71 protein-coding genes and 2 other annotated features (1 of these 73 only partly in view) are annotated in these 55,662 nt (G+C 42.2%); of the genes, 63 read left to right on the top strand and 8 right to left on the bottom strand.

The window, feature by feature from the left end:
- From gltX to ACFPA1_RS29085, 58 genes are all read left to right on the top strand, one after another.
- A protein-coding gene (gene gltX / locus ACFPA1_RS29370; RefSeq protein ID WP_378588698.1) for a glutamate--tRNA ligase crosses the window boundary here: on the top strand, nt 1–1,247 show its 3' portion. The gene continues 214 nt to the left of window position 1, outside the view; only the last 1,247 of its 1,461 coding nucleotides appear in the window; the start codon falls outside the window, past its left edge; its stop codon occupies nt 1,245–1,247.
- 43 nt (nt 1,248–1,290) lie between these two features.
- Nucleotides 1,291–1,552: a binding site (T-box leader), on the top strand.
- A 61-nt stretch (nt 1,553–1,613) separates the two neighbouring features.
- On the top strand, nt 1,614–2,282 hold the full coding sequence (gene cysE, locus ACFPA1_RS29365; protein WP_213148288.1) for a serine O-acetyltransferase: 669 nt from the start codon (nt 1,614–1,616) through the stop codon (nt 2,280–2,282).
- On the top strand, nt 2,263–3,660 hold the full coding sequence (gene cysS / locus ACFPA1_RS29360; protein ID WP_378588685.1) for a cysteine--tRNA ligase: 1,398 nt from the start codon (nt 2,263–2,265) through the stop codon (nt 3,658–3,660). Before cysE ends, cysS begins: the two co-directional genes overlap by 20 nt.
- 5 nt (nt 3,661–3,665) lie before the next feature.
- On the top strand, nt 3,666–4,091 hold the full coding sequence (locus ACFPA1_RS29355; RefSeq protein ID WP_378588682.1) for a Mini-ribonuclease 3: 426 nt from the start codon (nt 3,666–3,668) through the stop codon (nt 4,089–4,091).
- Nucleotides 4,088–4,837: a 23S rRNA (guanosine(2251)-2'-O)-methyltransferase RlmB gene (gene rlmB, locus ACFPA1_RS29350; RefSeq protein ID WP_213148285.1), complete on the top strand. Its 750-nt coding sequence runs from the start codon at nt 4,088–4,090 to the stop codon at nt 4,835–4,837. Before ACFPA1_RS29355 ends, rlmB begins: the two co-directional genes overlap by 4 nt.
- Nucleotides 4,838–4,840: 3 nt before the next feature.
- The gene (locus ACFPA1_RS29345) at nt 4,841–5,350 is read left to right on the top strand and encodes an NYN domain-containing protein (protein WP_213148284.1); all 510 of its coding nucleotides are present in this window, start codon (nt 4,841–4,843) and stop codon (nt 5,348–5,350) included.
- A 71-nt stretch (nt 5,351–5,421) separates the two neighbouring features.
- Nucleotides 5,422–6,072 carry an RNA polymerase sporulation sigma factor SigH gene (gene sigH, locus ACFPA1_RS29340; RefSeq protein WP_213121098.1) on the top strand — a complete coding sequence of 217 codons (651 nt, stop codon included), beginning with the start codon at nt 5,422–5,424 and terminating at the stop codon, nt 6,070–6,072.
- 113 nt (nt 6,073–6,185) lie between these two features.
- Nucleotides 6,186–6,332, top strand: coding sequence for a 50S ribosomal protein L33 (gene rpmG / locus ACFPA1_RS29335; RefSeq protein WP_213148283.1), 147 nt, complete (start codon nt 6,186–6,188; stop codon nt 6,330–6,332).
- Nucleotides 6,333–6,380: 48 nt separating this feature from the next.
- Nucleotides 6,381–6,563 carry a preprotein translocase subunit SecE gene (secE, locus tag ACFPA1_RS29330; protein ID WP_213121096.1) on the top strand — a complete coding sequence of 61 codons (183 nt, stop codon included), beginning with the start codon at nt 6,381–6,383 and terminating at the stop codon, nt 6,561–6,563.
- Nucleotides 6,564–6,738: 175 nt separating this feature from the next.
- On the top strand, nt 6,739–7,272 hold the full coding sequence (gene nusG, locus ACFPA1_RS29325; protein WP_213148282.1) for a transcription termination/antitermination protein NusG: 534 nt from the start codon (nt 6,739–6,741) through the stop codon (nt 7,270–7,272).
- Nucleotides 7,273–7,677: 405 nt separating this feature from the next.
- On the top strand, nt 7,678–8,103 hold the full coding sequence (gene rplK / locus ACFPA1_RS29320) for a 50S ribosomal protein L11 (RefSeq protein ID WP_042453928.1): 426 nt from the start codon (nt 7,678–7,680) through the stop codon (nt 8,101–8,103).
- A gap of 114 nt (nt 8,104–8,217) precedes the next feature.
- Entirely contained in the window at nt 8,218–8,916 is a 699-nt protein-coding gene (rplA, locus tag ACFPA1_RS29315) for a 50S ribosomal protein L1 (protein WP_213148281.1), read from the top strand.
- A 62-nt stretch (nt 8,917–8,978) separates the two neighbouring features.
- Nucleotides 8,979–9,123 (top strand) — a sequence feature (ribosomal protein L10 leader region).
- Nucleotides 9,124–9,156: 33 nt separating this feature from the next.
- A complete protein-coding gene (gene rplJ, locus ACFPA1_RS29310; RefSeq protein ID WP_213148280.1) occupies nt 9,157–9,657 on the top strand; it encodes a 50S ribosomal protein L10 in 501 nt (166 codons plus the stop codon).
- A 55-nt stretch (nt 9,658–9,712) separates the two neighbouring features.
- A complete protein-coding gene (gene rplL / locus ACFPA1_RS29305) occupies nt 9,713–10,075 on the top strand; it encodes a 50S ribosomal protein L7/L12 (RefSeq protein ID WP_213148279.1) in 363 nt (120 codons plus the stop codon).
- 109 nt (nt 10,076–10,184) lie between these two features.
- Nucleotides 10,185–10,793 carry a class I SAM-dependent methyltransferase gene (locus ACFPA1_RS29300; protein ID WP_378588673.1) on the top strand — a complete coding sequence of 203 codons (609 nt, stop codon included), beginning with the start codon at nt 10,185–10,187 and terminating at the stop codon, nt 10,791–10,793.
- 245 nt (nt 10,794–11,038) lie between these two features.
- The gene (rpoB, locus tag ACFPA1_RS29295; protein ID WP_213148277.1) at nt 11,039–14,599 is read left to right on the top strand and encodes a DNA-directed RNA polymerase subunit beta; all 3,561 of its coding nucleotides are present in this window, start codon (nt 11,039–11,041) and stop codon (nt 14,597–14,599) included.
- Between the two features lie 127 nt (nt 14,600–14,726).
- Nucleotides 14,727–18,326: a DNA-directed RNA polymerase subunit beta' gene (gene rpoC / locus ACFPA1_RS29290; RefSeq protein ID WP_213148276.1), complete on the top strand. Its 3,600-nt coding sequence runs from the start codon at nt 14,727–14,729 to the stop codon at nt 18,324–18,326.
- A gap of 134 nt (nt 18,327–18,460) precedes the next feature.
- The gene (locus ACFPA1_RS29285) at nt 18,461–18,709 is read left to right on the top strand and encodes a 50S ribosomal protein L7ae-like protein (RefSeq protein WP_213148275.1); all 249 of its coding nucleotides are present in this window, start codon (nt 18,461–18,463) and stop codon (nt 18,707–18,709) included.
- 103 nt (nt 18,710–18,812) lie between these two features.
- Nucleotides 18,813–19,235, top strand: coding sequence for a 30S ribosomal protein S12 (gene rpsL, locus ACFPA1_RS29280; protein ID WP_213121087.1), 423 nt, complete (start codon nt 18,813–18,815; stop codon nt 19,233–19,235).
- A 39-nt stretch (nt 19,236–19,274) separates the two neighbouring features.
- Nucleotides 19,275–19,745 carry a 30S ribosomal protein S7 gene (gene rpsG, locus ACFPA1_RS29275; protein WP_213148274.1) on the top strand — a complete coding sequence of 157 codons (471 nt, stop codon included), beginning with the start codon at nt 19,275–19,277 and terminating at the stop codon, nt 19,743–19,745.
- Between the two features lie 48 nt (nt 19,746–19,793).
- Nucleotides 19,794–21,875: an elongation factor G gene (gene fusA / locus ACFPA1_RS29270; RefSeq protein ID WP_213148273.1), complete on the top strand. Its 2,082-nt coding sequence runs from the start codon at nt 19,794–19,796 to the stop codon at nt 21,873–21,875.
- A 127-nt stretch (nt 21,876–22,002) separates the two neighbouring features.
- The gene (gene tuf / locus ACFPA1_RS29265; protein ID WP_213148272.1) at nt 22,003–23,190 is read left to right on the top strand and encodes an elongation factor Tu; all 1,188 of its coding nucleotides are present in this window, start codon (nt 22,003–22,005) and stop codon (nt 23,188–23,190) included.
- A gap of 383 nt (nt 23,191–23,573) precedes the next feature.
- Nucleotides 23,574–23,882, top strand: coding sequence for a 30S ribosomal protein S10 (gene rpsJ / locus ACFPA1_RS29260; RefSeq protein ID WP_034676072.1), 309 nt, complete (start codon nt 23,574–23,576; stop codon nt 23,880–23,882).
- 38 nt (nt 23,883–23,920) lie between these two features.
- Entirely contained in the window at nt 23,921–24,547 is a 627-nt protein-coding gene (gene rplC, locus ACFPA1_RS29255) for a 50S ribosomal protein L3 (protein ID WP_213148271.1), read from the top strand.
- A gap of 29 nt (nt 24,548–24,576) precedes the next feature.
- Nucleotides 24,577–25,200, top strand: coding sequence for a 50S ribosomal protein L4 (gene rplD, locus ACFPA1_RS29250; protein WP_213148270.1), 624 nt, complete (start codon nt 24,577–24,579; stop codon nt 25,198–25,200).
- Nucleotides 25,200–25,484 (top strand): 50S ribosomal protein L23, encoded by a 285-nt coding sequence (gene rplW, locus ACFPA1_RS29245; protein ID WP_277398412.1) that lies wholly within the window; start codon nt 25,200–25,202, stop codon nt 25,482–25,484. The genes rplD and rplW overlap by 1 nt, the downstream gene beginning before the upstream one ends.
- A gap of 27 nt (nt 25,485–25,511) precedes the next feature.
- Complete coding sequence (gene rplB, locus ACFPA1_RS29240) at nt 25,512–26,342, top strand: 50S ribosomal protein L2 (protein WP_378588662.1); 831 nt, start codon at nt 25,512–25,514, stop codon at nt 26,340–26,342.
- Nucleotides 26,343–26,402: 60 nt separating this feature from the next.
- Complete coding sequence (gene rpsS, locus ACFPA1_RS29235; protein ID WP_213121080.1) at nt 26,403–26,681, top strand: 30S ribosomal protein S19; 279 nt, start codon at nt 26,403–26,405, stop codon at nt 26,679–26,681.
- Between the two features lie 17 nt (nt 26,682–26,698).
- Nucleotides 26,699–27,040, top strand: coding sequence for a 50S ribosomal protein L22 (rplV, locus tag ACFPA1_RS29230; protein WP_213121079.1), 342 nt, complete (start codon nt 26,699–26,701; stop codon nt 27,038–27,040).
- Between the two features lie 3 nt (nt 27,041–27,043).
- Nucleotides 27,044–27,700, top strand: a complete 657-nt coding sequence (gene rpsC / locus ACFPA1_RS29225; RefSeq protein ID WP_213148268.1) for a 30S ribosomal protein S3 — start codon at nt 27,044–27,046, stop codon at nt 27,698–27,700.
- A gap of 2 nt (nt 27,701–27,702) precedes the next feature.
- Nucleotides 27,703–28,137, top strand: coding sequence for a 50S ribosomal protein L16 (gene rplP / locus ACFPA1_RS29220; protein ID WP_213148267.1), 435 nt, complete (start codon nt 27,703–27,705; stop codon nt 28,135–28,137).
- Nucleotides 28,127–28,327, top strand: a complete 201-nt coding sequence (rpmC, locus tag ACFPA1_RS29215; RefSeq protein ID WP_213121076.1) for a 50S ribosomal protein L29 — start codon at nt 28,127–28,129, stop codon at nt 28,325–28,327. The genes rplP and rpmC overlap by 11 nt, the downstream gene beginning before the upstream one ends.
- A gap of 24 nt (nt 28,328–28,351) precedes the next feature.
- Nucleotides 28,352–28,615, top strand: coding sequence for a 30S ribosomal protein S17 (gene rpsQ / locus ACFPA1_RS29210; protein ID WP_066321295.1), 264 nt, complete (start codon nt 28,352–28,354; stop codon nt 28,613–28,615).
- A 38-nt stretch (nt 28,616–28,653) separates the two neighbouring features.
- A complete protein-coding gene (gene rplN, locus ACFPA1_RS29205; protein ID WP_038538479.1) occupies nt 28,654–29,022 on the top strand; it encodes a 50S ribosomal protein L14 in 369 nt (122 codons plus the stop codon).
- 37 nt (nt 29,023–29,059) lie between these two features.
- Nucleotides 29,060–29,368, top strand: coding sequence for a 50S ribosomal protein L24 (rplX, locus tag ACFPA1_RS29200; protein WP_213121075.1), 309 nt, complete (start codon nt 29,060–29,062; stop codon nt 29,366–29,368).
- Nucleotides 29,369–29,394: 26 nt separating this feature from the next.
- On the top strand, nt 29,395–29,934 hold the full coding sequence (gene rplE / locus ACFPA1_RS29195; RefSeq protein ID WP_213148266.1) for a 50S ribosomal protein L5: 540 nt from the start codon (nt 29,395–29,397) through the stop codon (nt 29,932–29,934).
- A gap of 23 nt (nt 29,935–29,957) precedes the next feature.
- Nucleotides 29,958–30,143, top strand: coding sequence for a 30S ribosomal protein S14 (rpsN, locus tag ACFPA1_RS29190; protein WP_009499044.1), 186 nt, complete (start codon nt 29,958–29,960; stop codon nt 30,141–30,143).
- Nucleotides 30,144–30,174: 31 nt separating this feature from the next.
- The gene (rpsH, locus tag ACFPA1_RS29185; RefSeq protein WP_213121073.1) at nt 30,175–30,573 is read left to right on the top strand and encodes a 30S ribosomal protein S8; all 399 of its coding nucleotides are present in this window, start codon (nt 30,175–30,177) and stop codon (nt 30,571–30,573) included.
- A 31-nt stretch (nt 30,574–30,604) separates the two neighbouring features.
- Nucleotides 30,605–31,141, top strand: coding sequence for a 50S ribosomal protein L6 (gene rplF / locus ACFPA1_RS29180; protein WP_378588654.1), 537 nt, complete (start codon nt 30,605–30,607; stop codon nt 31,139–31,141).
- Nucleotides 31,142–31,173: 32 nt separating this feature from the next.
- Entirely contained in the window at nt 31,174–31,536 is a 363-nt protein-coding gene (rplR, locus tag ACFPA1_RS29175) for a 50S ribosomal protein L18 (RefSeq protein WP_213148264.1), read from the top strand.
- Between the two features lie 23 nt (nt 31,537–31,559).
- On the top strand, nt 31,560–32,060 hold the full coding sequence (gene rpsE / locus ACFPA1_RS29170; RefSeq protein WP_213121070.1) for a 30S ribosomal protein S5: 501 nt from the start codon (nt 31,560–31,562) through the stop codon (nt 32,058–32,060).
- 13 nt (nt 32,061–32,073) lie between these two features.
- A complete protein-coding gene (gene rpmD, locus ACFPA1_RS29165) occupies nt 32,074–32,256 on the top strand; it encodes a 50S ribosomal protein L30 (RefSeq protein ID WP_213148263.1) in 183 nt (60 codons plus the stop codon).
- A 32-nt stretch (nt 32,257–32,288) separates the two neighbouring features.
- On the top strand, nt 32,289–32,729 hold the full coding sequence (gene rplO, locus ACFPA1_RS29160; protein WP_213148262.1) for a 50S ribosomal protein L15: 441 nt from the start codon (nt 32,289–32,291) through the stop codon (nt 32,727–32,729).
- A complete protein-coding gene (gene secY, locus ACFPA1_RS29155) occupies nt 32,729–34,024 on the top strand; it encodes a preprotein translocase subunit SecY (protein WP_213148261.1) in 1,296 nt (431 codons plus the stop codon). The genes rplO and secY overlap by 1 nt, the downstream gene beginning before the upstream one ends.
- A gap of 66 nt (nt 34,025–34,090) precedes the next feature.
- Entirely contained in the window at nt 34,091–34,741 is a 651-nt protein-coding gene (locus ACFPA1_RS29150) for an adenylate kinase (protein WP_213121066.1), read from the top strand.
- Nucleotides 34,742–35,023: 282 nt separating this feature from the next.
- Nucleotides 35,024–35,242, top strand: coding sequence for a translation initiation factor IF-1 (infA, locus tag ACFPA1_RS29145; RefSeq protein ID WP_007085268.1), 219 nt, complete (start codon nt 35,024–35,026; stop codon nt 35,240–35,242).
- Nucleotides 35,243–35,277: 35 nt separating this feature from the next.
- Nucleotides 35,278–35,391 (top strand): 50S ribosomal protein L36, encoded by a 114-nt coding sequence (gene rpmJ / locus ACFPA1_RS29140; protein WP_000868344.1) that lies wholly within the window; start codon nt 35,278–35,280, stop codon nt 35,389–35,391.
- Between the two features lie 21 nt (nt 35,392–35,412).
- Complete coding sequence (rpsM, locus tag ACFPA1_RS29135) at nt 35,413–35,778, top strand: 30S ribosomal protein S13 (protein ID WP_213121065.1); 366 nt, start codon at nt 35,413–35,415, stop codon at nt 35,776–35,778.
- A gap of 22 nt (nt 35,779–35,800) precedes the next feature.
- Complete coding sequence (gene rpsK, locus ACFPA1_RS29130; protein ID WP_046524788.1) at nt 35,801–36,190, top strand: 30S ribosomal protein S11; 390 nt, start codon at nt 35,801–35,803, stop codon at nt 36,188–36,190.
- Nucleotides 36,191–36,363: 173 nt separating this feature from the next.
- A complete protein-coding gene (locus tag ACFPA1_RS29125) occupies nt 36,364–37,308 on the top strand; it encodes a DNA-directed RNA polymerase subunit alpha (protein WP_213121064.1) in 945 nt (314 codons plus the stop codon).
- 41 nt (nt 37,309–37,349) lie between these two features.
- The gene (gene rplQ / locus ACFPA1_RS29120; protein ID WP_213148258.1) at nt 37,350–37,712 is read left to right on the top strand and encodes a 50S ribosomal protein L17; all 363 of its coding nucleotides are present in this window, start codon (nt 37,350–37,352) and stop codon (nt 37,710–37,712) included.
- A 355-nt stretch (nt 37,713–38,067) separates the two neighbouring features.
- Complete coding sequence (locus ACFPA1_RS29115; protein WP_213148257.1) at nt 38,068–38,907, top strand: energy-coupling factor ABC transporter ATP-binding protein; 840 nt, start codon at nt 38,068–38,070, stop codon at nt 38,905–38,907.
- Nucleotides 38,883–39,752, top strand: coding sequence for an energy-coupling factor ABC transporter ATP-binding protein (locus tag ACFPA1_RS29110; RefSeq protein WP_213148256.1), 870 nt, complete (start codon nt 38,883–38,885; stop codon nt 39,750–39,752). The genes ACFPA1_RS29115 and ACFPA1_RS29110 overlap by 25 nt, the downstream gene beginning before the upstream one ends.
- Nucleotides 39,749–40,546 carry an energy-coupling factor transporter transmembrane component T family protein gene (locus ACFPA1_RS29105; protein WP_213148255.1) on the top strand — a complete coding sequence of 266 codons (798 nt, stop codon included), beginning with the start codon at nt 39,749–39,751 and terminating at the stop codon, nt 40,544–40,546. The genes ACFPA1_RS29110 and ACFPA1_RS29105 overlap by 4 nt, the downstream gene beginning before the upstream one ends.
- Nucleotides 40,547–40,559: 13 nt before the next feature.
- Nucleotides 40,560–41,297, top strand: a complete 738-nt coding sequence (gene truA, locus ACFPA1_RS29100) for a tRNA pseudouridine(38-40) synthase TruA (protein WP_378588644.1) — start codon at nt 40,560–40,562, stop codon at nt 41,295–41,297.
- 253 nt (nt 41,298–41,550) lie between these two features.
- Complete coding sequence (rplM, locus tag ACFPA1_RS29095; RefSeq protein ID WP_213148253.1) at nt 41,551–41,988, top strand: 50S ribosomal protein L13; 438 nt, start codon at nt 41,551–41,553, stop codon at nt 41,986–41,988.
- A gap of 19 nt (nt 41,989–42,007) precedes the next feature.
- Nucleotides 42,008–42,400, top strand: a complete 393-nt coding sequence (gene rpsI / locus ACFPA1_RS29090) for a 30S ribosomal protein S9 (protein WP_127484434.1) — start codon at nt 42,008–42,010, stop codon at nt 42,398–42,400.
- Nucleotides 42,401–42,585: 185 nt separating this feature from the next.
- The gene (locus ACFPA1_RS29085; RefSeq protein WP_378588642.1) at nt 42,586–44,691 is read left to right on the top strand and encodes a glycoside hydrolase family 3 protein; all 2,106 of its coding nucleotides are present in this window, start codon (nt 42,586–42,588) and stop codon (nt 44,689–44,691) included.
- 118 nt (nt 44,692–44,809) lie between these two features.
- On the opposite strand, the gene ACFPA1_RS29080 is transcribed toward ACFPA1_RS29085, so the two are convergent.
- From ACFPA1_RS29080 to ACFPA1_RS29055, 6 genes are all read right to left on the bottom strand, one after another.
- Nucleotides 44,810–45,451, bottom strand: a complete 642-nt coding sequence (locus tag ACFPA1_RS29080; protein WP_378588639.1) for a response regulator — start codon at nt 45,449–45,451, stop codon at nt 44,810–44,812.
- Nucleotides 45,452–45,464: 13 nt separating this feature from the next.
- A complete protein-coding gene (locus tag ACFPA1_RS29075) occupies nt 45,465–46,583 on the bottom strand; it encodes a GAF domain-containing sensor histidine kinase (RefSeq protein WP_378588636.1) in 1,119 nt (372 codons plus the stop codon).
- Between the two features lie 54 nt (nt 46,584–46,637).
- Nucleotides 46,638–47,666, bottom strand: coding sequence for an S-adenosylmethionine:tRNA ribosyltransferase-isomerase (locus ACFPA1_RS29070; RefSeq protein WP_378588633.1), 1,029 nt, complete (start codon nt 47,664–47,666; stop codon nt 46,638–46,640).
- The gene (locus ACFPA1_RS29065; protein ID WP_378588631.1) at nt 47,667–48,383 is read right to left on the bottom strand and encodes an SDR family NAD(P)-dependent oxidoreductase; all 717 of its coding nucleotides are present in this window, start codon (nt 48,381–48,383) and stop codon (nt 47,667–47,669) included.
- Between the two features lie 157 nt (nt 48,384–48,540).
- A complete protein-coding gene (locus ACFPA1_RS29060; RefSeq protein ID WP_378588628.1) occupies nt 48,541–49,617 on the bottom strand; it encodes a CotH kinase family protein in 1,077 nt (358 codons plus the stop codon).
- A gap of 133 nt (nt 49,618–49,750) precedes the next feature.
- The gene (locus ACFPA1_RS29055; protein ID WP_378588625.1) at nt 49,751–50,035 is read right to left on the bottom strand and encodes a hypothetical protein; all 285 of its coding nucleotides are present in this window, start codon (nt 50,033–50,035) and stop codon (nt 49,751–49,753) included.
- Nucleotides 50,036–50,291: 256 nt separating this feature from the next.
- Between ACFPA1_RS29055 and ACFPA1_RS29050 the strand changes: the two genes are divergently transcribed.
- From ACFPA1_RS29050 to ACFPA1_RS29040, 3 genes are all read left to right on the top strand, one after another.
- On the top strand, nt 50,292–50,735 hold the full coding sequence (locus ACFPA1_RS29050) for a YbaK family protein (RefSeq protein ID WP_213148248.1): 444 nt from the start codon (nt 50,292–50,294) through the stop codon (nt 50,733–50,735).
- Nucleotides 50,736–50,811: 76 nt separating this feature from the next.
- Nucleotides 50,812–51,543 carry an N-acetylmuramoyl-L-alanine amidase CwlD gene (gene cwlD, locus ACFPA1_RS29045; RefSeq protein ID WP_378588623.1) on the top strand — a complete coding sequence of 244 codons (732 nt, stop codon included), beginning with the start codon at nt 50,812–50,814 and terminating at the stop codon, nt 51,541–51,543.
- A gap of 146 nt (nt 51,544–51,689) precedes the next feature.
- Nucleotides 51,690–52,742, top strand: coding sequence for an Mrp/NBP35 family ATP-binding protein (locus ACFPA1_RS29040; protein WP_378588620.1), 1,053 nt, complete (start codon nt 51,690–51,692; stop codon nt 52,740–52,742).
- Nucleotides 52,743–52,847: 105 nt separating this feature from the next.
- On the opposite strand, the gene gerD is transcribed toward ACFPA1_RS29040, so the two are convergent.
- A complete protein-coding gene (gene gerD, locus ACFPA1_RS29035; protein ID WP_213148245.1) occupies nt 52,848–53,447 on the bottom strand; it encodes a spore germination lipoprotein GerD in 600 nt (199 codons plus the stop codon).
- A 144-nt stretch (nt 53,448–53,591) separates the two neighbouring features.
- Here gerD and ACFPA1_RS29030 point away from each other — a divergent pair, with 144 nt between their 5' ends.
- Nucleotides 53,592–54,281, top strand: coding sequence for a KinB-signaling pathway activation protein (locus tag ACFPA1_RS29030; RefSeq protein WP_213148244.1), 690 nt, complete (start codon nt 53,592–53,594; stop codon nt 54,279–54,281).
- A gap of 21 nt (nt 54,282–54,302) precedes the next feature.
- Here ACFPA1_RS29030 and pdaB read toward each other — a convergent pair whose 3' ends face one another.
- Nucleotides 54,303–55,055, bottom strand: a complete 753-nt coding sequence (gene pdaB / locus ACFPA1_RS29025) for a polysaccharide deacetylase family sporulation protein PdaB (protein WP_213148298.1) — start codon at nt 55,053–55,055, stop codon at nt 54,303–54,305.
- Nucleotides 55,056–55,191: 136 nt separating this feature from the next.
- Between pdaB and ACFPA1_RS29020 the strand changes: the two genes are divergently transcribed.
- The gene (locus tag ACFPA1_RS29020) at nt 55,192–55,422 is read left to right on the top strand and encodes a hypothetical protein (protein WP_213148243.1); all 231 of its coding nucleotides are present in this window, start codon (nt 55,192–55,194) and stop codon (nt 55,420–55,422) included.
- Nucleotides 55,423–55,662: the final 240 nt, after the last annotated feature.

Raw genomic sequence — 55,662 nt, 5'->3', positions numbered from 1 at the left:
AAAGTGTCGATGTCGGTGGTGAATACGGTCCGTACCGCCAATCGGAAAGAAATGATATTTATGCAACCTACTATAAGCAGCTCTTAGAGAATGGAAAGGCTTATAAATGCTACTGTACCGAAGAAGAATTGGAGAAAGAACGGGAAGAGCAAATTGCCCGTGGTGAAACCGCCCATTACTCCGGAAAGTGCCGGCACTTAACTCCGGAAGACCGCGCCCGTTTGGAGGCAGAAGGCCGCAAGCCAAGCATCCGTATTCTTGTTCCTGAAGGAAAGACGTATACCTTTGATGACATGGTTAAAGGAACTGTATCCTTTGAATCAGATACGATTGGCGGAGACTGGGTAATGGTTAAGAAGGATGGCACGCCAACCTATAACTTTGCGGTTGCTATCGATGACCGTCTCATGGAAATCTCGCATGTTCTGCGCGGCGATGACCATATCTCCAATACGCCAAAGCAACTGGTGGTATACGAAGCATTAGGCTGGGAGCCGCCAATTTTCGGACATATGACGTTGATTGTCAATGAAAGCCGGAAGAAATTGAGCAAGCGGGACGAGTCCATCATTCAATTTATCGAGCAATACGAGGAATTAGGTTATCTGCCAGAAGCATTATTTAACTTTATTGCCTTGCTCGGCTGGTCTCCTGCAGGGGAAGAGGAGATTTTCGCGCAAGAAGAATTTATTCAAATCTTTGATGCGCAGCGACTGTCCAAATCACCGGCATTATTTGATAAACAAAAGCTTGCTTGGATGAACAATCAATATATGAAAAAAGTAGAGCTAGAGCGGGTAGTGGAACTTTCCCTGCCGCATTTAATCAAGGCCGGACGTGTTAGCGAGAACCTGTCAGAGGAAGAACAACAATGGGTCCGCACTTTGGTTTCTCTCCTTCAGGAAAAAATGAGCTTTGGCGCGGAAATCGTCGAGCTTTCGGATATGTTCTTTAAGGACGAGGCAGACTATGAAGAAGAAGCGAAGGAAGTACTGGGCGGAGAACAAGTTCCAGAGGTGTTAAAGGCTTTCTCACAGGAGCTTGATCAGCTTGAAAGCTTCCAGGCAGAAGGCATCCAGGCCGCGATGAAGGCTGTCCAAAAATCAACAGGGCAAAAGGGGAAAAACTTGTTTATGCCGATTCGGGCTGCTGTGACGGGGCAAACCCATGGACCAGACCTGCCAAAATCGATTGAACTTTTAGGCCGCGAGAAAGTTCAAAATAGAATTAAGCAAATTATTAGTTAACATTCAAGAAAAAATGTAATATAGTATAAGTATTATAAAACGAGCTAAAGCTTTGATGAGGAAAAGTAGAAAAATGATGCTTGAAAGAGAGAACCATCACCGGCTGAAAGTGGTTTAAGCCGCTCATTTTTTGAAAATGCACCTCGGAGCCCCACTTCGAAACAGATTGCCTCTGGAGTAGATTTGGGCGGAACCTTTCCGTTAACAGGTAGAGTGAGGCCATATTAATGCGCACACAGTTTTTGTGTCTGTATTCATTGTGACCTAATCAGAGTGGAACCACGTTAAAATCAAGCGTCTCTGTCTTTACGACAGAGGCGTTTTTTATTTTATAAAAAGGGGTATAAAACAAAGGGGGGAGTATCAATGTTCAAAACATTGAAGGAGGATATTGATGTAATATTTGACCAGGATCCGGCAGCAAGAAGCTATTTGGAAGTAATTCTAACTTATTCAGGTCTGCATGCCATTTGGGCGCACCGTTTGGCGCATGGGTTCTATAAGAGAAAATTGTTTTTCATTGCTCGAGTTATTTCACAAGTAAGCCGCTTCTTCACAGGAATTGAAATTCATCCAGGGGCAAAAATAGGCAGAAGATTTTTTATCGACCATGGAATGGGCGTTGTTGTGGGGGAAACCTGTGAAATTGGCGATAATGTTACGATTTATCAAGGGGTCACACTAGGCGGTACAGGGAAAGAAAAAGGAAAGCGTCATCCGACTATTAAGGATAATGTACTCATCTCCACTGGTGCCAAGGTTTTAGGCTCGATAACAATCGGCGAAAATTCCAAAATCGGCGGCGGATCGGTAGTTTTAAAGGAAGTTCCGCCGAACTCCACGGTCGTGGGAATTCCGGGAAGAGTCGTCATGAAGGACGGCATTCGAGTTGGGAAAGATTTAAACCATTCCGATTTGCCAGACCCGGTTGCGGATCGCTTTAAAGATTTGCAAATGGAACTGGATCAAATGAAAAAGGAACTGGCAGAATTAAAAGAGGAAAGGACAAAAGTTAATGGCCATTCAACTGTATAATACACTTACCCGCAAGAAAGAGACCTTTGTACCGCTTGAAGAAGGCAAGGTCAAAATGTATGTTTGCGGGCCAACTGTCTATAATTATATCCATATCGGAAATGCGCGCCCGGCAATTGTATTTGATACGGTCCGCCGTTATTTAGAATACCGCGGTTACGACGTCAAATATGTATCCAACTTTACGGATGTCGATGATAAATTGATCCGCGCTGCCAATCAGCTCGGAGAAGATGTTCCAACGATTGCGAATCGGTTTATCGAGGCCTATTTTGAAGATGTTATGGCACTAGGCTGCAAAAAGGCAGATGTCCATCCGCGTGTCATGGAAAACATGGACATCATTATCGACTTTATCAGCCAATTAATTGAGAAGGGCTACGCCTATGAGTCTGAGGGGGATGTTTATTACCGGACGCGCCACTTTGAGGAGTACGGCAAGCTTTCCCACCAGCCAATTGATGAACTGCAGGCTGGAGCTAGAATTGAAGTAGGCGAGAAAAAAGAAGATAACCTGGACTTTGCTTTATGGAAAGCAGCCAAGGAAGGGGAAATTTTCTGGGAGAGCCCGTGGGGTCCGGGAAGACCGGGCTGGCATATCGAATGCTCGGCGATGGCGAAAAAATATCTTGGTGAGACCATTGATATCCACGCTGGCGGACAGGATTTAACCTTCCCGCACCATGAAAATGAAATTGCCCAATCCGAGGCGTTAAGCGGAAAAACCTTTTCCCGCTATTGGATGCATAATGGCTATATTAATATTGATAATGAAAAAATGTCAAAGTCCCTTGGCAACTTTGTGCTGGTCCATGACATTATTAAGCAAATAAACCCGCAGGTGTTACGATTCTTTATGCTGTCCGTTCACTACCGCAATCCAATCAATTACAGTCAGGAGTTATTGGAGAGCACAACGGCAGCCCTTGACAGGTTAACCACCTCTTACCAAAATTTAAAGCATCGCCGGGAGGCAAGCGCAAATTTGCCGGATAATAATCAAGAATGGCTTGATAAAATCAGCAGACATCGTGATGAATTTATCGAAGCGATGGACGATGATTTTAATACAGCCAAGGCCATTTCTGTTTTATTTGAGCTTTCGAAACTGGCAAATTATTATCTCATGGAAAAAAATACAGCAGCAGAAGTCATTGATGCGTTTACAGCGCAATTCGAAGAGCTGTTTGCTGTTCTTGGCCTGACTTTTGAACAAGAAGAGTTACTGGATGAAGAAATTGATGCCCTAATTGAACAGCGGATTCAGGCCAGAAAGGACCGTAACTTCCAATTGGCTGACCAAATTCGTGACCAGTTAAAGGAAATGAATATCATTTTAGAGGATACCCCACAAGGTACAAGGTGGAAAAGAGGCTAATTTAAATGCTTGATTACGATAAAACAGTCGATGCCAGCCAATTGAATAGTCTCGCACTTGCTTACATGGGTGACGCTGTCTATGAAACATATGTAAGGCGTCACCTCTTGTTCAGCGGGCGGGTCCGGCCCCATCAGCTGCACAGAGAAGGGACGAGGTATGTTTCTGCAAAAGCGCAATGCCAGGTTCTTTTTCAAATGATGGATGAAGGGCTATTGCTAGAGGAGGAGATGGCGGTTGTTATGCGCGGCAGAAATGCGAAATCAGGAACTGTCCCGAAAAATACCGATGTTCAAACCTACCGATACAGCACTGCCTTTGAAGCGTTAATCGGCTATTTATATTTAATGGGAAGGAAGGACCGCCTAGAAGAACTCGTCCGCCAGTCGTTTTTCTATGTGGAAAATAAGAAAGGAGGAACGTCAACATGAATCAGGAACAGGAATACATCGTGGGTAAAAATCCGGTGATTGAGGCGCTAAAATCAAAACGGGATATCAATAAAATTTTAATTGCAGAAGGGTCACAGCGCGGGCAAATGCAGCAGATTACCCAATTGGCCAAAGAAGGAAATGTCCTCGTGCAATTAGTACCAAAGAAAAAAATCGACCAGATTACTGACCAGAACCATCAAGGTGTCCTTGCCTATGTCGCAGCCTATCAGTATGCCGAATTGGATGATTTGTTTGCGGCGGCAGAAAAGAACAACGAACCTCCTTTCTTTTTACTGCTGGATGAGATTGAGGATCCTCATAACCTCGGCTCGATCATGAGAACTGCAGATGCAGTCGGAGCGCACGGGATCATCATTCCAAAGCGAAGGGCAGTTGGCTTAACGGCAACGGTCGCCAAAGCTTCGACAGGAGCCATTGAATATATACCGGTTGTCCGGGTAACAAACATGGCGCGTACTATAGATGATCTGAAGGAACGGGGAGTCTGGATTGCCGGGACAGATGCGAAGGGAAAACAGGATTACCGGCAAATGGACGGAACGCTTCCGCTTGGCCTTGTGATTGGCAGCGAAGGAAAAGGAATGGGGAGGTTAATCCGTGATAAGTGTGATTTTCTCATTCATCTGCCAATGGCGGGTCATGTTACATCCTTAAATGCTTCTGTTGCGGCGGCACTGCTGATGTATGAGGTATACCGGAAACGGCACACCTTAGAGGGATAGTATATGGATATCCTGCTAGTCGATGGCTATAACATTATCGGGGCTTGGCCGGAGCTTAAAGCATTAAAAGACCGGGATCTTCCGGCAGCAAGGGACCGATTGGTGGAAAAGATGGCCGAGTATCAGGCCTTTTCCGGCTTTCGGGTAATCGTTGTCTTTGATGCTCATTATGTAAAAGGAACGGAAAAAAAGTATGAGAATCACAAGGTTGAAGTCATTTTTACGAAGGAAAATGAATCAGCGGATGAACGGATTGAAAAAATGGCGATCAGCCTGAGTAATCGAAGAACACAGGTTCACGTGGCCACTTCTGATTTTACAGAGCAATGGCAAATTTTTGGACAGGGTGCTTTAAGAAAATCAGCCCGTGAATTAGAAATAGAAATGTCCTCCATTGAAAAAGGAATTGAGAAAAAGGTAAAAAAAATTCAAGAGAAAAAACCTTTCTACAAAATACCGATTAGCGAAGAAATGGCAGAAATTTTTGAAAAATGGCGCCGTGGACAGAAGTGAGCTATCGACTTCAAAAAATTTCTAATGTATAATAATACTATCTATGCTTGTTCGGTGGAGGGGATCTTAAGTTGAGTGCGGACTTCGGGACAAATGTTAACGAGCAGTTTTTCGTAATGGAAGACGAGGAAATTGTCGATTTGGTTCACCAAGGCGACAGCGAAGCTTTGGATTTTTTAATCCATAAGTATCGAAATTTTGTACGTGCGAAAGCAAGATCCTATTTTTTAATTGGCGCGGATAAGGAAGATATTGTTCAAGAAGGAATGATTGGTCTGTATAAGGCGATCCGCGATTTTAGGGAGGACAAGCTAACCTCCTTCAAAGCATTCGCTGAGTTGTGCATCACAAGGCAAATCATCACAGCCATCAAAACGGCAACGAGGCAGAAGCATATTCCGTTAAATTCCTATGTTTCATTGGACAAGCCTATTTACGATGAAGAATCAGACCGGACGTTGATGGATGTATTATCGGGTGCAAAGGTTCTTGACCCGGAAGAGCTAATCATTAACCAGGAAGAGTTTGACCATATAGAAGTAAAAATGACGGAATTGTTAAGTGATTTAGAACGAAAGGTATTGGCCCTGTACTTGGATGGGCAATCGTACCAGGAAATTTCTGAAGAACTTAACCGTCATGTGAAATCGATTGATAATGCCTTGCAGCGTGTAAAAAGAAAGCTAGAGCGGTACCTGGAGTTTCGCGAGTTTTCCCTGTAAGTTTTGTATGCGCTCACAGATTTATGTCAGTTCACCGAATCTCCTGTCGAATGTTATTGACAATAAATAGGGGTCATGATACATTTTTAGGGATATAAAGAGGGTGCCTAAGGATGAGTAAAAAAAGAGTTCTTGCCTGCACAATCTGCGGTTCAAGAAATTATTCCACCGTCAGCAAGGATACACAAACAGAGAGATTGGAATTAAATAAATATTGTAAAACCTGTGGTGTGCATACTGTTCATCGTGAAACAAAATAACAGATTAACATTCTAGCATTGCTATTTACGATAGTTGGGGGTTACTAAATGTCTCGCATAAAGAATTTCTTCAGTGACGTAGTTCGTGAAATGAGAAAAGTCAGCTGGCCAAAACGCGGAGAACTGACTCGCTCTACTGTAACTGTTATAACAACTGTTGCTTTTTTTGCCGTTTTCTTTGCTGTTTTAGATTTGGGAATTTCAAAATTGATTCGGTTAATTCTTGAATAATAACTTGTACTTCATGGTATAATGGAAAACACAAGGAATTTTTAGCAAAAAACCCGTCATTAGCGGGTTTTTTAATTTGTTCAGAAAAGCGGAAGCGCCTAGGCGCTGAAGCTAGACAGTCAAAAAAAATAGTTGAATTTAAATTAGGGAGGGACGGACGCACAAGTCCTCTTAAATGGAAAAGAATTGGTATGTTGTTCATACTTACTCAGGCTATGAGAATAAGGTAAAGGCTAATTTAGAAAAACGTGTGGAATCCATGGGCATGTCAGATAAAATCTTTCGTGTCGTAGTTCCGGAAGAAGAAGAAACAGAAATTAAAAACGGTAAGAAAAAGGTTGTCAAACGTAAGGTGTTCCCTGGATATGTGTTGGTTGAGCTTGTGATGACCGACGATTCTTGGTATGTCGTACGGAATACACCAGGTGTAACAGGGTTCGTTGGTTCTGCTGGATCAGGTTCAAAGCCGACTCCGCTGCTTCCGGAAGAAGTGACCGGTTTGCTGAAACGTATGGGCGTAGAAGAAAAGCGTATTGACGTTAACTACGAAATCGGCGAAACCGTCAAAGTTAAAGAAGGCCCATTCGCCAACTTCACAGGAGTCGTCGAAGAAATGGACAAGGACAAAGCCAAGCTTAAAGTACTAGTCAACATGTTCGGCCGCGACACCCCAGTAGAACTTGAATTCACACAAATTGATAAGCTTTAATTAATATTGATTGTTAGCAAAGTTGATGACATAGTTTTGCTAACCTGTTGATTGGAGCGGAAGGGGCGAGACTCCTGCGGGAGTACGGGGCAGGGGAGACCCCACAGGCGCTAAAGGCGCCGAGGAGGCTCCCCGAACCGCCCGCGGAAAGCGAGCCCCTGGAGCGCAAATCAACAGCCCTTTTTAGAGGGTAAATTGGCCAATTTTAAAGAAATATTATCTGATATTGTAAAAAAACTTGAAATCAGTTTTAAAAAATGATAATATTTCATAGGTCAGTATGTCTAAGGAAAACTCCTTGGACAAGACTTTTGTCAAGCTCTTTGTATTCATATAAAGACTTCAGATGAGTGGGAGGGTTAATACCCTATTAACCACATCACGGACTTTAAGGAGGTGTGTCTCGTGGCTAAAAAAGTAATTAAAGTTGTTAAATTACAAATCCCTGCTGGTAAAGCAAATCCTGCGCCGCCAGTTGGTCCTGCACTAGGTCAAGCCGGTGTTAACATCATGGGATTCTGTAAGGAATTTAACGCTCGTACAGCAGATCAAGCTGGATTGATTATTCCTGTTGAAATCACGGTGTTTGAAGACCGTTCATTTACATTTATTACGAAAACTCCTCCTGCTGCCGTTCTTTTGAAAGTAGCAGCTGGAATCCAGTCTGGTTCAGGCCAGCCTAACCGTAATAAAGTAGCAACAGTAAAGCGTGATAAAGTACGCGAGATTGCGGAACAAAAAATGCCTGACCTAAACGCAGCTAGCGTTGAAGCAGCAATGCGCATGGTTGAAGGTACTGCACGCAGCATGGGTATCGTTATCGAAGACTAATCCATGTAAGTAACTGTTATGTTGTAATGAAGGGGTTGCGCAGTTTTAAAATACTCGCAACCTTTTTCGTGGGAGTTATACGACGTTAAAACCACAATTTAGGAGGAAGTAAAAATGGCTAAAAAAGGTAAGAAGTACCTAGAAGCTGCTAAGCTTGTAGATCGCTCAAAAGCTTACCCAATTGCAGAAGCAATTGAACTTGCTAAGCAAACAAATATTGCGAAATTCGACGCAACTCTTGAAGTTGCTTTCCGCTTAGGTGTTGACCCTAAGAAAGCTGACCAGCAAATTCGTGGAGCAGTTGTGCTTCCAAACGGAACTGGTAAAACTCAACGCGTATTAGTATTCGCGAAGGGTGAAAAAGTGAAAGAAGCAGAAGCAGCTGGCGCTGATTATGTTGGCGATGCAGAATACATCAACAAAATCCAACAAGGTTGGTTCGAGTTCGATGTAATCGTAGCAACACCTGACATGATGGGTGAAGTTGGTAAATTAGGTCGTACTTTAGGACCTAAAGGCTTAATGCCAAACCCTAAAACAGGCACAGTTACATTTGATGTAACAAAAGCAATCAATGAAATTAAAGCAGGTAAAGTTGAATACCGTGTTGACAAAGCTGGAAATATCCACGTGCCTATCGGTAAATCTTCTTTCGATAACGAAAAGCTTGTTGAGAACTTCACTACTGTGTTCGAAACAATGTTAAAAGTAAAGCCATCTGCTGCTAAAGGTACTTACATGAAGAACGTAACTGTTACTTCAACAATGGGACCTGGAATCAAGGTAGATCCTTCTACTGTTGCAGCAAGATAAGGTAACTAATTTTTCCAATTGACAATCGAAATTAGATTTTATATAATCAATTTTGTTGTTTAATATAACAAACATTTGTACCGTAGACAGCAGGGGCTTATGTGCTTAATAATCCTGCCGAGGTTATGCGATAAATTAAGCTATCTTTTTAGCTGATTATGCTGCCTCTATGTCTAAATTATGATATAGAGGCATTTTACTGACCGGTATAAATGTAGACATTCTACAGGAGGTGTTAAGATGAGCAGTGCAATCGAAGCTAAAAAACAGGTTGTCGAAGAAATTGCTGGAAAACTAAAAGCTAGCGTATCAACAATTGTTGTTGACTACCGTGGCCTTACAGTTGGTCAAGTGACTGAACTTCGTAAACAACTTCGCGAAGCTGGCGTTGAGTTCAAGGTTTATAAAAACTCTATGACTCGCCGTGCGGCTGAAGAAGCAGGTCTTGCTGGCTTAAACGATGCATTAACAGGTCCTAACGCAATCGCGTTCAGTACTGAAGATGTAGTAGCACCAGCGAAAATCTTAAACGATTTTGCTAAAAAGAACGAAGCGTTAGAATTAAAAGCGGGTGTTATCGAAGGTAACGTCGCAACTGTTGAAGAGGTTAAAGCTCTTGCTGAACTTCCTTCACGCGAAGGCTTGCTTTCTATGTTACTCAGCGTGCTTCAAGCACCAATCCGCAACCTTGCTCTTGCAACAAAAGCAGTTGCAGATCAAAAAGAAGAACAAGGCGCGTAAGTTAAAACTTATCGCTTAACCAATAACGGAATGAAAATTAAGGAGGAAAATTAAAATGACTAAAGAACAAATCATTGAAGCAGTTAAATCTATGACTGTTTTAGAACTTAACGATCTTGTAAAAGCAATCGAAGAAGAATTCGGCGTAACTGCTGCTGCTCCTGTAGCAATGGTTGGCGGCGCAGGTGCTGCTGCTGTTGAAGAGCAAACTGAGTTTGATGTAATCCTAGCTTCTGCTGGCGATCAAAAAATCAAAGTTATCAAAGTTGTTCGTGAAATCACTGGTCTTGGACTTAAAGAAGCAAAAGACCTTGTTGACAACACTCCAAAGCCTGTTAAAGAAGGCGTTGCTAAAGAAGAAGCTGAAGCAATCAAAGCTAAGCTTGATGAAGTTGGAGCTAACGTTGAAGTTAAGTAATCTTAACACTATAAAGAAGTCCGCTGCATAAGCGGGCTTTTTTTGGCTATCTTAAAAAGGTCCTGGTGCCTCATTATCTTCTATCCTATATCCTCGGGAGGTGAGTCGTTTGACTGAACACTACTATTCTCGTTCCCAAAAGGTTGAAAGTGACCCGAAATATTGGGACTTCACCTTAAGAAACCATCAATTTCGGTTTAAAACGGATAACGGAGTTTTTTCAAAAAGAGAGGTAGATTTTGGCTCACGTCTATTAATTGAATCTTATACGATTCCGGAAATAAACGGTCCTATTCTCGATGTTGGCTGCGGATATGGCCCCATTGGTTTATCTATTGCAAAGGCCAACCCAGATCGGATCATTCATATGGTAGATGTGAATGAACGGGCTCTTGAATTGGCGAGGGAAAATGCCGTTCTCAACAAAATTGAGAATGTAAAAATCTATGAAAGTGACCGGCTGCTTAGTGTAAAGGAAGATTCCTTTTCCGCTATTTTAACTAATCCCCCCATTCGTGCCGGAAAAAAGACTGTTCATGATATTTTTGAACAAGCTTATGAGCGTCTTGCTGCCCGCGGCGAATTATGGGTAGTCATTCAAAAGAAGCAGGGTGCTCCCTCGGCGATGGAGAAAATGAAAGAACTGTTTTCTAATGCTGAAGTAATTGACAAATCAAAAGGATATTTCATCATAAAGGCTAAAAAACAGTTGACTTGATAGTGTCGTTGTGATAGCATTATAAAATGCCATCATAATATTTACCGAATTATTCCTATAAATACATTTTGCTTGTATAAAATAGGGATAAAAAGGAAATGATGACAAAATAATAGTCAAAATGTGAAAATGTGGTTTTTGGGAAAAAACCCTTTTTCTTTTTGTCTTTTGGATAGGGCTTTAAAGCACTGCTCAAAAGATGTGCATAGATTTTTAAATTACGCTTGATTTGAGGGGTGAATCAGTTGACAGGTCAACTAGTTCAGTATGGACGCCACCGGAAGCGGAGGAGTTACGCACGAATCAGTGAAGTTTTAGAGTTACCAAACCTTATTGAAATCCAAACCTCTTCTTATCAGTGGTTTCTTGATGAGGGATTGCGTGAAATGTTCCAGGATATTTCACCGATTGAAGATTTTACAGGTAACTTATCACTGGAATTTATTGATTACAGTCTTGGCGATCCAAAGTATTCTGTAGAAGAATCAAAAGAACGGGACGTTACATATTCTGCTCCATTGCGTGTCAAAGTACGTCTTGTAAACAAAGAAACAGGCGAAGTAAAGGATCAAGATGTATTCATGGGTGACTTTCCGTTAATGACGGAAACTGGCACGTTTGTTATTAATGGTGCGGAACGTGTTATTGTTTCGCAGCTGGTGCGCTCACCGAGCGTTTATTTCAGCGGAAAAACCGATAAAAACGGAAAAAAGGGCTACACAGCTACTGTCATTCCGAACCGCGGCGCTTGGCTTGAATATGAAACAGATGCCAAGGATGTCGTATATGTCAGAATCGATCGTACTCGGAAACTGCCCGTTACGGTTCTTTTGCGTTCACTTGGTTTCGGCTCTGATCAAGAAATTCTTGAATTGATTGGTGATAATGAATATCTCCGCAACACGCTTGAAAAAGATAATACGGAAGGTATTGATAAAGCGTTACTTGAGATTTACGAACGTCTTCGTCCAGGTGAACCTCCGACTGTTGAAAATGCGAAGAATTTATTGATTTCTCGTTTCTTTGATCCGAAACGATATGACCTGGCTAATGTAGGTCGTTATAAAATTAATAAAAAGCTTCACATTAAAAACCGCCTATTCAATCAGCGCTTAGCGGAAACGCTGGCAGACCCTGAAACAGGTGAAATCATTGCAGAAAAGGGAACTGTTTTGGATAGAAGAAATCTGGACAGAATCCTGCCTGCGCTTGAGAAAAATATTAATTTCAAAAGCTACAACCCTGTTGGCGGTGTAGTGGAAGAAGAAATCATTATGCAGGGCATCAAGATTTACGCTCCTGGCGATGAAAATGAAAAGGTTATTAATGTCTTAGGTAATGCCTATGTGGCAGAACCAATTAAAAATATCACTCCTGCTGATATTATTGCGTCAATCAGCTACTTCTTTGATTTGCTGCACGGAGTAGGCGATACAGATGATATCGACCATTTGGGGAACAGACGTCTTCGTTCAGTTGGTGAGCTTTTGCAAAACCAATTCCGAATTGGATTGTCCCGGATGGAGCGCGTTGTTCGTGAAAGAATGTCCATTCAGGATACAGCAACGATAACGCCGCAGCAGTTAATCAATATTCGTCCAGTTATTGCTTCCATCAAAGAATTCTTCGGAAGTTCACAGTTATCACAGTTCATGGATCAGACAAACCCGCTTGCGGAATTAACCCATAAGCGTCGTTTATCAGCGCTTGGACCAGGTGGTTTAACACGTGAACGTGCCGGTATGGAAGTTCGTGACGTTCACTACTCTCACTATGGCCGGATGTGTCCGATTGAAACACCGGAAGGTCCGAACATTGGCTTGATTAACTCATTATCAAGTTATGCAAAAGTTAATCGCTTTGGATTTATAGAAACACCTTACCGCCGTGTTGATCCTGATACAGGTAATGTGACAGACCGAATCGATTATTTAACAGCCGATGAAGAGGACAATTATGTTGTCGCTCAGGCGAATGCCCGTCTTGGTGATGATGGCTCCTTCCTTGATGAAGATGTTATTGCCCGCTTCCGTGGTGAGAACACGGTTGTTAAACGCGACCGGGTCGATTATATGGACGTATCACCAAAGCAAGTTGTTTCTGCTGCAACGGCATGTATTCCGTTCCTTGAAAATGACGACTCCAACCGTGCACTGATGGGTGCAAACATGCAGCGTCAGGCGGTCCCATTGATGCAGCCTGAGGCGCCAAGAGTTGGTACCGGCATGGAATATGTCTCCGGAAAAGACTCCGGGGCAGCGGTTGTTTGTAAGCATGATGGTATTGTGGAACACGTTGAAGCCCGTCAGGTATGGGTGCGTCGTGTGAAAGAGATAGATGGTCAAGAGGTTAAAGGTGACCTCGATAAATACCGGATGTTGAAATTTATCCGTTCCAACCAAGGAACATGCTATAACCAGCGTCCAATTGTGGCTGTTGGCAACCGTGTCAAAAAAGGCGAAATTCTTGCTGATGGTCCATCTATGGAGCTTGGCGAATTAGCTTTAGGAAGAAACGTTCTTGTTGCATTCATAAATTGGGATGGATACAACTATGAAGATGCGATTATCATGAGTGAACGTCTTGTAAAAGACGATGTCTATACTTCTATTCATATCGAGGAATATGAATCTGAATCTCGTGATACAAAGCTTGGACCAGAGGAAATTACTCGTGATATTCCTAACGTGGGTGAAGACGCCCTTCGCAATCTTGATGAGCGCGGTATTATCCGCATTGGTGCAGAAGTAAAAGACGGAGACCTTTTAGTTGGTAAGGTTACACCAAAAGGGGTAACAGAATTGACAGCTGAAGAACGTCTCTTACATGCTATCTTTGGTGAAAAGGCTCGTGAAGTCCGTGATACTTCTCTTCGTGTTCCACACGGCGGAGGCGGTATTGTTCTGGATGTAAAAGTCTTTAACCGTGAAGATGGCGATGAACTGCCTCCAGGCGTTAATCAGTTAGTCCGTGTCTATATCGTTCAAAAGCGGAAAATCTCCGCAGGTGATAAAATGGCGGGACGCCACGGGAATAAAGGGGTTATCTCAAGAATTTTACCGGAAGAGGATATGCCATTCCTTCCAGATGGCACACCGGTTGATATTATGTTAAATCCATTAGGGGTACCTTCTCGGATGAATATCGGGCAGGTTCTTGAGCTTCACTTAGGTATGGCTGCCAGAGCTCTTGGTATTCATGTTGCAACGCCAGTTTTTGACGGTGCACGTGAGGAAGATGTATGGGCAACGATTGAGGAAGCCGGCATGGCCCGCGATGCCAAAACGGTTCTTTATGACGGCCGTTCGGGTGAACCATTTGATAACCGTGTATCAGTCGGGGTCATGTATATGATTAAGCTTGCTCACATGGTTGACGATAAATTGCATGCACGTTCAACAGGTCCTTACTCACTTGTTACACAGCAGCCGCTTGGCGGTAAAGCCCAGTTTGGCGGACAGCGTTTCGGTGAGATGGAGGTATGGGCGCTTGAAGCATATGGTGCTGCATACACGCTGCAGGAGATTCTTACGGTTAAGTCGGATGACGTTGTTGGCCGGGTTAAAACATATGAAGCCATTGTAAAAGGCGAAAATGTTCCAGAACCGGGCGTTCCTGAGTCATTTAAGGTATTAATCAAAGAACTTCAAAGCTTGGGTATGGATGTCAAAATCTTATCCGGTGATGAAGAAGAGATTGAAATGCGCGATATGGAAGATGAAGAGGACATACAACAAGTCGACACATTAAACATCGTTCCTGACGCACCAAGCTTTGAATCCGAAAAAGTAGGTTCAAAAGAGTAATCCATTCTTAGTTTAAGCGCACTTAAGAGAATAGCTCCTGCTGTGAACAAGCTATTGCTGTTCCTTGGTGCGCTTTTAAGCTTTTATATAAGGGTAAAACCTGGACATAAATAGGGAGGTAGGCCCCTTGCTGGACGTTAATAATTTTGAGTACATGAAAATAGGTCTTGCATCACCGGATAAAATCCGCTCTTGGTCATTCGGTGAGGTTAAAAAACCTGAAACCATTAACTATCGTACGTTAAAGCCAGAAAAGGACGGTTTATTCTGCGAAAGAATTTTTGGTCCGACAAAGGATTGGGAATGTCATTGCGGAAAGTACAAGCGTGTCCGTTATAAAGGTGTTGTCTGTGACCGATGCGGTGTAGAAGTTACTCGTGCAAAGGTCCGCCGCGAACGAATGGGGCATATTGAACTTGCCGCACCTGTTTCGCATATCTGGTATTTTAAAGGCATTCCAAGTAGAATGGGGCTTGTTTTAGACATGTCTCCAAGGGCGCTTGAAGAAGTCATTTACTTTGCTTCATATGTAGTGACAGAATCAGGTGACACTGCTCTTGAAAAGAAACAGCTATTATCAGAAAAAGAATATCGTGCCTATCGTGAAAAGTACGGTAATAAATTCCAAGCATCTATGGGTGCAGAAGCCATCAAGAAACTGTTGTCAGATATCGATTTAGACAAAGAAGTTGATGGTTTAAAAGAAGAGCTTAAAACAGCTCAAGGCCAACGCCGTACACGTGCGATTAAACGTCTTGAGGTTCTCGAAGCATTCCGTAATTCCGGGAACGAGCCATCTTGGATGGTATTAGATGTTCTTCCGGTCATTCCACCGGAGCTGCGCCCAATGGTTCAATTAGATGGCGGAAGATTTGCGACTTCTGACTTAAACGATTTATATCGCCGTGTGATTAACCGTAACAATCGTTTAAAGCGTTTATTAGACCTGGGTGCGCCTAGCATTATCGTTCAAAACGAAAAGCGGATGCTCCAGGAAGCCGTCGATGCTTTAATTGACAACGGCCGCCGCGGCCGCCCGGTTACAGGTCCTGGTAACCGTCCGTTAAAATCACTGTCCCATATGCTGAAAGGTAAGCAAGGGCGTTTCCGTCAAAACCTGCTTGGAAAACGTGTTGACTATTCCGGCCGTTCGGTTATCGTCGTAGGTCCTAATCTAAAAATGTATCAATGCGGACTTCCGAAAGAAATGGCGCTTGAATTATTTAAGCCATTTGTGATGAAGGAGCTTGTTGAAAAGGGATTAGCCCATAATATTAAATCAGCAAAGCGCAAAATTGAAAGAGTGTCCCCAGATGTTTGGGATGTGCTTGAAGATGTCATTAAGGAGCATCCGGTTCTGTTAAACCGTGCCCCTACGCTTCACCGTTTAGGGATCCAGGCATTTGAACCTACGCTCGTTGAAGGCCGTGCTATTCGTCTTCACCCGTTAGTATGTACTGCATACAATGCCGACTTTGACGGAGACCAAATGGCTGTGCACGTACCGCTTTCTTCAGAAGCGCAGGCTGAAGCCCGCCTTTTAATGCTTGCTGCCCAAAACATTCTTAACCCGAAAGATGGTAAACCGGTTGTTACTCCTTCACAGGACATGGTATTAGGAAACTATTATCTAACTCTTGAAAGAGAAGGTGCCGTCGGTGAGGGCATGGTGTTTAATGATACGGACGAAGCCCTTCTTGCCTATCAAAACGGTTATGTTCACCTGCATACAAGGGTTGCTGTTAATGCCGGTAAATTAGGAAATGAGACTTTTACAGAAGAACAAAACAACAAGCTGTTAATCACAACCGTTGGTAAGCTTGTGTTTAATGAGATTCTTCCAAAATCATTCCCTTATATCAATGAACCAACTAAACACAATTTAGAGGTTGAAACACCTGCTAAGTACTTTGTCGAAAAAGGCGAGGATATCAAAGAAAAGATTAAAAATATGCCTTTGATTGATCCGTTTAAGAAGAAAATTCTTGGTAATATCATTGCGGAAGTATTCAAGCGTTTCAAAATTACCGAAACATCCAAAATGCTCGACCGCATGAAGGATTTAGGTTTCAAATATTCAACTAAAGCCGGTATTACTGTTGGTGTTGCCGATATCGTCGTACTTAAAGAGAAAGAGCAAATTCTTCATGATGCGCAGGCTAAGGTTGATAATGTTACTAAACAGTTTAGACGTGGTTTAATTACAGAGGATGAGCGTTATGACCGTGTCATCTCTATTTGGAGCCAGGCGAAGGATACTATTCAAGGTAAATTGATGAAATCCTTGAATAAGACTAACCCAATCTTCATGATGAGTGACTCCGGTGCCCGTGGTAATGCGTCTAACTTTACACAGTTAGCAGGTATGCGTGGTCTGATGGCCAACCCGGCAGGTCGTATCATCGAGTTACCAATCAAGTCAAGTTTCCGTGAAGGATTAACGGTATTAGAGTACTTTATCTCTACTCACGGTGCGCGTAAAGGTCTTGCCGATACCGCCCTTAAGACAGCTGACTCAGGTTACTTAACCCGCCGTCTCGTTGACGTTGCACAGGATGTTATTGTTCGTGAGGATGACTGTGGAACAGACCGCGGCTTTACTATCAGCGCTTTAAAAGATGGTACAGAGATTATTGAACCACTTGAAGAGCGTCTAATTGGCCGATATGCACGTACGCCTATTAAACATCCTGAAACAAAGGAAGTCCTTGTTCCGGAAAATGGCCTAATTACAGAAGACCTTGCCACTGTCATTGTAGAGGCTGGAATTGAAGAGGTTAAAATCCGTTCGGCATTTACATGTAACACCCGCCATGGTGTTTGTAAAAAATGTTACGGCCGTAACCTAGCGACTGGTCAAGAGGTCGAAGTGGGTGAAGCGGTTGGTATTATTGCGGCCCAGTCTATCGGTGAGCCAGGAACACAGCTAACGATGCGTACATTCCATACCGGCGGTGTTGCGGGTAACGATATTACGCAAGGTTTGCCGCGTATTCAGGAAATTTTCGAAGCGCGTAACCCTAAAGGGCAGGCTGTAATTTCAGAAATTGACGGTGTGGTCATCAGCATTAACGAAGGCCGCGACCGCCAGCACGAAATTGTTGTTCAAGGTGAAGTTGAGCAGCGCAGTTATACTGCTCCGTATACTGGCCGTCTAAAGGTTGCTGTCGGAGACCGGATTGAACGAGGTCAGGAATTAACCGAAGGGTCAATCGATCCAAAAGAACTGATTAAGGTAAAAGATGTAATTTCCGTTCAGGAATACCTGCTTCGTGAAGTGCAAAAGGTTTACCGGATGCAGGGTGTTGAAATTGGCGATAAGCACGTCGAGGTTATGGTCCGCCAAATGCTCCGCAAAGTGCGTGTCAGTGAGGCTGGGGATACAGATGTATTACCGGGTACACTGCTAGACATTCACCAGTTTACGGATGCCAATGAATCAGCTTTACTAAACGGCAAAATACCGGCTACAGGGCGTCCTGTATTACTTGGTATTACCAAAGCATCTCTTGAAACTGATTCATTCTTGTCTGCAGCATCATTCCAAGAAACAACAAGAGTTCTTACCGATGCAGCAATTAAGGGCAAGCGCGATGAATTACTTGGTTTAAAAGAGAATGTTATCATCGGGAAATTGGTTCCTGCCGGAACAGGTATGCAGCGCTACCGCAAAGCAGAGCCAGTCCTTCGGGATACAACCTCAGAAGAGCCGGTAACAATTGATTAAATAAATGTCAGAGGCTGACCTTCGTCAGCCTCTATTTTAAGAAAATATTTAAATGTTTTGTTGACAACTATTTTCTAAGATGTTACTATATCAAAGGTGCTCCTATACACCTGATACTTTGGAGGATAGCAATCATGTCTTATGAAAAAGTATTACAGGCGAAGAGTTTCATTATAGGGACAAAACAAGCAGTGAAAGCACTAAAGGAAGGAAAAGTCGAAGAGCTGATTATCGCGGCAGATGCTGACCAAAAAGTTACGGCACAGGTGGTCACAACAGCCCAAGACTTAGAAGTTCCTGTTCTGTATGTGGACTCCATGAAAAAGCTTGGTAAAGCATGCGGAATTCAAGTAGGTGCGGCCGCTGTTGCAATTATCCGTTAAAAACTGTTTTTGTAGATAGAGTAGTCTGCAAAAACTTTGTTTTTGCAAAAAAATGAACCACCTGGATGTGTGGGCTTACAATTAATGAAGGGAGGAAAAAAACATGCCTACAATTAACCAATTAGTGCGCAAGCCACGTCAGTCAACGACTGAGAAGTCAAAATCACCTGCGCTAAATAAAGGTTATAACAGCTTCAAAAAATCACAAACAAATGTATCTTCACCACAGAAACGCGGGGTATGTACTCGTGTTGGTACAATGACTCCAAAGAAACCAAACTCAGCGTTACGTAAATATGCTCGTGTACGCTTGACAAATGGTATCGAGGTGACTGCATACATTCCTGGTATCGGCCACAACCTTCAAGAGCACAGTGTTGTTCTTATCCGTGGCGGACGTGTAAAAGACTTACCAGGGGTACGTTATCACATCGTACGCGGAGCGCTTGATACAGCTGGAGTTAACAACCGTATGCAAGGCCGCTCAAAATATGGTACTAAGAGACCAAAAGCAGCTAAGAAATAATCATACTAAATAGAAGCTTCTTTGAAAGGAGGAAAAAGCATGCCACGTAAAGGTCCTGTAGCAAAGAGAGACGTGTTACCAGATCCACTTTACAATTCAAAATTAGTTACTCGTCTTATCAACAAAATGATGATTGACGGTAAAAGAGGTAAATCTCAAGAAATTCTTTACTCTGCATTTAATACAATCCGTGAGCGTTCTGGAAAAGAACCTATGGAAGTATTCGAAGCAGCAATGAAAAATATCATGCCAGTTCTAGAAGTAAGAGCACGCCGTGTCGGTGGTGCTAACTACCAAGTTCCAGTTGAGGTGCGTCCTGACCGCCGTACAACTCTTGGTCTTCGCTGGTTGGTAAACTATGCGCGTCTTCGCGGTGAAAAAACAATGGAAGAGCGCTTAGCGAACGAAATCATGGATGCAGCAAACAACACTGGTGCATCTGTTAAGAAACGTGAAGATACACACAAAATGGCTGAAGCAAACAAAGCGTTTGCTCACTATCGTTGGTAATCTAACCTTCAAATATAAAAACTTTCTACTAGGAAGGAGAAAGACCCAATGGCAAGAGAGTTCTCCTTAGAAAATACTCGTAATATCGGCATCATGGCTCACATCGATGCCGGTAAAACGACTACCACTGAGCGTGTCCTTTATTACACTGGTAAGATTCATAAAATCGGTGAAACACATGAAGGTGCTTCTCAGATGGACTGGATGGAGCAAGAACAAGAACGCGGAATTACAATCACTTCCGCTGCAACAACTGCACAATGGAAAGGCCACCGTGTTAACATCATCGACACTCCGGGACACGTAGACTTCACTGTAGAAGTAGAACGTTCCCTTCGTGTACTTGATGGTGCGGTAGCAGTTCTGGATGCTCAGTCAGGTGTTGAACCACAAACTGAAACAGTTTGGCGTCAAGCAACAACTTACGGAGTACCACGTGTAGTATTCGTAAACAAGATGGACAAAATCGGCGCAGACTTCCTGTACTCTGTAAAAACATTACATGAGCGTCTGCAAGCGAATGCTCATCCAATTCAGTTACCAATCGGTGCTGAAGATCAATTCTCAGCTATCATTGACCTTGTGGAAATGAACGCAGTATTCTACGGAAACGACTTAGGAACTGATATTGAAGTTCGTGATATTCCGGAAGAACACCGTGCGCAAGCTGAAGAATATCGTGAAAAATTAGTTGAGGCAGTAGCTGAACTTGATGAAGAGTTAATGGAAAAATACCTTGGCGGAGAGGAAATCTCAAAAGAAGAGTTAAAAGCCGCAATCCGTAAAGGTACAGTTAACGTTGAATTCTACCCAGTTATCTGTGGATCAGCTTTCAAAAACAAAGGTGTTCAGTTAATGTTAGATGCAGTTATCGATTACCTTCCATCTCCATTAGATGTACCTGCCATCAAAGGTCATGCTGTGGATGATGAAGATGAAATCGTTGAGCGTCACTCAAGTGACGAAGAGCCATTCTCAGCTCTTGCATTTAAAGTTATGACAGACCCTTATGTTGGTAAATTAACGTTCTTCCGCGTTTATTCTGGTACTTTAGAGTCTGGATCATATGTTCAGAACTCAACTAAAGGCAAACGTGAACGTATCGGACGTATCCTGCAAATGCACGCAAACAGCCGTCAGGAAATCTCAAAGGTTTATGCCGGTGATATTGCTGCTGCTGTAGGTTTGAAAGATACAACTACTGGTGATACTCTATGTGACGACAAAAACCTTGTTATCCTAGAGTCTATGCAATTCCCTGAGCCAGTAATCCAGCTTTCAGTTGAACCTAAATCAAAAGCTGACCAAGACAAAATGACAACTGCTCTGCAAAAGCTGCAAGAAGAAGATCCGACCTTCCGTGCACATACTGATCAGGAAACTGGACAAGTAATCATCGCTGGTATGGGTGAGCTTCACCTAGATATCATCGTTGACCGTATGCGTCGTGAATTCAAAGTTGAAGCTAATGTAGGTGCACCGCAGGTTGCTTACCGCGAAACATTCCGTGCTTCTGCACAAGTTGAAGGTAAGTTCGCTCGTCAGTCTGGTGGACGCGGTCAATACGGACACGTTTGGATCGAATTCTCACCTAACGAAGAAGGAAAAGGCTTCGAGTTCGAAAACGGTATTGTCGGTGGTGTTGTTCCTCGTGAATACATCGCTCCAGTCCAAGCGGGACTTGAAGATGCGCTTCAACGCGGTGTTCTTGCTGGATATCCATTAGTTGATATTAAAGCAAGACTATTCGATGGTTCATACCATGATGTTGACTCCTCTGAAATGGCGTTTAAAATTGCCGCTTCATTGGCACTTAAAAATGCAGCATCTAAGTGTCAGCCAGTAATCCTTGAACCAATGATGAGGGTAGAGGTTGTAATCCCTGAAGAATATCTTGGGGACATTATGGGACAAATCACTGCACGTCGTGGACGTGTTGAAGGTATGGAAGCTCGTGGTAACGCACAAGTTGTTCGTGCTATGGTTCCTCTATCAGAAATGTTTGGATATGCAACTGCGCTTCGTTCTAGCACACAAGGTCGTGGAGTATTCTCTATGCACTTTGATCACTACGAAGAAGTACCTAAATCAGTTTCTGAAGAAATCATCAAAAAAAATAAAGGTGAGTAATTGATTTTTACTTATCTTTAAAGTATAACTACTTATGTAAGAATGGAAACTGTGAAACGAGGACAACCTCTTTACAGTTTCCGCTTAAATATACTTAATTTTTATAATCCAAAGGAGGATTTTCCAAATGGCAAAAGCTAAATTCGACCGTTCAAAGCCACACGTTAACATTGGTACAATCGGACACGTTGACCATGGTAAAACTACTTTAACTGCTGCAATCACTTCTGTACTTGCTAAGCAAGGTAAAGCAGAAGCTCGTGCATACGATCAAATCGACGGTGCTCCAGAAGAAAGAGAACGTGGTATCACAATCTCTACTGCACACGTTGAGTATGAAACTGATGCACGTCACTACGCACACGTTGACTGCCCAGGACACGCTGACTATGTTAAAAACATGATCACTGGTGCAGCACAAATGGACGGCGGTATCCTTGTTGTATCTGCAACTGATGGTCCAATGCCACAAACTCGTGAGCACATCCTTCTTTCTCGTCAGGTAGGCGTACCTTACCTTGTTGTATTCATGAACAAGTGTGACATGGTTGACGACGAAGAATTACTAGAATTAGTAGAAATGGAAATTCGTGACCTTCTTTCTGAATACGATTTCCCTGGCGATGACACTCCAGTTATCAAAGGTTCTGCTCTTAAAGCATTAGAAGGCGATGCTGCATGGGAAGAAAAAATTATCGAACTTATGGATGCTGTTGACAGCTACATTCCAAACCCAACTCGTGACACTGACAAGCCATTCATGATGCCAGTTGAGGACGTATTCTCTATCACTGGTCGTGGTACAGTAGCTACAGGACGCGTTGAGCGTGGCGTAGTTAAAGTTGGTGACGTAGTTGAAATCGTTGGTTTCACTGAAGAGCCAAAATCTACAACTGTAACAGGTGTAGAAATGTTCCGTAAGCTTCTTGACTTTGCTGAAGCTGGTGACAACATCGGTGCCCTTCTTCGTGGCGTAGCCCGTGAAGAAATCGAGCGTGGACAAGTTTTGGCTAAGCCAAAGTCTATCACTCCACACACAAAGTTCAAAGCACAAGTTTACGTATTATCTAAAGAAGAAGGTGGACGTCATACTCCATTCTTCTCAAACTATCGTCCACAATTCTATTTCCGTACTTCTGATATCACTGGTATCATTATTCTTCCAGAAGGTACTGAAATGATCATGCCTGGTGATAACACAGAAATGACTGTTGAGCTTATCGCTCCAGTTGCGATTGAAGAAGGAACTAAGTTCTCTATCCGTGAAGGTGGACGTACTGTAGGTTCAGGTTCAATCACTACAATCATTGAGTAATTAATCTATAACAGAAGCAGCTGGGTGACGATCCAGCTGCTTTTTTATATTGTTCTTTTAAAAATTTACCGTGTTTCTTCTATATAATTATGAATGTTTAAATGTAATTTAATTAGGAGATTACTGGAGATTATTATTATGTGTTGAAATCATGTATATCAACCTTTATAATAATAAAAGTGTTCAGGACATAAGACTAAAAAAAATCGTAATAAATGTTGCGTTTGCTTTATGTTTTATGTATAATAGACAATGTTGGTCTTTGACTGCGATGATGTGGGAGGTTGCTGACACACCCGGCCGCTTTGCCATGGCGCTGTGTTAGGGAAATTCTCACTGAGAAATGTCTATTTTGAAAATAGGCGAATAAAGGAGGGAAAATAATGGCAAAACAAAAAATTCGTATCCGCTTAAAAGCATATGATCACAGAATCCTTGATCAATCTGCAGAAAAAATCGTTGAAACAGCAAAGCGTTCAGGTGCAGCTGTGTCTGGTCCGATTCCGCTTCCAACTGAAAAATCTATTTATACGATTCTTCGTGCGGTTCACAAGTACAAAGATTCTCGTGAGCAATTTGAAATGCGGACACATAAGCGTCTAATCGACATCGTTAATCCAACTCCACAAACAGTTGATGCATTAATGAGATTAGATTTACCATCCGGTGTAGATATCGAAATCAAATTATAAGCAAATAAAATTTTACAAAATTAGGAGGTGTGACTTACATGACCAAAGGAATCTTAGGAAGAAAGATTGGTATGACTCAAGTATTTGCTGAGAACGGAAACTTAATTCCTGTAACAGTAGTTGAAGTAGCTCCAAACGTTATTCTTCAAAAGAAATCTGCGGAAACTGATGGCTACGAAGCTATTCAGGTAGGTTTCGAAGATAAACGTGAAAAGTTAGCTAACAAACCTGAAAAGGGACATGTTGCAAAAGCAAATACTGCTCCTAAGCGCTTCGTTCGCGAATTCCGCGGAGATGACTTAGCAGGCTATGAAGTTGGTCAAGAAGTCAAAGTTGATATTTTCGCTGCAGGCGATTTAGTAGATGTAACAGGAATCTCAAAGGGTAAAGGTTTCCAAGGCTCTATCAAGCGCCACGGACAATCACGCGGCCCAATGGCTCACGGTTCTCGTTACCACCGTCGTCCTGGTTCAATGGGACCAGTTGCTCCAAACCGTGTATTCAAGGGTAAATTATTACCTGGACGTATGGGCGGAGAGCAAGTTACTGTTCAAAATCTTGAAATCGTTAAGGTTGACGCTGAGCGCAATCTACTTTTAATCAAAGGTAACGTTCCAGGCGCGAAAAAAGCATTACTAAAAATCAAAGGTGCGGTTAAAGCATAATCACTTCATAAGAAAGGAGGAACATAGGAATGCCGAAAGTAGCATTATTTAACCAAAACGGTTCACAAGTTGGTGAAATCGAGTTAAACGAATCCGTATTTGGTATTGAACCTAACCAACACGTATTATTTGAAGCGATCATTATGCAAAGAGCTTCTTTACGTCAGGGAACTCATAAAGTTAAAAATCGTTCTGAGGTAGCCGGCGGTGGTCGTAAACCATGGCGCCAAAAGGGAACAGGTCGTGCTCGTCAAGGGTCAATCCGTTCTCCACAATGGCGCGGAGGTGGTACTGTATTTGGTCCACAACCACGCAGCTATAGCTATAAATTACCGAAAAAGGTTCGTCGTTTAGCAATCAAATCTGCACTATCATCTAAAGTTCTAGAAGAAAAAGTGTTAGTACTTGAAAGCTTAGCGTTCGATGCTCCAAAAACAAAAGACTTCAAAGCTGTTTTAAATGGTCTTTCTGTTGAGAAAAAAGCGTTAATCGTTACAGCTGACCTTGATGAAAACGTAGCATTATCTGCTCGCAACATTCCTGGTGTAACAGTTGTAACTGCTGATGGAATCAACGTATTAGACGTTGTAAATCATGATAAATTAATCATGACTAAAGCAGCGGTTGAAAAAGTAGAGGAGGTGCTTGCATAATGGATGCACGCGATATCATTAAGCGCCCCGTTATCACTGAACGTACTACTGACCTAATGGCTGAAAAGAAATATACTTTTGAAGTGGATGTTAAGGCTAATAAAACTCAAGTTAAAGATGCTGTCGAAGAAATCTTTGGCGTAGAAGTTGATAAAGTCAACATCATGAACTACAAAGGTAAGTTCAAGCGTATGGGTAAATTTGGTGGTTACACAAACAAACGCCGCAAGGCAATCGTTAAACTAACTGCTGACAGCAAAGAAATCGAATTCTTTGAAAGCTAAAATCTAATATAAGAGGAGGGAAATAAAATGGCGATTAAAAAGTACAAACCTACCTCTAACGGACGTCGTGGGATGACTGTTTCTGATTTCGCTGAAATCACAACAAGTACTCCAGAAAAATCACTCTTAGCTCCATTAAAGAGCAAAGGCGGCCGTAACAACCAAGGTAAGTTAACTGTTCGTCATCAAGGTGGCGGCCATAAGCGTCAATATCGTTTAATCGACTTTAAACGTAACAAAGATGGCATTCCTGGACGCGTTGCCACTATCGAATACGATCCAAACCGTTCTGCAAACATTGCACTAATCAACTATGCTGATGGTGAAAAGCGTTATATCTTAGCTCCAAAAAATCTTGAAGTAGGCATGGAAGTAATGTCTGGCTCTGAGGCAGATATTAAAGTAGGTAACTCACTTCCATTAGCAAACATTCCAGTTGGTACAGTAGTACACAACATCGAATTAAAACCAGGTAAAGGCGGCCAGTTAGTTCGTTCTGCTGGAACAAGCGCTCAAGTACTTGGTAAAGAAGGTAAATACGTACTTGTACGTTTAACTTCTGGTGAAACTCGCATGATTCTTTCTGAATGCCGTGCATCTATCGGTCAAGTAGGAAACGAACAGCACGAACTTATTAAAATCGGTAAAGCTGGTCGTTCTCGCTGGTTAGGCGTGCGTCCAACTGTCCGCGGATCTGTTATGAACCCTAACGATCACCCACACGGTGGTGGTGAAGGACGTTCACCAATCGGACGTAAGTCTCCAATGTCTCCTTGGGGCAAACCGACTCTTGGTTACAAAACTCGTAAGAAGAAAAACAAATCCGACAAACTTATTATTCGTCGTCGTAAAAAATAACGTGATTGAACTACGGTTCAAAGACAGAGCCGTAGACCACTCACGAAGGGAGGTTCATTCATGGGTCGCAGCTTAAAAAAAGGACCATTCGTTGATGATCATTTAATGGTTAAAGTTGAAAAGTTAAATGAATCCGATAAGAAACAAGTGATTAAGACTTGGTCTCGTCGTTCTACGATTTTCCCACAATTTATCGGTCATACGATCGCCGTTTATGATGGCCGTAAACATGTGCCTGTGTATGTTACTGAAGACATGGTAGGACATAAGCTTGGAGAATTCGCTCCAACACGTGCTTACAAAGGTCATGGTAACGATGATAAGAAAACAAGACGTTAAGAGAGGAGGGCATCCCAATGCAAGCTAAAGCTGTTGCAAGAACAGTCCGAATTGCTCCTCGTAAAGTCCGCTTAGTCGTCGATTTAATTCGAGGAAAGCAAGTTGGTGAAGCGGTGGCGATTTTAAATCTGACTCCGAAGGCTGCTTCTCCAGTTGTTGAAAAAGTTTTAAAATCTGCTATGGCAAATGCTGAGCACAATTATGAAATGGACGTAAATAACTTGGTTGTATCCCAAGCGTTTGTTGATGAAGGTCCAACCTTAAAACGTTTCCGTCCACGCGCTATGGGCCGTGCAAGCCAAATCAACAAGCGCACAAGCCACATTACAATCGTTTTATCAGAGAAGAAGGAGGGATAAGCTGTGGGTCAAAAAGTAAATCCAGTCGGTTTGCGTATCGGAATCATCCGTGATTGGGAATCTAAATGGTACGCAGGTAAAGACTTTGCTGATCTTTTACACGAAGACATTAAGGTTCGTGAATACATTACGAAGCGCTTAAAAGATGCTTCTGTGTCTAAAGTTGAAATCGAACGTGCTGCGAACCGCGTTAACGTTACAATCCATACAGCGAAGCCTGGTATGGTAATCGGTAAAGGCGGTACTGAAGTGGAATCACTTCGTAAAGCATTAAACCAATTAACTGGCAAACGCGTTCATATCAACATTCTTGAAATCAAGAAGGCTGATGTTGATGCGAAGTTAGTTGCTGAAAACATTGCTCGTCAATTAGAAAACCGCGTATCTTTCCGCCGCGCACAAAAGCAAGTAATTCAACGTGCTATGCGTGCTGGCGCAAAAGGTATTAAAACAATGGTATCTGGTCGTCTTGGTGGTGCCGATATCGCTCGTTCAGAACATTATAGCGAAGGAACTGTTCCACTTCATACACTTCGCGCTGATATCGACTACGCTACAGCAGAAGCCGATACTACTTACGGTAAACTTGGTGTAAAAGTATGGATCTATCGTGGAGAGATCCTTCCTACTAAGAAGAAAACTGGGGAAGGAGGCAAATAATCATGTTATTGCCAAAACGCGTAAAATTCCGCCGTCAACATCGTGGTAACATGCGTGGAAACGCAAAAGGCGGTACCGAAGTATCATTCGGTGAATTCGGTCTGCAATCAATGGAGGCATCTTGGGTTACTAACCGCCAAATTGAAGCTGCTCGTCGTGCGATGACTCGTTACATGAAACGTGGCGGTAAAGTTTGGATTAAGATTTTCCCTCACAAGCCATATACTGCAAAGCCTCTAGAAGTACGGATGGGTTCCGGTAAAGGTTCACCTGAAGGCTGGGTGGCAGTAGTTAAGCCTGGAAGAATCATGTTTGAAATTGCCGGCGTTTCTGAGGAAACTGCTCGTGAAGCTCTTCGTCTTGCTGCACACAAGCTTCCTGTAAAGTGTAAGTTTGTAAAACGTGAAGAAATTGGTGGTGAATCAAATGAAAGCTAATGAAATTCGTGACCTTACCACTGCTGAAATTGAACAAAAAGTAAAATCGTTAAAAGAAGAGCTTTTCAACCTTCGCTTTCAATTGGCGACTGGACAACTTGAAAATACAGCTCGTATCCGTGAAGTACGCAAATCGCTCGCTCGCATGAAAACTGTGATTCGCGAGAGAGAAATCAGCGTTAATAAGTAAAATCCGAGAGGAGGTTCACGAGTGATGAGTGAACGTAACCAGCGCAAGGTTTACACTGGACGCGTTGTTTCTGACAAAATGGATAAGACTGTAACTGTTCTTGTCGAAACATACAAAAAGCATCCCCTTTACGGTAAACGCGTAAAGTACTCTAAAAAGTACAAAGCTCATGATGAGCAAAATCAAGCAAAAGTTGGCGACATCGTACGTATTATGGAAACTCGCCCGCTTTCAGCTACAAAACGCTTCCGTTTAGTAGAAGTAGTAGAAAAAGCAGTTATTATTTAATTGTTCGGAGATAGTTTTTCCGAAGGGAGGTTACACACATGATTCAACAAGAATCACGTTTGAAAGTTGCTGACAACTCTGGTGCACGTGAAGTGCTTACCATTAAAGTTCTTGGTGGTTCTGGCCGCAAAACGGCTAACATCGGCGATATTATCGTTTGTACAGTGAAACAAGCAACACCTGGTGGCGTTGTTAAAAAAGGTGATGTTGTTAAGGCTGTTGTTGTACGTACAAAGAGCGGTGTCCGCCGTCCTGACGGTTCCTACATCCGTTTTGATGAAAATGCATGTGTAATTGTTAAAGAAGATAAGAGCCCACGTGGAACTCGTATCTTTGGACCAGTTGCCCGCGAACTTCGCGACAATAACTTTATGAAGATTGTTTCTCTAGCTCCAGAAGTACTATAATTATAAATTCCAATTGCCTTTAAGGAGGTGCTTACGGATGCATGTAAAAAAAGGTGATAAGGTCAGAGTTATCTCTGGTAAGGATAAAGGCAAGACAGGTACAATCCTGGCTGCTTATCCAAAAGAAAGCCGTGTTCTTGTAGAAGGCGTGAACATCGTGAAAAAACACGCTAAACCTTCACAAGCAAACCCACAGGGCGGCATTATCAGCTTCGAGGCTCCAATTCATGTATCAAATGTAATGCCTATCGATCCTAAAACAGGTAACCCTACACGTGTAGGTTACAAATCGGTAGATGGCAAGAAAGTCCGAGTAGCAAAATCCGGTGAATTATTAGATAAATAGTCTAAAGAAGAAGGGAGGTACACTCTATGAACCGCCTAAAAGAAAAGTATTTAAAAGAAATCACGCCTGCTCTTATGAGCAAGTTCAACTATAAATCCATTATGCAAGTACCTAAGATTGAAAAAATCGTTATTAACATGGGTGTTGGTGACGCAGTTCAAAATGCTAAAGCTCTTGATAATGCAGTTGAAGAATTAGCAATGATCACTGGTCAGAAGCCTTTAGTAACTCGTGCGAAAAAATCTATCGCTGGTTTCCGTCTTCGTGAGGGAATGCCAATTGGTGCAAAAGTCACTCTTCGCGGTGAGCGTATGTATCAATTCCTTGATAAGTTAGTTTCTGTTTCTTTACCACGTGTACGTGACTTCCGTGGTGTTTCTAAAAAAGCATTTGATGGTCGCGGCAACTACACATTGGGTATTAAAGAACAGCTAATTTTCCCTGAGATTGATTACGATAAGGTAAGCAAGGTTCGTGGTATGGATATCGTTATCGTAACAACTGCAAATTCTGATGAAGAGTCTCGTGAATTGTTAACTCAAGTCGGAATGCCGTTCCAAAAGTAATCGCTAAATAAGGAGGCGAAAACGTGGCTAAGAAGTCAATGATTGCGAAACAAAAGCGCACGCCTAAATACAAAGTACAAGAGTACACACGCTGCGAACGCTGTGGTCGTCCACACTCTGTATATCGTAAATTTAAGCTTTGCCGTATTTGTTTCCGTGAATTAGCATACAAAGGACAAATTCCTGGTGTTAAAAAAGCTAGCTGGTAAAACTAGAGTTTGTGGAAGGAGGTAAAAAACAATGGTCATGACAGATCCAATTGCTGATTTGCTCACTCGCATTCGTAATGCGAATATGGTGCGTCACGAGAAATTAGAAGTACCTGCTTCTAATATCAAAAAAGAAATCGCTGAAATTCTAAAGCGTGAAGGTTTCATCCGTGACGTGGAATATATCGAAGATAATAAACAAGGTATCATCCGTATCTTCTTAAAATACGGTGCAAATAACGAACGTGTTATTACTGGATTGAAGCGTATAAGCAAGCCTGGTCTTCGCGTTTATGCAAAATCTAACGAAGTGCCGCGTGTTTTAAATGGACTAGGTATTGCGCTAGTTTCTACTTCAACAGGCGTGATCACTGATAAGGAAGCTCGTGCTAAACAAATCGGCGGAGAAGTTTTAGCATACGTTTGGTAAGAGATTTTTTGAATGAATGGAGGTGCACTAAATGTCTCGCGTAGGAAAAAAACCTATTGAAATCCCAGCAGGTGTAACGGTTGCTTTGAACAACAACACTGTTACTGTTAAAGGACCAAAAGGCGAGCTTTCTCGTTCTTTTAATCCAGAAATTACAATTAACGTTGAAGAGAATGTTGTAACTATCTCTCGTCCATCAGATGTGAAAGAACACCGCGCATTGCACGGTACAACTCGTGCGGTACTCGCAAATATGGTCGAAGGTGTTTCTAAAGGCTTCGAAAAGAGATTAGAGTTGATCGGGGTTGGTTACCGTGCCCAAAAGCAAGGTACCAAGCTTGTACTAAACGTTGGATACTCTCATCCAGTTGAAATCGAACCTGAAACAGGCCTTGAAATTGAAGTTCCTGCAAATACAAAAATTACTGTAAGAGGTACTGACAAAGAACGTGTTGGTGCATTAGCAGCAAATATCCGTCAAGTTCGTCCTCCAGAGCCGTATAAAGGCAAAGGAATCCGTTACGAAGGCGAATTTGTTCGTCGCAAAGAAGGTAAAACAGGTAAGTAATGCCGCATAAGTAAACGAAAGGAGTGACGTAAATGATTACGAAGCAAGATAAAAACGCTACTCGCCGTAAAAGACACGCTCGTGTTCGTGCGAAGCTTAGCGGTACCTCTGCTCGTCCACGTCTAAACGTGTTTCGTTCTAACCAGCATATTTATGCACAGGTAATCGATGACACTAATGGAGTTACTTTAGCAAGTGCTTCTACATTAGATAAAGAACTTAGCCTTGAGTCAACTAGCAATACTGAAGCTGCACAAAAGGTTGGAGAATTAGTCGCTAAACGTGCGGTGGAAAAAGGAGTCTCTGCAGTTGTATTTGACCGTGGAGGATACCTTTACCATGGACGTATTCAAGCATTAGCTGATGCTGCCCGCGAAAATGGCTTACAATTTTAATAGACAAAGGAGGGACAAATTAGATGCGTCGCATTGATCCAAACAAACTTGAACTTGAAGAACGCGTAGTTACAGTTAACCGTGTTGCGAAGGTTGTTAAAGGTGGACGTCGCTTCCGTTTCTCTGCACTTGTCGTAGTGGGAGATAAAAACGGCCATGTCGGTTTCGGTACTGGTAAAGCGCAGGAAGTACCTGATGCAATCCGCAAAGCAATCGAAGATGCAAAGAAAAACCTAGTAGAAGTGCCAATGGTTGGAACAACTGTTCCTCACCAAGTAATTGGACGTTTTGGTGCTGGTGAAATACTTCTAAAGCCTGCCTCTGAAGGTACTGGAGTTATCGCCGGCGGTCCTGTTCGTGCAGTACTAGAATTAGCAGGTGTTCAGGATATCCTATCTAAATCATTAGGTACTAACACACCAATTAACATGGTACGTGCTACTGTAGAAGGATTAAAACAACTTAAACGTGCTGAAGACGTAGCAAAATTACGTGGTAAATCAGTAGAAGAACTGTTAGGATAAGGAGGGAAATCAAATGGCGAATAAACTTTTAGTTACCCTCAGCCGCAGCGTAATCGGTCGTTCACAAGACCAACGCGAAACAGTTAAAGCGCTAGGTTTACGTAAATTAAATCAAACAGTTGAGCATCAAGATAACGCTGCTATTCGCGGTATGATTACTAAAGTTGCTCACCTTGTAACAGTAAAAGAACAATAATTCATTGTTTTCTTTCATAAGGAGGTGCCAATATGAAACTTCATGAATTAAAGCCTACCGAAGGTTCTCGTCATGAGCGTAAGCGTTTAGGCCGTGGTATCGGCTCTGGCCAAGGTAAGACTGCAGGTAAAGGTCATAAAGGACAAAATGCTCGTTCAGGCGGCGGTGTCCGTATCGGTTTTGAAGGTGGTCAAACACCATTATTCCGTCGTTTACCAAAACGCGGTTTCACCAATTTCAATCGTAAAGAGTACGCCGTAGTTAATCTTGATGCATTGAACCGCTTTGAAGAAGGTACAGAAGTTACTCCAGAACTTCTTATCGAATCAGGTGTGGTAAGTAACGAAAAAGCAGGAATCAAGATTCTTGCTAAAGGGAACGTAGAGAAAAAGCTTACAGTTAAAGCTCATAAATTCTCCTCTGCTGCTAAGGAAGCGATCGAAGCTGCCGGTGGAACTACTGAGGTGATCTAATGTTCCAGACAATCTCCAATTTTATGCGCGTGGGTGATATACGTCGAAAGATCATATTCACCCTTTTAATGTTAGTCGTATTTCGAATCGGCACTTTCATTCCAGTTCCGAATGTAAATGCTGAAGCGCTAGCTGCACAAGATAAGCTAAGTGTTTTCGGTGTTTTAAATACATTCGGCGGAGGCGCATTAAAGCAATTCTCTATTTTTGCAATGGGGATTATGCCTTACATCACTGCTTCAATTATTATTCAGCTCCTGCAGATGGACGTTGTTCCAAAGTTTACGGAGTGGTCAAAGCAAGGTGAAGCAGGGCGTCGGAAGCTTGCCCAATTCACTCGATATTTTACCGTCGTGCTTGGGTTTATCCAAGCATTAGGTATGTCATACGGCTTTAACAATTTGTCCCAAGGACAATTGATTGAAAACCCTGGAATTGGAACGTATTTATTAATTGCCGTTGTGCTGACTGCCGGTACATCGTTCTTAATGTGGTTAGGGGAGCAAGTTACTGCTAAAGGTGTTGGAAATGGTATTTCTATCATCATCTTTGCAGGTATTGTTGCCGGAATCCCAAATGTTTTAAATCAAATGTATGTTCAGCAGTTTGAAAATGCAGGCGAGCAATTATTCCTACGTATCGTGACTGTTGTTCTAATTGCAGTAGCAATTATTGCTATTGTAGTGGGTGTAATCTTCATCCAACAGGCAACTCGGAAAATTCCAATTCAATATGCGAAACGGATGGCAGTAGGACGTAATCCTGTGGGCGGTCAGTCTACCCATATGCCATTAAAAGTAAACGCAGCTGGAGTAATCCCTGTAATCTTTGCCGTTTCGTTTATTGTTACGCCAAGAACGATTGCATCCTTCTTCCCAACGAATGATGTAACGCTTTGGATTATGAAAGTGTTTGATTATTCTCATCCAATCGGGATGACACTTTATGCAGCGTTAATTATCGCGTTTACTTATTTTTATGCCTTTATTCAAGTTAACCCTGAACAAGCAGCGGAAAACTTACAAAAGCAGAGCGGCTATATCCCTGGAATTCGTCCTGGTAAGAGCACGCAGGAATATTTAACACGCGTCCTATATCGGTTGACTTTTATCGGCGCCATTTTCCTTGCTATTATTGCAGTACTTCCAGTTTTATTTATTAAAATTGCGAATCTGCCACAATCGGCACAAATTGGCGGAACAAGCTTGCTGATCGTCGTCGGTGTTGCACTTGAAACGTATAAGCAGCTTGAAGCACAATTAGTTAAACGTCACTATAAAGGATTTATTAAATAAAAGGGTTTTGCGGGACCCTTTAATGGGCCCCAATAAACCTCACATATAGCACGAGGGGGAATATGTGTGAATTTAGTATTAATGGGGCTACCTGGTGCAGGTAAGGGCACTCAGGCTGAAAAAATTGTTGAACAATACCGCATCCCTCATATCTCAACTGGAGATATGTTCCGTGCAGCAATGAAGGAAGGAACTGAACTGGGTTTAAAAGCTAAATCCTTCATGGACAAAGGCGAACTTGTTCCTGATGAAGTAACAATCGGCATCGTTCGTGAACGGTTAAGTAAAGAAGACTGTCAAAATGGGTTTTTACTTGATGGCTTTCCTAGAACAGTACCACAAGCAGATGCATTAGAAAACTTACTAGTAGATTTAAATAAAAAAATCGACTATGTAATCAATATAAATGTTGATAAAAGCATTTTAATGGAGCGTTTGACTGGCCGTCGTATCTGTAAGGAATGTGGATCAACCTATCATCTAGTATTCAATCCTCCTGCAAAAGAGGGCGTATGCGACCGTTGCGGCGGTGAGCTATATCAGAGAGCAGATGATAACGCTGAAACAGTTCAAAACAGATTAGATGTCAATATCAAACAGCAAGAACCATTATTATCTTTTTATGAAGAGAAAGGGTACTTGCGTACTCTTGATGGTCAGCAGGATATTAACAAAGTATTTGCTGATATTGAAGAACTTTTGCGGGGTCTTCGTTAATGCTCATCATTCACAATTGGCACGCGACTCTCGCTTTTCTCTCATAGAATTCAATTGTATGTGCAAGTAACTGGCTTTTCTATTGTACTGGGTATGCAGAACCGAGAGTTGGGCAAGAATGACTGAAGAAATTATTCTTCTTTTATGCAGAAATTACTTGCGGACAAAGACACAACAATATGTTAAAATTGTAAGGTTGCTAACTGCGTACGAACGAGAAGACTCGCTTTACATTACTAGTCTTACGAACGATAATTCTTTAAAGAGAAGGGGGACGAGACTGTGGCCAAAGATGATGTAATTGAAATTGAAGGTAAAGTCATTGAAACTTTGCCAAATGCAATGTTTAAGGTAGAATTGGAAAATGGTCATACTGTGCTGGCTCACGTTTCCGGGAAAATCCGCATGCACTTTATCAGGATCTTGCCAGGTGACAAAGTGACTGTTGAGCTTTCTCCATATGACTTAACGCGCGGTAGAATTACGTACCGTTTCAAATAATTGTTTGCACTCCGAAACTCAAGGAGGTTAGGATAATGAAAGTAAGACCATCTGTTAAACCGATCTGCGAAAAGTGCAAAGTTATCCGCAGACGCGGCAAAGTAATGGTTATCTGTGAAAACCCTAAACATAAACAAAAACAAGGTTAATCGACAAGGAGGTGCACATATATGGCACGTATTGCTGGTGTAGATATTCCACGTGAAAAACGTGTAGTTATCTCTTTAACTTACATTTATGGTATTGGCAAAAAAACTGCACAAAAAATCTTAGCAGAAGCTGCTGTTTCTGAAGATACTCGTGTACGTGATTTAACTGAAGATGAATTAAACAAAATCCGTGATATTGTTGACAAGCTAAAGGTTGAAGGTGACCTTCGCCGTGAAATTTCACTTAACATTAAACGTTTAATGGAAATTGGCTGCTACCGCGGATTGCGTCATCGTCGCGGCTTACCGGTTCGTGGACAAAATACGAAAAACAACGCCCGTACACGCAAAGGTCCTCGTAAGACTGTTGCGAACAAGAAGAAGTAATCGGCAAAGGAGGTTAAATTAAATGGCTCGTAAAACTAATACACGTAAGCGTCGTGTTAAAAAGAATATTGAAGCTGGGGTTGCTCATATCCGCTCAACATTTAACAATACGATCGTAACCATCACTGATGTTCATGGAAATGCAATTTCTTGGTCTAGTGCAGGTGCGCTTGGATTTAAAGGTTCTCGTAAATCTACTCCATTCGCAGCGCAAATGGCAGCTGAAACTGCAGCAAAAACATCAATGGAACATGGTATGAAAACTTTAGAGGTAACAGTTAAAGGCCCTGGTGCAGGTCGTGAAGCAGCTATTCGTGCTCTTCAAGCTGCTGGTCTTGAAGTTACGGCAATTAAAGACGTTACTCCTGTTCCACATAACGGATGCCGTCCGCCAAAACGCCGTCGTGTGTAATTTTTCTGTATAGAATTTATATCATCTGTCTATAATGGGATATGATATGAATTTATTGACTTTTATACAGAATTCTTATTCCAGTTGTTGTGCACAAAACGGGAACGTATACATGGGGGAATTTCGATTAGAACTCTAATCGAGGTTTCGACGTTTTGAAGGAGGGTTATTGGATGATCGAAATAGAAAAACCAAAAATCGAAACGGTTGAGATCAGCGAAAATGCCAAATACGGCAAATTCGTCGTAGAGCCACTTGAGCGTGGATATGGTACCACTTTGGGTAACTCCTTACGTCGTATCCTATTATCTTCACTCCCAGGTGCCGCTGTTACTTCGATTCAGGTCGATGGGGTACTTCATGAGTTCTCAACAATTGAAGGCGTCGTAGAGGATGTAACATCCATCATTTTAAACATTAAAAAATTAGCTTTAAAAATCTATTCTGATGAAGAAAAGACACTTGAAATTGATGTTCAAGGTGAAGGACCTGTTACAGCTGGCAACATTACCCATGACAGTGATGTTGAGATTTTAAATCCAGACCTTCATATTGCAACATTATCTGCAAATGGACATCTGCATATGCGTTTGACTGCTAAACGCGGTCGCGGATATACGCCAGCTGATCAAAACAAAAGAGAGGATCAGCCAATTGGTGTGATTCCGATTGATTCCATTTACACTCCTGTTGCTCGTGTTTCTTATCAGGTAGAAAACACTCGTGTTGGTCAATTATCAAACTATGACAAGCTAACGCTTGATGTTTGGACAGATGGAAGCACTGGCCCAAAAGAAGCGATTGCTCTTGGTTCGAAAATTTTGACTGAGCATTTAAACATCTTTGTTGGTCTTACTGATGAAGCACAAAATGCTGAAATCATGATTGAAAAAGAAGAAGATCAGAAAGAAAAAGTTCTTGAAATGACCATTGAAGAACTCGATCTATCCGTTCGTTCTTATAACTGCTTAAAGCGTGCAGGCATCAACACTGTTCAGGAATTAGCGAATAAGACTGAAGAAGATATGATGAAGGTACGTAACTTAGGCCGCAAATCACTTGAAGAAGTGAAGGCAAAACTAGAAGAGCTTGGATTAGGCTTACGTAAAGACGACTAGTCTAAATCCGTTTAATGACTTCAAAAAGGAGGGAACCCTTCATGGCATACAGAAAGTTAGGACGCACAAGCGCACAGCGTAAAGCTATGCTTCGTGATTTAACAACTGATTTAATCATCAACGAGCGCATTGAAACAACAGAAACCCGCGCGAAAGAACTTCGCTCAACTGTTGAGAAAATGATCACTCTTGGCAAACGCGGTGACCTACATGCCCGTCGTCAAGCTGCTGCATACGTTCGTAACGAAGTAGCAAATGCTGAAACAGGTACAGATGCATTACAAAAGCTTTTCACTGACATTGCTCCACGTTACCAAGAGCGCCAAGGCGGCTATACCCGCATTATGAAACTTGGACCACGCCGCGGTGATGGTGCACCAATGGTTATTATCGAGTTAGTTTAATATTTTCTAACAGACAACAAGGGTATTGGACAGTTTAAGAACAAACTTGTTCTGTGCCCTTTTTCTGTAAAAACAAGTATATATGTACGAACCAAGCCAAAAAGAGCGTTACGATGAGCGTGACTCCACTAGCTGGAGCGAAATAAGCAAGCTCCATTTGCTTCCGGAAAGAATAACTTTTGGTAATCTTTTTTGCGACTCGTCTAGCTCATGCACCTCCTCCTATTTCCAAATTGGAAATGTTTTGTAAAGGCAGTTGAAAATCGTTCCTGCCTGGGGATGAGGTGCAGGCTTTTTTTGTATATATGGGCTTTTTTATAATAAATGAGCAGAGTTGAGGCGAGGGGGGAGCAGGATGAAAAAGTCAATCGTCAGCTTGAGGGAAGTTTCGTTTCAATATGATGATCAGGAACGGTATGCTTTAAATAATGTTACATTTGATATTTTTGAAGGTGAGTGGCTGGCAATCGTCGGTCATAATGGTTCCGGTAAATCTACGATGGCCAAGCTTCTTAATGGGCTGCAGTTTCCTAAGTCCGGTGAAATAACCGTCTGCGGTTTACCTTTAAATGAAGAGACAATCTGGGATATCCGAAAACAACTGGGAATGGTCTTTCAAAATCCAGATAATCAATTCGTCGGAACCACAGTCCAAGATGATGTGGCTTTTGGTTTAGAAAATATGGGGGTACCACGGAATGAAATGGTTCATCGTGTTGAGGATGCCTTGAAAAAGGTGAAGATGGATCAATTTCTATATCAAGAGCCCCACCATCTCTCGGGCGGTCAAAAGCAGCGTGTCGCGATAGCAGGTGTTCTGGCGTTACGACCCGCAATCATTATTTTAGACGAAGCAACATCAATGCTGGACCCTAGAGGAAGAGAAGAGGTTTTAGCAACGGTTAGAGATTTAAAGGCAGAAAAACAGTTGACGGTCATTTCCATTACGCATGATTTAGATGAGGCGGCGAAAGCAGACCGAATTATTGTGATGAATAAAGGAGAGGTTTACCGGGAGGGTACTCCCGAAGAAATCTTCTCACTTGATGAGGAATTAATTGAACTGGGGCTGGATATTCCATTCTCAGTGAAAATGACAAAGGCATTTCGTCAAATGGGTCTTACGTTTACAAAGAATTATTTATCGGAAGAAGAGTTGGTGACAGAGTTATGGACATCTCGCTTAAATCTGTAGAGTACCGTTATCAAGCTAATACCCCATTTGAAAGACTTGCTATTTCCGAGGTTTCGATTGATATTCCTTCCGGAACCTATCTCGCTTTAATCGGCCATACCGGCTCAGGTAAATCCACTGTTTTGCAGCATTTAAATGCTCTTTTGCAGCCGACAGAAGGAACGGTGCTAATTGGCAGCCAGGAAATAAAGGCTCATCAAAAAAATAAAAATTTAAAGGCAGTCCGGCAAAAGGTCGGAATTGTATTCCAATTCCCTGAGCATCAATTATTTGAGGAAACAGTGGAAAAGGATATTATTTTTGGCCCGATGAATTTTGGCGTTTCCGAGTCAGAGGCAAAAAAGAGGGCACGAGTTGCCTTAAAACAGGTTGGACTCGGTGAAGAAATCTTAGAAAAATCACCATTCGATCTCTCTGGCGGACAAATGCGGCGGGTTGCGATTGCCGGGGTATTAGCAATGGGTCCTGATGTCATCGTTTTGGACGAGCCTACTGCTGGTCTGGACCCGCGCGGCCGAAAAGAGATTATGGATATGTTTTATTCGCTTCATAAGGAGAGGGGCCTCTCAACTATTCTTGTCACTCACAGCATGGAGGACGCGGCAAGGTATGCTGACCAAATCGTCATCATGCAGCAGGGCCGGGTCGCCAAAAAGGGCACTCCAGAAGAGATTTTCTCAGAGACTGCCGAATTAATTCAAATGGGACTAGATGTACCTGAGGTGGTCCGTTTTCAGCTGAAGCTTGAAGAAAAATTAGACAGTAAGCTGGATAAAATCTACCTTTCCATTGAAGAGCTATCGGCTGCCATTTCAGAACGTTTAAAGAGAGGTGTCCGCTCATGATGGAAAAAATGATTTTTGGACGCTATGTACCGGCTGATTCTCTTATTCATAAAATGGACCCTCGTTCCAAACTAATTATTATTTTCTTATTTGTTTGTGTAATCTTTTTGGCAAACAATGGTCTAACTTATGCACTTATTGGTATATATACTTTTTTAATGCTGGGATTATCCAAAATTCCTATTCGGTTTTTATATGGCGGTCTGAAGCCGATCATATGGCTTGTCCTGTTTACCTTTATTCTGCAATTGTTTTTTACTAAAGGAGGCAGTCTTATTTTTCACTGGGGGCCCGTGAAGATCTACGAAGAAGGCCTTAAGATGGGAATTTTTATTTCTTTGCGATTTTTCTTTTTGATTTTAATGACCTCCTTGTTGACGTTAACAACGACTCCGATTGAGATAACGGATGGATTAGAAACATTATTAAATCCTTTAAAAAAAGTCCGCTTTCCTGTTCATGAAATGGCACTAATGATGTCGATTTCATTACGGTTTATTCCAACTCTTATGCAGGAAACCGACAAAATTATGAAAGCACAAATTGCCCGCGGTGTGGAATTTGCGAGCGGTCCTCTAAAAGAGCGGATCAAGGCTGTTATTCCGCTTCTCATTCCGCTGTTTGTCAGTTCCTTTAAGCGTGCCGAGGAGCTGGCGGTCGCCATGGAAGCAAGGGGTTACCGCGGCGGAGAAGGCCGGACGAAATACCGCCAGTTAAGCTGGGCTACGGCAGATACCGTACAAATCGTTCTTCTTGCAGTATTAACGATTTTGTTGGTCCTATTACGTTCATAATGGAGATAGGCTGATGCAGAGGTATAAAGCAATTATTTCATATGACGGCACCGGGTTTCTTGGTTATCAGGTCCAGCCAAAAGGGCGGACGGTGCAGGCAGAGCTTGAAGCAGCCCTGGAGAAAATTCATAAAGGCATCCCTGTGAAAGTAACTGCTTCCGGCCGTACGGATGCGGGGGTCCATGCCAAGGGGCAGGTGATTCATTTTGATTCACCGCTGGCAATTCCCGAAGATCGCTGGGTAGTTGCCCTTAATTCTTTGCTTCCAGAGGATTTGGCCGTTTTATTTGTTGAAAAGGCTGATAATGCGTTTCATTCACGTTTTGATGCTGCTGGAAAGGAATACCGTTATCAATTGCAATTATCTGGTTTTAGGGACCCGTTTCAGCGGAATTATGTGTACCGCTATCCCTATGCTTTGAACTTGGAGGCAATGCGGGAGGCAAGCAGGTATCTGCTTGGAACCCATGACTTTACCAGCTTTTGCGCCGCTAAGACGGAGGTTCAGGGCAAGGTTAGGACAATTAAGGAGATCGGCTTTTTATTGGATGGCGATCTTTTGACTATCCGCTTTGTCGGCACTGGTTTTTTATACAACATGGTGCGGATTCTTGTGGGGACTTTGTTGGCGGTTGGATCTGGTGACCTGTCACCTGAAGAAATTCCTTCCATTTTGGAAAAGAAGGACCGGTCTGTTGCTGGAAAAACCGCTCCAGCACGTGGGTTATACCTTTGGGAAGTGTTTTATTAACACTTTTTAAAAACAACCCATCCAGGTGTAACATCTTCTTGACAATTTTACCTTAAGTATTTATTATATTATATGTGTGTGTTTTTAATCCCACGATAAAGCCCCGGAAAGTCTTCATCGTGATTGAAAATATAGCTTTTGAAAATGACTGCACAAAGGGGCATTTCTTGTTCATTCCCGGAACAGAATCGAACGGAAATAGCCAGTGAAGGTGCGAAAATATTATTTTTACGATTTAATAGGAGGGAAACTCATGCGTACAACGTTTATGGCAAATGCCAACAATATCGAGCGCAAATGGTACGTAGTTGATGCTGAGGGCAAAACTCTTGGACGTCTTGCTTCTGAAGTAGCATCTATCCTACGTGGTAAACATAAGCCAACTTATACACCACATGTTGACACTGGTGATCATGTCATCATTCTTAATGCATCTAAGATTGAATTAACTGGTAACAAAATAAACGACAAAATCTACTACCGTCACACAAATCACCCAGGCGGTTTAAAGCAGAGAACTGCTCTTGAAATGCGTACGAACTATGCTGAGAAAATGCTTGAGCAAGCTGTAAAAGGCATGCTTCCAAAGAATTCTCTTGGCCGTCAAATGTTCAAAAAATTACACGTTTATGCTGGTGCAGAACATAAACACCAAGCACAACAACCTGAAGTTTACGAACTTCGCGGTTAATTAAGAGGAGGGAATTAACTTGGCACAAGTTCAATATATCGGTACTGGCCGTCGTAAGAGCTCAGTTGCTCGTGTACGCTTAGTTCCAGGCACAGGTAAAATTGTTATTAACGATCGTGACATCGACACTTATATCCCATTCGAAGCTTTACGTGTTGTTGTAAGGCAACCATTAGTAGCTACTGAAACTGTTGGCAGCTACGATGTTCTTGTAAACGTAAGCGGCGGCGGCTACACTGGTCAAGCTGGCGCAATCCGCCACGGTATTGCTCGCGCATTACTTCAAGCTGACCCAGAATACCGTCCAACATTAAAGCGCGCTGGTCTATTAACTCGTGATGCACGTATGAAAGAGCGTAAGAAATACGGTCTTAAAGGTGCTCGTCGTGCGCCTCAGTTCTCAAAGCGTTAATCTTTTGCAAACGTTTAAAGACTCTCAACTCTATTGGTTGGGGGTCTTTTTTGTATTCAGTATTAATGTTTTAAAATTCTTTTCCTACTCCTTCATCTAAATTTCAAAATTGGGAAGCATAAGAAGCGTCCCCGTGCTTCAAATTAGTATATAATTAGAGTGAATTAGTTTAGGAGGTAAACAAATTGGAGCATAAGCAGCCGAAGTTGGAAGTTAGGGTAAAGAAACTGATTGAAGTTGATGGATTAAAATTTAAGGATTTGAATAATAGTGGGAAATTAGAGCCTTATAAGGATTGGCGTTTGAGCCCGAAAGAACGTGCCGAGAATCTTGTTTCATTGATGAATCTCGATGAAAAGGTCGGGATGATGTTAATCAATACCCGTCAGATGGGTCTTACACAAAAGGATAAAAGCAAGACAAGTCATGATGGTGTGTTAGATGAGGGGATTGTGGAAAAGGGCGAAACGATTTTTGCCTTGGCCAAGGTATACGGTACAACTCATACAATTGAAAATATGCATTTGCGCCACTTCATCCTACGGGACAATTGGAGTCCAGCTCAAATGGCAGAATGGGTCAATACCATGAATGAAGTATGCGAGGGAACACGTCTTGGTATTCCTTGCTTAATAGCATCTAATTCAAGAAATGAAAATACTGAATTTATCTTTGGTATGAATGATGCAGCTGGGATTTTTTCCACATGGCCGGGGACTTTAGGGCTTGCAGCAGCCGCTAAAGGAGAGATGAAAAGTGGCGGTGATGCCTCGTTAATCAGCCAATTTGCCGAAATAGCCCGTACTGAATGGGATGCTGTTGGGATAAGGAAGGGTTATATGTATATGGCTGATACTGTCACAGACCCTAGATGGCAGCGGATATATGGCACTTTTGGTGAAGACCCAGAATTTATTTCTGATGTCATCGGTCGTGTCATTGACGGATTCCAAGGGGAAGAATTAGGCAGTCATAGTATTGCAATGACAACTAAGCATTTTCCTGGAGGCGGAGCAAGGGAAAATGGATTTGATCCACATTATGAAGAGGGGAAATGGAATCTATACCCAACTCCAGGAAGCTTAGAAAAGTATCACCTGCCGCCGTTCCAAGCAGCAGTGGAACATGGCAGCTCATCCTTCATGCCATATTACTCGATTCCTAGCATCAAAAAAAGTGCAGTTCAAAAATTCCAAGGTGAAGATATCCCATTCGAAGAGGTTGGCTTTACCTTTAATCAGTATTTTTTACAACACATCCTTAGAGGATTACTTGGATTCAAAGGCTATATCAACAGCGATAGCGGCGTCACCAATAAAATGAGCTGGGGCGTTGAAGATAAGACTGAGGCAGAACGTTTTGCAAAAGCCGTCAATGCGGGAACGGATCTGGTTTCCGATACAAATGATGTTGAAAATCTAAAATTAGCAATCCAAAATGGATGGATTAGTGAAAACCGTATTGATGAAGCAAACATAAGGCTACTTACCGAAATGTTTGCGTTAGGATTATTCGATGATCGTACATACGTGTCACCGGAAAATGCCGCTGCAGTGATAAGTAATCAAGCAAATTGGGACGCAGCATATGAAGCTCATAAAAAATCAGTAACTATTTTGAAAAATTCAAATCAGACATTGCCTTTAACTGGTGCGAAGAAAGTTTATGTGGAAGTTTTCCATAAGGAACCCGAACGCGCAGCTTCTTATACGGAAAAGGCTAGGAAGGAATGCCAGGAGCTTGGCTTGTTTAGCTTGACTGATAACTATGAAGAAGCGGAAACTGCGATTTTATTTTTACATCCAAAATCCGGTGCTTATTTTAACGCTACACCAGGGTTGTTAGAGCTGGAAATTTGCGAGAATAAACCAGAAAAGGCAATGGATGGAACTGATTACGAAGAAACGACCCTAAGTAACATGGCTCATCTAAAGGAAGTTGCCGATAGTGTTCATGTTCGCGGAGGCAAGGTCATTATAAGTGTTAATTTCATTTTGCCGTGGATCCTTGGAAATGTTGAACCGCTTGCAGATGCCCTGATTGCTGGATACGATACGTACTATAATGCACAGTTTGAGGTAATGGCAGGTAATTTCAAACCAATTGGCGTATTGCCATTGACATTGCCAGCGAGTGAGGAAGTTATTGCTGTGGATGAAAATGGAGACTGTGTATCAAGAAACGATGTGCCAGGCTTTGACAAGGACAAATATATGCCTGAAGGGCTTAAATATGCCTATGAAGATCGCGATGGTAACGTCTATAAACTTGGTCATGGACTAACATATTAATAACGTTCAGTAGCAGGCTAAAAAAGCCTCAGTTCGAAACGTCTAAAAAGGCTCTCAGTTTAATTGTCTGGAGCCTTTTTTGCATAATAAAGCGAATGGGATCACTCCACATTCGTCCTTAGTCTACTAAGTGATTCCTGACCGCATATAAAGCAGCCTGTGTCCGGTCGGCGAGTTCGAGCTTTGCAAGCAGGTTTGAAACATGTGTTTTGACTGTCTTTTCGGTAATGAAAAGAGCACCGGCAATTTCTTTATTGCTTTTTCCTTTGGCAATTTCTTTTAACACATCAAGCTCTCTTTTTGTTAATTCCTCGATTAAATCCCGTTCAGGTTTATTTTTAGAGGACAAATTAGCCAATAAATGCGAAGTCGCTTTTGGATGAAGCTGGTTTTCTCCGCTCATGATTCTTTTAATGGACGTTACCAATTCATCTGGCTGAATGTCCTTTAATTGGAACCCTGATGCACCTGCTTCCAAAGCGGGAATCACATGGTCCTGGTCGGAAAAGCTGGTCAGCATCATAATTTTGATTTCTGGCTGTTCCTTTTTAATGATAGTAGTTGCCTGGATTCCGTCCATTTCCGGCATCACCAAATCCATTAAAATAAGATCCGGCTTCAATGATTTAGCCAGTTCAACCGCTTCTTCTCCGTTTGCTGCTTCCCCAATCACATCAAGGTCGTTTTGCGTCCGCAGGAAAAAGGCCAATCCCCGTCTAACAACATGATGGTCGTCTGCTATTAGTATCCGTATACTCACTGAATTCTCCCCCCTACAACGGAATTTCAATTTTGATTTCCGTCCCGCTGTCCGTTTTGCTTTTTAAATGAAAGGTCCCATTTAACGCTTCTGCCCGTGTTTTCATACTTTTTAACCCCAATGAGGGGATTTCTAAGCTTTTATCATAATGGAAGCCGCAGCCGGCATCCTTTATGACCAAAAGAACTTTATCGCTGGACATTTGGAAAAATAATTGAACAGCCGTTGTCTGGGAATGCTTTTTACAATTGGCCAGTGCCTCCTGACCAATTCGCCACAATGCTTCTTCGACCTTACCGGGAATGTTGGCCGCACCCGCAACCTTTGTTTGAATTGACAACCCCAGCATTTCAGCATAGCTTCTCAAGGCGCTGACAATCCCATTTTCCAGTCCATGCGGTCTCAGCTGCCAAATCAATGCCCGCATTTCACCGAGTGCTTCCTGGGCCAAATCTTGAATGTAGCCGAACGTTTGCTTGACTTCATCTGTTTGGGTCATTTCGACGCCGGCCCTTGCGGTAAGACTGAGGGAAAATAACAGCTGGTTCACAGAATCGTGAAGATCCCTCGCCAGCCGATTCCTCTCAGCAACAAGCGCCGTTTCTTGTTCCCTCTGGGTTAATTTAATTCGTTTTAAGGCCGTTCCAATTTGATAGGCAACTGCTTCGAGCAGGGCAAGTTCATCTTTTTCGAAATGAGTTTTATATGGCGAGCCTACATTTAAGATGCCGAACCGTTCTTGTCCTGCACGCAGTGGGACAGTCGCATGATGGGTCAATCCGCAAGTTTCTCCAGCCTCTTCCTCGATGGCATCTTCAATTCGTTTACATTCCATAATATTCGTAGCTTTATTCAGCTGCCCGTTATTGTACTTGTTTACACACCAGCACTTGCCCTGGCACATCCGCCGCTTTCCGTCCTGGGCTAAAGCAGGCGGGAGGTATGCATCAGCTGCGAGCTGATGCATACCATTTTCGTCCATTAAGAATATCCAGCCAGTTTGTAAGCCAGTTACATGGAGGAGTTTTTTCAAGACCCCGGACAATATATCCCTTATATCTGTTCCTTCGTTTAAAAGCTCAGCGATTTCCTTTAAAATGCTGATTTCTTCGTACCCAGCCGCAGCAGACATCGAATTCTCACCCCACTGATATTTCCTACTGCCATTATAGCTTATTGCCAGTGATTAGATAATTAAATTCATATCGCCAAACTCATGCCATAAATAACCGCAGGAAACGGCTTGCTCATATGCTTGAAGCAAATGCTGTTCCGAAATAAAGGCCGAAAGCATGTCAAGGTGGCTTGCTTTTGGCTCATGAAAGCCAGTTATGATACCATCGGCAATTTTTAAAGGAAAGTGTTGGTCAATATAGAGATTTGTCACACCCGAAAGGACATCGTATCGGGCGGCAGTCTCGAGAGCTCTGACCACAGTCGTTCCAACTGCGATAACCCGATTACCGGAAGCTTTTGTTTGACGAATCAGCTCTATTGTTTGTTCTGAAATATGATATTCTTCCTCATTCTCGGCTGGTGTCTGATGCCAGCTGTCATCAAGGAGATAGCTTAATCCTGTATGCAACTGGATAAAATCAAGCTCGATGTTTTTTCGCTTTAATTGAAAAATCAGCTCCCAGCTGAATGCTCTTCCTGCCGAGGGCATCTCCACTGAGCCAGGATGACAAGCAAACACTGTTTGGTAGTAGTCCAGTTCCCAAGGATACTCAATATATTCGTAGCGGACCGGCTCTCCAAGAGCATAGATGATATTAAATAAGTCTGTTCCTTTCTTTGAAAACTGAATGACTTTTAACGGTGAGTGTACTTGTTCAGCTATCACCATTCCAGTTAATTCAGGTGAAAATTGAAGTGCATCGCCAATTTTTACGGGATTGGCAACAACGAGAGCTTCCCATGTGTCTTCATTTCGGCGTCTCGCCAAGCGGATTTCCACCCTTGGTGCGATTTGCCCTCCATTTCGCAACCATTCAGCATGTAATATTGCCGGTATCGTCCGGCTGTTATTTAAAATGACGAGGTCACCGGACTCGAGGTAATCTGCCAAGCGGAAGAAATGGTCATGCCTGATTCCGCCAGTATTGCGGTCAAGAACCATCATCCGGACATGATCTCTTCTTAAGCCGCGTTTTTCAGGAGGATGGGAGGCATTTAATTCATTGGGAAGATAGAAATCTAACGCTTTTGCCGGCATTTACAATCCCTCCTCTGACTGGGCTTTAAACCGCTGTCCACTTACACCCGCAGACTTTTCTGATGCAAGATATATAAATATGTCCACGACATCCTCCGGTTTTGCTAATGGATAATCGCAATCAGGAACAGCCAATTGATGCATTTCTGTATTCATTTCTCCCGGGTCGACCATGTTTACCCGGATGTTGGTCTCGCTTAATTCATCTGCCCATGTTTGTGTCAGGCCTTCAACCGCAAATTTAGAAATTCCGTATGCTCCCCATCCGGCGTAGCCGACGTGGCCCGCTTCAGAGGTCACATTGATAATCGATCCGATATTTCGATGGAGCATTCCAGGAATGGCTCTTCTTGTTACTGAAAAAGTAGACATCACATTACCCTGAAGTACCTCCGCAAAATCTTCTTCAGGGTAATCAAGCAATAATGGCATTGGACTTGGCCCCAACATGGAGGCATTATTAATCAATACATCAATATGGCCAAATGCTTTCTCGGCCATGGCAACAAACCGTTCCACATCACGGGGTTTTGAGATATCTGCAGTAACTGCCAACACCTCAGCTCCAAACCTCTGAGCTTCCTCCTTCACTTTGAATAGAGCTTCTGCTGACCTTGCACAGATTGCAAGTTTTGCCCCTTTTGCGGCAAAAGTCAAAGCTAATGCTCTCCCCAATCCCTTTGATGCTCCAGTAATCATCACCACTTGATTTTCCATAACGGTTTCTCCCCTTTATTCTTGATGAGTTAAGCATAACTATTTCTAGAAAATCTTCCGTCAGAAAAAAGCTTGAACTTTTCTACGACTTTCGGCTGAAATTCCGAAAGGGGGAACTGTAAGACATAATAAAACCCCCGCATTGGGGGGAGCTGTTTCATGTTAAATTTCTTAAGTATCGATTCCTCTCTTTTATAAACGAGAGCATAAAATCTTTTTCCCCATCGAAAATTTCCCTCTGTTCTTCATTTGTGAAGAGAAGATATGGACGGATAGATTCGGTTAATGAAGTGATAATTGGTTCAAAATAGTCAGGAGTAAATAATGTATCAAGAAGTTCTTCCATCAGAGCCCGGTACTGCTTACGAAAAGCAGGGCATTCCAACAGTTTCTTTGTTAAATGATTTTTACCATTGATAGATAGGGAATCAGGTTTAATGATCTCGGCATCCCAATCCCGGCCAAATGTCCCATCATAGTCCCAGGGGAGGATTTCAAATAATTGAGTTTCTGGATTTCGGTATAAGGCATAGTTTTTTTTAAAACCATCATAGTTTTGGGTACAGACGGCGACAGCCAGCCAGCGGAGATACTTTTCGACATCGAGATGCTTCGAAATTTCTTCCTCAAATTTGTCATGGGGAGTGTTATTAATTATATTGATAAAATCAGTTAATTTGCAGTCATCAGCAGTCGTTCCAAATTTACGTTGGTATCCGAGCAGGAGCGACTCTTTTAATTCTTCGGATTTATAGCGGTAGAGTGAAAAGTCGGCATCAGGCTTGACCGCATAATAAATGGAGTCGACTTGAAGGCCTCTTTTTTTAAAAAATAAATCATCGACAGATTCCAAATGCAAGTAGACTCCCTCATAATGGCCATTTAGGTACAAACGAACATGCTGGGAACGGGGTGAAAGAACCCCAAAGACCTGGAACAAATCGAGGGAAAGCTTATTACGAATTGAGGAGGGGTCCTTGTATTCAGCGTTGAGATGCAACTCGCGTGCCCCATTAAGGAGTTGTGGACGCTGCAATTGAACGAAATAGGATCTTTTTGGGAGTTTTTTTGTATAGTTTCCTCTGAATTGGGTGGCAATTGAAAATTTCATATCTTCAATATATAAATTTCCGGGAACTGGATCATCATAGGGTCTTAGCGGAAAAGAGAGTTCCTGAAGATCCCAACGATGAAAGGATAACATGTACACTGGTAATTCCCGTTTTTGGTCCATTAGTAAGTTACTCCTTTCTACTGTATTTTGACTTCATTGGAAAAAGAGTTTTAACTGCGTCAAATAATTCGCCGAAAAATACCAAGGAAAACCAAGGGGCAAAGTCCCTTGGTTTTCCATCGTTTTCATTAGATTAGCATCTAATGAAGATCGCTCTGTTGCCAACGCTTCCTATAAAGCGGAAGCCATTTTGGGATAAGCATCTTACGGCATCTGCCAAAGGAGTTGCATTTGCTCCAGTTGTAGTGATTGTACAACCTTGTAAAACGATATTATCAGGGGCAAAGTCAACGTCTTGAACACGTCCGTTTCCAGGATTCACATCAAGAACGGCTACCTCGTTAGCACAATCAGCAGGGAAAGTTGGGCCAGCAGTATTGCTTGGGCTGCTGTTAGAACCACTTGGGCTGTGGGACATCTAAAAATCACCTCCTTTCGATGGCTTGTACTATATTTTATAAATAAAGGGGTACTATAGAGACGGCAATTGAACTAGTATAAACGTATAATTTTGTCCACAGGAACTTTTTTCATTAAAAAGGGCGAATAGCATTTTGGAAGAAGAGGTTTTGCCCATTTGTCCAGTTGGGATAAAAATTGGAAATGAAAACGGTTGGGACTTTTGCATTTCTTCGTAAGGAAGGATGAAGAATAGTCCTAAGAGGTGAAAAGAAGTGACTGTCATTACAACCTTTAAAGAAAAAAGACGCGAAAAGCAGATTAAATACGAACGGTCCGTGCTTCGGGACCTATCCATTAATACATTAAAAGAGAGAGTGCGGCAATATTTTGGATCGACCAAGTTTGCCTCAAGCCTGATTATGAATTCTGGGGTGGAAGAGGCCTGTTATGATGTTGCACTTGAAGCTTTTCTATTAGGAGCTAAATTTAGCAAATTTGGCTACCATGGGGAAAGTATGGAACAGGTAAGAATGCGCTGCTTTAATGAAGAAAGGCATTTAATTGATACGTTATTTAATTTCCTCCTTTATTGGGGAAATGGCGAAGAGGGCGTCATGAGTGAATCACTCTATTATCACTGTGAACAATATGTCCATGTCTGGTGGAGAGAGGGCTATGAAAAAGGGCAAAGACGCCATAAGCTTCGGCTTCATTAATTCAATGCCTTCATTCCTGTTCTAAAGTCCCGCCTTGTCCCATATAAATTATTGAACAAGGGACGAGCGGGAAGGAATGATTTGGTTGGTAACAAAAAGAATAAAAATCATTTTTTTTTCAGTTGGCTTATTAGCACTATTTTTAATTTTACAGTATGATTTTGCCGAGGATGATTCCTGGAAGGAATGGAGTCTTCCGCTTTCCGGAAAAATTATTCTGCTGGATGCGGGCCATGGCGGCCCGGATGGCGGGGCCGGTACGGGCGAGACGCTTGAAAAAGATATTGCTCTTAACATCACTTTAAAGGTCAGAGATTATCTGCAGCAGCAGGGTGCACTTGTTGTGATGACAAGAGAAACCGATACCGATTTGGCAGATGCTGATACTAGGGGCTACAGCAGGAGAAAAGTGGAGGATCTGAAAAACAGATTAAAGATGATTAATGAAGAGGATAATGACTTCTTTGTAAGCATTCACTTAAATGCCATACCTTCGTCAAGATGGAGCGGCGCCCAGACCTTTTACGCCCCTCATTTTAAGGAAAACGCCAGGGCGGCCAAATTTATTCAAGAGGAGCTCAGGGAAAACTTAGAAAATACTAATCGAAAAGCCAAGCCAATAGGCGGCGTTTACATTTTAAAACATTCAAAAAAACCGGGTGTTCTGGTCGAGGTTGGTTTCCTCTCCAACCCTGCTGAAAAGGCAAGATTAAAACGGGAGGATTATCAAGAGAAGGTAGCAGCCTCTATATATAAAGGGATCATAAGATATTTCACGAATGAAAAGGAATTAAAAGAAACAGATTAAGGGAAGGCGGGAATGAACACCTTCTCTTTTTATCTGGGGTTATTCCTATGGCGGTGGTTTTAATGTGTGATTCAATTAACTGTATATTGCCATAGTTATGATATACTGTTAGATGGAAACGAATTCAATTGGTGAGGTGTTTTTCAATGTTAACTGAAGCAAGAATCCGTGAGGTTGTTGGCAGCCTCAAAGAGCCATTTTTACATAAAACTTTAGCAGAATTAAATGCTATAGAAGAGATAAAAATTAAAGAAGAAAAAAGCCATGTCAGTGTCAAGGTAGCGATAGCTAGAACAGGAACAAGTGAGCAGCTGCAGCTACAAACCCAAATTGTAAACCTGTTGAAGGAAGCAGGTGCCGCAACAGTAGGAATCCGCTTCAACCAGCTTCCTGATGAAGTGCTTGCTGCCCATTGTCAGGCTGAACCAGAAAAGGAAAAGAATCTCCTTAATTCCCAGTCCACTACCTTTATCGCAATTGCCAGCGGAAAAGGCGGAGTAGGAAAATCGACGGTATCTGTTAACCTCGCTGTTGCTCTGGCTCGCTTAGGTAAAAAGGTCGGGCTTATCGATGCCGACATTTACGGTTTCAGCGTACCGGATATGATGGGAATTACGAATCGGCCGGTTGTCCGAGGCGAAAAGATTATTCCTGTTGAGCGTTTTGGTGTTCAAGTAATTTCAATGGGATTTTTCGTGGAGGATAATTCACCAATTATCTGGCGCGGCCCAATGCTCGGAAAAATGCTGAACAGCTTTTTCAACGAGGTAGAGTGGGGCGACATTGATTATTTACTTCTGGACTTACCGCCAGGAACAGGCGACGTTGCCTTAGATGTTCATAGCATGCTGCCGGCATGTAAAGAAATTATCGTTACCACCCCGCATCCAACCGCAGCCTTTGTAGCTGCCCGCGCAGGTGCGATGGCGATGAAAACCGATCATGAAGTGCTCGGGGTTATTGAGAACATGGCCTATTTTGAAAGCAAGCTGACAGGTGAAAAGGAATATGTGTTTGGTCGCGGCGGCGGAGATAAGTTGGCCGACGAGCTAAATACGGAAGTGCTTGGACGTCTGCCACTTAACCAGCCTGACTGGAACGATGAAGACTTTGCGCCGTCCATCTATCAGGAAGACCATCAGTTAGGAAAAATTTATTTGGAAATTGCCGAAAAAGTCGCGGACCGGCTTGGAAAATAATTTTTCAGATCTGCAGTTTTGCTGGGGTTTGAGTAGTAAAAAAAGAACTGCAGCCAAAAGAAAACCTCTTCCGTTTGGAGGAGGTTTTTATTTTGGACAGTGGAATTATGAACCTTGCTCACCGCCGCTTTTGTTATCTTTTGAGGTTTCTTTGGTATTTGCCTGCTCAGCGGCTTTTAAGAGCAATTCCTGAATTTTTGCTTTATAAAGCGGGCTGTCAATAGTCTCAGTTATTACATTTTGAAGCTGTTCACGATACTCCTTGGTTTTCAGGGCATCTGCCATTTGCTTTTGAATTTCTGGTTCCTTGAACACTTCGATCATCATGGCTCTATATTCAGGGTCATTCATTAAATCCTTAAGTAATTTTTCATTTTCTGCCCGCATGTTCTTGGCAACGCCTTGAGCAAATTTCGCGTCGCTGAAGGTTTTTTTCCAAAACTCTGTTGCTTTATCAGAGGTTAATGTTTGTTCAATCGTCTGAGCCACGACATTTTGGTCCATCACCAGTTTTTCCTTCATTTTGTCATCGGACATGACATCTTGGATTGCTTTCTTTCCATCATCCGTCTTTAAAATATCCACGACCATTTTTTTGGTCTGATCATAATCAGGCTGCAACCCGGCGCTAAGATCGTTGTTACCGGAACAGCTAGTTAAAAAAACAAAAACAGGCAGGAGGAGCACAGTAAATTTTGCTCTCATTTTGAAGCTCCTTTCACATAAGAATCCTTAATTTTATAATGAAGAAAATGTCGAAAGATTATACGCGGTTCACGCATTTTATGGATTTTTCAAATTTTGCTTGGTACAATCAGAATGTATTATTTTTTTATGGGGGTTTATAGTGTGACAAGCCGTAACTGGGTAAGACTGTTTATGACCACATTATTAGTCGGCGGAATCACGACGGCTGTTGTGGGTTTTATTGTTCGCTGGAATGAATTTGAGTCATATTTTATTAATTTTCAAATAATCGACATCGTTTCCACAGCGGTATGGCTGCTTTTCATGGGCTTTCTATTCAGCTTGATCAGCCAAATGGGCTTTTTTGCCTATTTAACGGTCCATCGCTTCGGATTAGGTATATTTAAATCCGTCACCCTTTGGAATGGGGTTCAGGTCATTCTGCTTCTGTTTGCCCTGTTTGATTTAGTTTATTTTCGCTATGTCAATTTTGCAAAAGAGGGAGATTCGCTGCTTCCTTATGTAGGGTTGGCGGTCTTTGTATTAGCTGTCGGATTGATTGCTGCCTGGTATAAAATGAAACAAACCAACCGGGAGGCGTTTGTTCCTGCTCTTTTCTTTATGGTTGTTGTTACTCTGGTGGAGTGGATGCCAGCTCTTCAGGAAAATGAAAAAAGCTGGGTCTATTTAATGGTGGCAGCGTTACTTGCCTGCAACGCCTACCAGCTGCTGGTTCTTCATAAATTAAATGCCAAGTCAGTAAAGGAACGTGAGCAACGCATAAGCCAATCAACCAATAATCGTGGAAAAAATAAAGCAGGTAAAAAATTAACAAAAAAACCGTCCGTTTAATTTTTCGGACGGTTTTTTTGGTTATTTTATTTCTTTAGATTGGACTTCTCCGTTTGCAATCATTTCCGATACGGCTACGAATTTTAGGCCTTTATTCCTAAGATCCTGCAGGATTAGCGGTAAAGCCTCTGCTGTTTGTTTGGCAGAATCGGAGGCATGCAGAAGAATAATATCACCTTTTTCTGCATTCTTCACATTTTCTACAATCTTCGCAACACCTGGATTTTGCCAGTCCTTTGAATCCAAACGCCAATGTACGACTGTATAGCCGTAACGCTTCGCAATCGATAATGTGCGTTTATCAAAATGTCCTGTTGGAGCCCTTAGAAGTTTAATCCCCTTTACATTTAACTTTTTAAAAACCTCCTGGGCCTTTAAAATGTCTTTGCTGATTTTTCCATCCTCTTCGTCCCGATAGTCTACATAATTATAACCAAGCAGGCCGATTTCATAGCCGTCCTTGACAATCCGGCTGACAAGATCCGGGTGTCGTTCCGCCCAGGAACCGGATAAAAAGAATGTGGCAGACTTCACATTTTCCTTTTTCAACGTATCCAAAATAGGCTCTGCTTTAACGTCGCCCCAGCCAATATTAAATGTCAGGGCCACATCCTTTTCACCTCGGAAAACGGCCTTTGGGCCATCCTTGGTTGAAAATACAGGGATTTGCGTCAGGTTCTCCATATAGAGAAACCAAGCTGTAAAGAAAGCGGCAACCATAATTAACACAACACTTTTTAACGCTTTACCATTAACAATAAAAAAGAAATTCATCGCTTCCACCTCGTCCACTGCCATCCTTGTCTCAAGCATATGAGGTAATTTTTAAAAATATGATGAAAGATTTTTATTATAAAAGTAAACAAAATGGAAAAGACTACTATAACATACCATTTATTGGAGGTTGTCTATGTACGGGCTTTTAATCAACGAGAAGGAAGTAAAAGAAATTGAATACTTAATAAAGAGAGAAATGGATGAAATTCTTTTTGACTTAAGGGATGAACGTATTGATCATATTGTGAAAAGAGCAATGGAGGAAAGATACAAAATCCTTTTTGATTTATTTAGAAGAGTTGCTTCACCAAATGAGTGTTTTAAATACATGCGCAGAGGTAAGAAAGAACAAAAAAAGGGATAAACTATGTTTTTTTGAAAAGACTGTTGACATTCGATTATTATCTTGTTATATTAATAAACGTCGCTGCTGACACAAAAACAACTTGAAAAAAGTTGTTGACTTTTAAACGAGCAGATGATATATTAATAAAGTCGCTCTTGAGTGACGGAGTAAGATGGTTCTTTGAAAACTAAACAAACAAAAACGTCAACAAACAATAATATTCGTTTCATTTGAAACGAAGCCAACGTAACATTTTTG

This window comes from Neobacillus sp. GCM10023253 (assembly GCF_042653105.1).
Classification (GTDB): Bacteria; Bacillota; Bacilli; order Bacillales; family Cytobacillaceae; genus Neobacillus; species Neobacillus citreus.
Note: the sequence above shows the minus strand (reverse complement) of the source record. Positions and strands in the feature narration are given on the sequence as shown.

Coding starts and splice junctions, on each gene's coding strand:
- rpsH (WP_213121073.1), top strand. CDS start 30,175: ATGGTCATGACAGATCCAATTGCTGATTTGCTCACTCGCATTCGTAAT.
- rpsM (WP_213121065.1), top strand. CDS start 35,413: ATGGCACGTATTGCTGGTGTAGATATTCCACGTGAAAAACGTGTAGTT.
- ACFPA1_RS29075 (WP_378588636.1), bottom strand. CDS start 46,583: ATGTCTGCTGCGGCTGGGTACGAAGAAATCAGCATTTTAAAGGAAATC.
- ACFPA1_RS29355 (WP_378588682.1), top strand. CDS start 3,666: ATGCTTGATTACGATAAAACAGTCGATGCCAGCCAATTGAATAGTCTC.
- rplM (WP_213148253.1), top strand. CDS start 41,551: ATGCGTACAACGTTTATGGCAAATGCCAACAATATCGAGCGCAAATGG.
- rplC (WP_213148271.1), top strand. CDS start 23,921: ATGACCAAAGGAATCTTAGGAAGAAAGATTGGTATGACTCAAGTATTT.
- nusG (WP_213148282.1), top strand. CDS start 6,739: ATGGAAAAGAATTGGTATGTTGTTCATACTTACTCAGGCTATGAGAAT.
- rpsL (WP_213121087.1), top strand. CDS start 18,813: ATGCCTACAATTAACCAATTAGTGCGCAAGCCACGTCAGTCAACGACT.
- rplE (WP_213148266.1), top strand. CDS start 29,395: ATGAACCGCCTAAAAGAAAAGTATTTAAAAGAAATCACGCCTGCTCTT.
- cwlD (WP_378588623.1), top strand. CDS start 50,812: ATGATTTGGTTGGTAACAAAAAGAATAAAAATCATTTTTTTTTCAGTT.
- ACFPA1_RS29125 (WP_213121064.1), top strand. CDS start 36,364: ATGATCGAAATAGAAAAACCAAAAATCGAAACGGTTGAGATCAGCGAA.
- ACFPA1_RS29105 (WP_213148255.1), top strand. CDS start 39,749: ATGATGGAAAAAATGATTTTTGGACGCTATGTACCGGCTGATTCTCTT.
- rplP (WP_213148267.1), top strand. CDS start 27,703: ATGTTATTGCCAAAACGCGTAAAATTCCGCCGTCAACATCGTGGTAAC.
- rpsJ (WP_034676072.1), top strand. CDS start 23,574: ATGGCAAAACAAAAAATTCGTATCCGCTTAAAAGCATATGATCACAGA.
- ACFPA1_RS29065 (WP_378588631.1), bottom strand. CDS start 48,383: ATGGAAAATCAAGTGGTGATGATTACTGGAGCATCAAAGGGATTGGGG.
- rpmG (WP_213148283.1), top strand. CDS start 6,186: ATGAGTAAAAAAAGAGTTCTTGCCTGCACAATCTGCGGTTCAAGAAAT.
- rpmC (WP_213121076.1), top strand. CDS start 28,127: ATGAAAGCTAATGAAATTCGTGACCTTACCACTGCTGAAATTGAACAA.
- cysS (WP_378588685.1), top strand. CDS start 2,263: ATGGCCATTCAACTGTATAATACACTTACCCGCAAGAAAGAGACCTTT.
- rpsE (WP_213121070.1), top strand. CDS start 31,560: ATGCGTCGCATTGATCCAAACAAACTTGAACTTGAAGAACGCGTAGTT.
- rpmD (WP_213148263.1), top strand. CDS start 32,074: ATGGCGAATAAACTTTTAGTTACCCTCAGCCGCAGCGTAATCGGTCGT.
- pdaB (WP_213148298.1), bottom strand. CDS start 55,055: ATGAATTTCTTTTTTATTGTTAATGGTAAAGCGTTAAAAAGTGTTGTG.
- secY (WP_213148261.1), top strand. CDS start 32,729: ATGTTCCAGACAATCTCCAATTTTATGCGCGTGGGTGATATACGTCGA.
- ACFPA1_RS29060 (WP_378588628.1), bottom strand. CDS start 49,617: ATGGACCAAAAACGGGAATTACCAGTGTACATGTTATCCTTTCATCGT.
- rplA (WP_213148281.1), top strand. CDS start 8,218: ATGGCTAAAAAAGGTAAGAAGTACCTAGAAGCTGCTAAGCTTGTAGAT.
- rplW (WP_277398412.1), top strand. CDS start 25,200: ATGGATGCACGCGATATCATTAAGCGCCCCGTTATCACTGAACGTACT.
- rplJ (WP_213148280.1), top strand. CDS start 9,157: ATGAGCAGTGCAATCGAAGCTAAAAAACAGGTTGTCGAAGAAATTGCT.
- tuf (WP_213148272.1), top strand. CDS start 22,003: ATGGCAAAAGCTAAATTCGACCGTTCAAAGCCACACGTTAACATTGGT.
- ACFPA1_RS29110 (WP_213148256.1), top strand. CDS start 38,883: ATGGACATCTCGCTTAAATCTGTAGAGTACCGTTATCAAGCTAATACC.
- rplF (WP_378588654.1), top strand. CDS start 30,605: ATGTCTCGCGTAGGAAAAAAACCTATTGAAATCCCAGCAGGTGTAACG.
- ACFPA1_RS29070 (WP_378588633.1), bottom strand. CDS start 47,666: ATGCCGGCAAAAGCGTTAGATTTCTATCTTCCCAATGAATTAAATGCC.
- truA (WP_378588644.1), top strand. CDS start 40,560: ATGCAGAGGTATAAAGCAATTATTTCATATGACGGCACCGGGTTTCTT.
- ACFPA1_RS29115 (WP_213148257.1), top strand. CDS start 38,068: ATGAAAAAGTCAATCGTCAGCTTGAGGGAAGTTTCGTTTCAATATGAT.
- rlmB (WP_213148285.1), top strand. CDS start 4,088: ATGAATCAGGAACAGGAATACATCGTGGGTAAAAATCCGGTGATTGAG.
- rplB (WP_378588662.1), top strand. CDS start 25,512: ATGGCGATTAAAAAGTACAAACCTACCTCTAACGGACGTCGTGGGATG.
- rplN (WP_038538479.1), top strand. CDS start 28,654: ATGATTCAACAAGAATCACGTTTGAAAGTTGCTGACAACTCTGGTGCA.
- cysE (WP_213148288.1), top strand. CDS start 1,614: ATGTTCAAAACATTGAAGGAGGATATTGATGTAATATTTGACCAGGAT.
- gerD (WP_213148245.1), bottom strand. CDS start 53,447: ATGAGAGCAAAATTTACTGTGCTCCTCCTGCCTGTTTTTGTTTTTTTA.
- rpsG (WP_213148274.1), top strand. CDS start 19,275: ATGCCACGTAAAGGTCCTGTAGCAAAGAGAGACGTGTTACCAGATCCA.
- rplX (WP_213121075.1), top strand. CDS start 29,060: ATGCATGTAAAAAAAGGTGATAAGGTCAGAGTTATCTCTGGTAAGGAT.
- rplO (WP_213148262.1), top strand. CDS start 32,289: ATGAAACTTCATGAATTAAAGCCTACCGAAGGTTCTCGTCATGAGCGT.
- secE (WP_213121096.1), top strand. CDS start 6,381: ATGTCTCGCATAAAGAATTTCTTCAGTGACGTAGTTCGTGAAATGAGA.
- fusA (WP_213148273.1), top strand. CDS start 19,794: ATGGCAAGAGAGTTCTCCTTAGAAAATACTCGTAATATCGGCATCATG.
- ACFPA1_RS29055 (WP_378588625.1), bottom strand. CDS start 50,035: ATGTCCCACAGCCCAAGTGGTTCTAACAGCAGCCCAAGCAATACTGCT.
- rpsK (WP_046524788.1), top strand. CDS start 35,801: ATGGCTCGTAAAACTAATACACGTAAGCGTCGTGTTAAAAAGAATATT.
- rpmJ (WP_000868344.1), top strand. CDS start 35,278: ATGAAAGTAAGACCATCTGTTAAACCGATCTGCGAAAAGTGCAAAGTT.
- ACFPA1_RS29020 (WP_213148243.1), top strand. CDS start 55,192: ATGTACGGGCTTTTAATCAACGAGAAGGAAGTAAAAGAAATTGAATAC.
- ACFPA1_RS29040 (WP_378588620.1), top strand. CDS start 51,690: ATGTTAACTGAAGCAAGAATCCGTGAGGTTGTTGGCAGCCTCAAAGAG.
- ACFPA1_RS29345 (WP_213148284.1), top strand. CDS start 4,841: ATGGATATCCTGCTAGTCGATGGCTATAACATTATCGGGGCTTGGCCG.
- rplR (WP_213148264.1), top strand. CDS start 31,174: ATGATTACGAAGCAAGATAAAAACGCTACTCGCCGTAAAAGACACGCT.
- rplD (WP_213148270.1), top strand. CDS start 24,577: ATGCCGAAAGTAGCATTATTTAACCAAAACGGTTCACAAGTTGGTGAA.
- ACFPA1_RS29285 (WP_213148275.1), top strand. CDS start 18,461: ATGTCTTATGAAAAAGTATTACAGGCGAAGAGTTTCATTATAGGGACA.
- rplV (WP_213121079.1), top strand. CDS start 26,699: ATGCAAGCTAAAGCTGTTGCAAGAACAGTCCGAATTGCTCCTCGTAAA.
- rplL (WP_213148279.1), top strand. CDS start 9,713: ATGACTAAAGAACAAATCATTGAAGCAGTTAAATCTATGACTGTTTTA.
- rpsS (WP_213121080.1), top strand. CDS start 26,403: ATGGGTCGCAGCTTAAAAAAAGGACCATTCGTTGATGATCATTTAATG.
- rpsQ (WP_066321295.1), top strand. CDS start 28,352: ATGAGTGAACGTAACCAGCGCAAGGTTTACACTGGACGCGTTGTTTCT.
- rplQ (WP_213148258.1), top strand. CDS start 37,350: ATGGCATACAGAAAGTTAGGACGCACAAGCGCACAGCGTAAAGCTATG.